Consider the following 54,655-nt stretch of genomic DNA (forward strand, 5'->3'; position numbering starts at 1 on the left):
TTCTGGGCGGTCAGCCTTTGCCGGTCGGCGGCAGTGGCTGACCGTTGTCCCTCACGCCACCGGATCCGGCAACGCCGAGGCCGGCAGGCCGAACACCCGGTCGAACAGCCAGTTGAAGGCAAACGTGTAGCAGGGGATGAACACGATCAGCGCCAGGTCCAGCAGGAAGGCCTGCACCAGGCTGATGTCCATCCACCAGGCGATCAGTGGAATCAGGAACACGATCAGCGTCAGCTGGAAACCCACGGCATGGGCGATGCGCCGTTTGACCGTGCGCGTGCGGGACTTCTGCAGGCTTTCCCAACGCTCGAAGAGCGAGGTGTAGATGAAGTTCCAGGCCACGGCGATGGTGGTGATGATCACCGCCAACGGCCCGGTGCTGCCGGGGGAGGTGCCGGACAATAGCGCCAGGCCGAGGGCGGAGAAGGTCATGCCGATCACTTCGTAGAGCGACACATAGACCAGTTTGCGTTTGACGCCTTGCATGGGGATTGCCTCTTTCTTGCGACTGACGGCCAGCGGGGCTGGCCAAGTCGGCGAAAGATAGCTTCAATGTTCATGACAGAAAAAGTCAGAAGCTTTCAGGTTTATTGATAGGTGATGGGTTTGAATTTCAGCAGCGACAGCATCGAACTGTTCCTGGCGGTGATCGAGCGCGGCTCGTTTTCCGCCGCCGCCCGGGCCTTGGGCAAGGTGCCGTCGGCGGTGAGCATGGGCATCGGCAACCTGGAGGCTGAACTTGGCTATCCGCTGTTCGACCGCCATCACCGCGAGCCGCAGCCCACGGCGATGGCCCTGTCGCTGGTGCCCCACGCACGTCTGATCGCCGAACAGCTCAAGCAGTTGCAGGTGCACGCGGTGCAGTTGTCGTTGGGGCTGGAGAGCAGGCTGTCGATCGGCGTGGCGGCGGACATCGACCGGCGCCGGCTGATGGCGGCGATCAAGGTGCTCGCCGGACGCCATCCGCTGCTGGACGTCGAAGTGCTGACCGCCCCGCAGGATGATGTGCTGGCGATGCTGCACAGCGGTCGGGTCAGTGTGTGCCTGGCGTTCGCCGGGCTGAGCATGAACGTGCTCGAGCGGTTTCAGTTCGTCGGCAGCGAACGGATGATCGCCACCCTGGCGGCGGACAGTCCGCTGTGGCAAGGGCAGGACCTGTTTCTGGAGGATCTGGTGCACGTGCGGCAGATCGTCGTCGCCAGCCGCGACCTGCCGGTCAGCGACACCCGCCCGCTGGTGGCCGAGTCCCACTGGCGCACCGACAGCCTGGCCACGGCCCTGGAGATGGTCGAGGCGGGGTTGGGCTGGGGCAACTTCCCGTTGTCGGTGGTGCAGCCGTGGCTCGATGCGGGGCGGCTCAAGCGGCTGAACTTTCGCAACATCGAAAACGGCCTGGTGCTGCCGGTGCATGCGGTGTGGCTCAAGCGCCAGCCCTTGCAGAAGGGGGCGCTGGCGTTGGTCGAGTTGTTGGGCTCCTGAGCCCGGCGGATTGCCCCTGTAGGAGCGAGTCTGCCCGCGATGGCGATCGGTCAGTGACCGATGCCGCGCTGACGCGCCGCTATCGCGAGCAGGCTTTTCGCGGTCAGGTGCTTTCGCGGACCTTCAGTTCGAAGCCCATGTCCTCCACCGGCCGGGCGACGTTGTTGCCGGCCATCAGGGTCAGCATCTGTTCCGCCGCGCGCCGGCCGATGGCCTCGCGCGGGGTGCTGATGCTGCTCAGGCGCGGCACCATGTGTTCCGAGGCGGGCAGGTCGTTGAAACCGAGGATCGCCACCTGTTCGGGCACCTTGATCCCGTGGCGCAGGGCTTCGAGCAAGGCGCCCTGGGCCAGGTCGTCGTTGCCGAAGAAGATCGCGTCGACGTCCGGGTGCGTCGCCAAGAGTTGCAGGAACAGCTCGCCCCCCAGGCCCACGGACGAGGCGCGCGGGGTCAGTACCTCCAGGTCCGGGTCGTACAGGCCGGCCTGCTGCACGGCGCGGCGGAAGCCTTCGCCGCGCAGCAGGGTGCGCTGGTCGAGCTGCGCGCCGATGTAAGCCAGGCGCTTGCGCCCGCGGGACAACAGGTGCTCGGCGGCGGTCTCGCCGGCGCTGAGCTGGGAGAAACCGACGCAGTTCACCCCGGCGGCGCTGTCCAGTTCCATCATGTAGACGCAAGGGATGTTGCTGGCCTCGATCATCCGCCGCGAGCTTTCGGTGCGGTCGAAGCCGGTCAGCAGCAGGCCGCGCGGCTGGTAGGCCATGTAGTTGCGCAGCAGTTTCTCTTCTTCGTCGCGGGAGTAGTGGAAGTTGCCGATCAGCACTTCGAAGCCCTTGGGCGTCAGCACCCGATGAATGGCTTCCAGGGTGTCGATGAACAGCAGGTTGGACAAAGAAGGCACCAGCACCACCACCGAATGGCTCTGGGCCGAGGCCAGGGCGCGGGCGGCGGGGTTGACCACGTAGTTGAGGTCGAGGGCGGCTTTCTGCACCTTTTCCACCAGTTCGGTGGCGACGGTGCTGACCCCGCGCAGCGCGCGCGATGCGGTGATCGGGCTGACCCCGGCCAGGCGGGCGACTTCATTGAGGGTGGGACGGCCGGTGGTGCGGGTGTTTTTATCGTTCTTGGGGGTGGTCATCGGGCGGCTTGCCAAACAAAAATCAAGGCACTAAGGTAGCGCTGTCCTTTTGCAGCTGCAAATGCGTGAGCGAGGCTTGCCTGATCCTCGCTCTTTGGCGTGGGGCATCAACCTGCTGCAACCCAAAAAAACGACAAGAAGGCGTCGGCAATGTCTGCCTGTGCACTAGAGTCATAGCTAGCAAAGGTAGCGCTGTCTGCGCGCTGAGGTGTTACATGAATCATCCCATCACCGCCCTGGTCATCATGGGCGTTGCCGGTTGCGGCAAGACGTGCGTCAGTCAGGCCCTGTGCCAGTTGAGCGGCGCCACTGCCATTGAAGGCGATACTTTCCATCCGGCCGCGAACATCGACAAGATGAGCGCGGGGATCCCCCTGAACGATGAAGACCGCGCCGGCTGGCTCGACAGCCTGTGCGAAGAGCTGCGCCGCGTCGACGCATTGGGCGAGCGCCCGGTGCTGACCTGCTCGGCCCTCAAGCATGCCTACCGCGAACGCTTGCGCAGCGCCTTGCCGGGCCTGGGCTTCGTGTTCCTCGAACTGACCCCCGAAGTGGCCGCCGACCGCGTGTCCCACCGGCCGGGCCACTTCATGCCGGCCACGCTGATCGAAAGCCAGTTCGCCACGCTCGAATCGCCCAAGGGCGAACCGCTGACCCTGGCGCTCGACGCCTCGGTGCACAGCGTCGACGAGCTGGCCGCCCAGGCCCACCAATGGTGGCTGGCCAACGGTCTGAAACAGGCGGTATGACTGTGTTCGAAGAGATAGCGCTGTCCTCCCGACTTCTGATCAACCCGCTTTAATAACAACAACAAACCAGGAGACACCCCCTATGTTTGGCATGTCCCACGACGCCTACCTGCTGCTCGATGCAGTGGTCACGGTGATCGGGCTTATCGTCCTGATCACCAAGTTCAAGATCCACCCCTTCATCGCCCTGACCATCGCCGCCGCGTTCCTCGGCCTGACTTCCGGCATGCCCATCGGCACCATCATCAAGGCGTTCCAGGACGGCTTCGGCGGCGTGCTCGGTTTCGTCGGCATCATCCTGGCGCTGGGCACCATGCTCGGCAAGATGATGGCCGAATCCGGCGGCGCGGACCAGATCGCCCAGACCCTGATCCGCGCCTTCGGCAAGGAGCGGGTGCAGTGGGCGATGATGTTCGCCGCGTTCCTGGTGGGCATTCCGCTGTTCTTCGAGATCGGCTTCGTGCTGCTGATCCCGCTGGTGTTCATCGTCGCCCGGCGCACCGGCGTGTCGATCATCAAGATCGGCATCCCGCTGCTGGCCGGCCTGTCCGCCGTGCACGGCCTGGTGCCGCCGCACCCGGGCCCGCTGCTGGCCATCGGCGTGTTCGGCGCCGACATCGGCAAGACCATCCTGTACGGCCTGATCGTCGCGCTGCCGACCGCCATCATCGCCGGCCCGATCTTCGGTACGTTCATCGCCAAGCACATTCCGGGTCACCCGAACCAGGAACTGGTGGACCAACTGGCCCGCGAGACCGATTCGACCGACCTGCCGAGCTTCGGCATCACCTTGCTCACCGTGCTGCTGCCGGTGTTCCTGATGCTGCTCAAGACCTTCGCCGACGTGGCGCTGCCGGACGGCCATTTCTTCCGCACCTGGATGGACATGATCGGCCACCCGATCTCGGCCTTGCTGCTGGCGCTGCTGCTGTCGCTGTACACCTTCGGCTACAAGCAGGGCATCGGCTCGAACCAGATGCTCAAGTGGCTCGACGCGAGCCTGGCGCCGACCGCCGCGATTATCCTGATCATCGGCGCCGGCGGCGGCTTCAAGCAGATGCTGGTGACCAGCGGCGTGGGCGACGTGATCGGCCACATGGCGGTCAGCGCGCAGATCTCGCCGATCCTGCTGGCTTGGCTGGTGGCGGCGGTGATCCGCATCGCGACAGGTTCGGCCACCGTGGCGACCATCACCGGCGCCGGCATCGTGGTGCCGGTGGTGGGGATGATCCCGGGCGTGAACCGTGAGCTGCTGGTGCTGGCCACCGGCGCCGGTTCCCTGATCCTGTCCCACGTCAACGACGCCGGTTTCTGGCTGGTCAAGCAGTACTTCAACATGACTGTGGCGGAAACCTTCAAGACCTGGACGGCGATGGAAACCATCCTGTCGGTGGTCGGCCTGGGCTTCATCCTGCTGCTGTCGCTGTTCGTGTAAACGATCCGGCAGGCACAAAAAAACCGCAGCAACGCGGTTTTTTTGTGCCTGAAGCCATGGGACAGGGATCTTTCGCGGCGAGGGAGCAAGCGCCCTCGCCACATTGAGTGCCGCCAGATCAGGCGCCGGTCTTCGGGGCCAGCCCGTCCGCCCGGAACATCCCGCGGATCCCGCGCACGGCCTGGCGGATCCGGTCCTGGTTCTCGATCAGGGCGAAGCGTACGTGGTCGTCGCCGTACTCACCGAAACCGACGCCCGGCGACACGCAGACCTTGGCCTCGGCCAGCAGTTTCTTGGCGAACTCCAGCGAACCCAGGTGCGCGTAGGCCTCGGGGATCTTCGCCCAGACGTACATCGAAGCCTTCGGGTTCTCGACCATCCAGCCCAGTTCGTGCAGGCCCTTGACCAGCACGTTGCGCCGCTGGCGGTACTGCTCGGCGATGTCGCGCACGCATTGCTGGTCGCCTTCCAGCGCCGCGATGGCCGCCACCTGCAGCGGGGTGAAGGTGCCGTAGTCGTGGTAGCTCTTGATCCGCGCCAGGGCGCTGACCAGTTCCGGGTTGCCGACCATGAAGCCGATGCGCCAGCCGGCCATGTTGTAGCTCTTGGACAGGGTGAAGAACTCCACCGCGATGTCCTTGGCGCCGGGCACCTGCATGATCGACGGGGCCTTCCAGCCGTCGTAGACGATGTCGGCGTAGGCCAGGTCGTGCACCACCAGCACGTCGTACTGCTTGGCGAGGGCGATCACCCGTTCGAAGAAGTCCAGTTCCACGCACTGGGCGGTGGGGTTGGACGGGAAGCCGAGGATCATCATCTTCGGTTTCGGGATCGAGCCGCGGATGGCCCGCTCAAGCTCGGCGAAGAAGTCCACGCCGGGCACCAGCGGCACCGAGCGCACCTGGGCGCCGGCGATCACGGCACCGTAGATGTGGATCGGGTAGCTCGGGTTGGGCACCAGCACCGTGTCGCCCTGGTCCAGGGTCGCCAGCATCAGGTGCGCCAGGCCTTCCTTGGAGCCGATGGTGACGATGGCTTCGCTTTCCGGATCGATGTCGACCTCGTAGCGTTCCTTGTACCAGTTGGAGATCGCCCGGCGCAGGCGCGGAATGCCCTTGGACGTCGAGTAGCCGTGGGTGTCTTCGCGCTGGGCGACGGTGACGAGTTTCTCGACGATGTGCGGCGGCGTGGCGCCGTCGGGGTTGCCCATGCTCAGGTCGATGATGTCTTCGCCACGGCGGCGGGCGGCCATCTTCAGCTCGGCGGTGATGTTGAAGACGTAAGGGGGGAGTCGATCGATGCGCGCAAAGCGGCGCGGCGAACCTTGTTCAGCCATTGTTGCCTCGGATAACGTAAGCGCCCGGAACCGTCCGAGCGACGCTGGTCACTGCGGTGACCTGTGGCGGAAGATAAGGGCAGCGGTGGCAGACTGTCCAGCGTGCACGACAACAATTTTTTCCCAAGGAAAACGGTCAATGGAATTCACCAGCGGCTTCTTGCTGAGCCTTTCGCTGTGCCTGGATATCGGCGTGGCCAACATCGCGATGATCACCCTGGCGATGCAGCGCGGCTATTTTCAAGGCTTCGCGCTGGGCCTCGGCACTTGCGTCGGCGATTTGGTCTACGCGGTGCTGGCGCTGGCGGGGATGACCGTGCTGCTGCAGTACGAAACCGTGCGCTGGACGCTGTGGATCGGTGGCTCCGCGCTGTTGGTCTACTTCGCGGCGAAGATGATCTATTCGGCGATCCACCACGAAGCGCTGCTGGCCGAGACGGCGCAGGTGAGCCAGAACTCCCACCGCAAGGAATTCTTTCGCGGGATCTTTCTCGCCATGTCGTCGCCCAGCGCCATCCTCTGGTTCGCGGCGGTGGGCGGCACGTTGATCGCCCGCTCCGGTGGCGGCGGCCCTTTGAGCTCGGCGCTGTTCCTCGGCGGTTTCCTGTGCGCCGGGCTGTTGTGGTCGGCGGGGCTGTGCTTCGCCGCGAGCCATGGCGGCAAGCTGCTGGGTGACAAGCTGTTGCGCTACTCCTACCTGGCATCTGCAGCGATCTTCTGCTATTTCGCGGTCTACGTGATCGTATCCGGCTATAACGAATTCGTCGGTTCCGGCGCCGCCGAGGCCTTGCATTCGCTCTGAATGTGCGAATCGGGTTTGGCTTCTATACTCCCAGCCGAACCCACTTTTTTCGTTCAAGGAGTCGAGTCATGGATGAGCAGAAACGCGTCGAAGTGGCTGAACCTCGCTTCGAACATGGACACTTCCTGCTGATTGCAGGTTTTCGCGATCGCTTCACCAAAGAGACTGTTCAAGACATCCCCGCGCTATGGGAAAAACTGATTCCGCACATCGGAAACATTCCGGGGCAGAAGGGCGAAGTGACCTACGGCGTCTGCAGCAATTTCGACGGCAACGGCGGTTTCGATTACATGGCCGGGGTCGAAATCCGCAAGCTGGATGACTTCCCGCAGGAAAAGTATCCGTGGATCGAAATCCTTCCGCGCCAGTACGCGGTGTTCGAACACAAGGGTTCGCTGGATCTGTTGCCGCAGACCATTGACTACATCTACAACACCTGGCTGCCGGCGTCCGAGTACAAAGGGCTCAACGCCCCGGAGCTGGAACGCTACAGCGCCGATTTCAATCCGAAGCTCAAGACCGGCAAGCTGGAAATCTGCGTCCCGGTCGAAAAGAAGACCTGATCGGCCATCGGCAGCGCGAATCCGATTCGCGCTGCCGGTCGAGCCTTACTTGCCCTTGATCCGTCGTGCCCGCCACAGGTCGATGCCCAGGGTGACGAAGCCGAAGAAGCTGATGCCCAACACCATCAACAAACCGATTTCCACGCTGCTCATAAACGGTTCCCCCCCTCGGGTGATCAGAGACAGGCGTCAGGAATAGACCGTCCCGAATCCGAAGAAAAGCGCTTTTACGCAGGCTTTACGGCGCCCATGCGGATCGATATGAACACCTTATTCCTTTATTCTTGGCGGCCCTGTCTTCACTGATTCCGAGCCGCCATGAACCCCGTCATCCGCCACGTCACCGCTGCCGACCTGGATCGCTGCTACGCCATCGAAACCCTCGCCTACGAAGGCGATGAGGCCGCCACCCGCGAGAAGATCGCCACGCGCATCGCCACCTGGCCGGACGGTTTCATCGTCGCCGAGGTGGACGGCGTCGTGGCCGGGTTCGTCAACGCCGGTGCGGCGTTCGAGGTGCAGATGTCGGACGAGGCCTTCAAGGAACTGATCGGCCACGACCCGGCCGGCCCCAATGTGGTGATCATGTCGGTGGTGGTGCACCCGGACTATCAGGGGCAAGGCCTGGCCAAGCTGCTGATGACCGCCTTCATCGAGCGCATGCGCGGCCTGGGCAAGGCGACGATCCATCTGATGTGCAAAGAGCGGCACATCCCGCTGTACGCCGGGTTCGGTTTTGCCTACATCAAACCGTCCGAGTCCGACCACGGCGGGATGGCGTGGCATGAGATGATCCTGACGCTCTGAGAGCGGTGTTGGCTGACAGGCCGCTATCGCGGGCAAGCCCGCTCCCACAGGATTTCTTTGTGGGAGTGACGATGCGTTGATGCCATCGCCAGCAGGCTGGCTCCCACATTGGATCGGGGTGATCGCAGACTCTGCATCCGGCCGAGTCCCCTGTGGGAGCGGGCTTGCCCGCGATGGCGTCATTGAAGACACCGCATGACTTCGCTCAGTACAGCGTGCTCTGCACCCGCGCCGGCGCTTCCCGGTCGTAGGCTTCGGCGTCGAACTGGCCATCGTTCAGGCGCTTGTGGAAAGCCCCCGCACTGGGCAGCGCCGAGCGCGGCAGGTGGGTGTCCGGGTTCCACGCATCCGAGCGCACGAACGCTTTGGCGCAATGGAAAAACGCCGCCTCCACCGTCACCAGCAGGACCGTGCGCGCCGGCTTGCCGTTGACCGCGAAGCTGGCCAGCAGGTCGGGATCGGCGCTGATGGCGGCCGTGCCGTTGACCCGCAACGTCTCGCCGATGCCGGGAATGATGAACAGCAGCGACACCCGCGGGTCGTGCAGCACGTTGCGCAGCGTATCGATGCGGTTGTTGCCCGGCCGGTCCGGCAGGGCCAGGGTGCGTTCGTCGAGGATCCGCACAAAGCCTGCCGTGTCGCCGCGCGGTGAACTGTCGAGGCCGTCGGCGCCCACGGAGCTGACGATCACCAGCGGCGAGAGCCGCACCATCGCCTGGTAGTCCTCGTTGAGAAAGCCAATCTGCTTGCGCACCGCACGTTCGTGGGGCAGGCCGTAAAGGGCTTCCAGGGCTTCAATCGAATCGATCATCGTGCATCCCTCCACGGTTTCAGAACACCAGGCCCATGCGCCGTTCGTAGCCGACCCGGCCCAGGATCGCCTGACCGCTGTCGACGAAACCGTGCCGGGCATACAGCGCGATGGCCGCATCGTTGTCGGCGTCCACCGCCAGTTGCAGGCCCTTGATCTGCGGCCAGGCCTGGCGCGCGGCCTCGGGCAGCGCTTGCAGGCAGGCCTTGCCGTAGCCACGGCCCTGGGCACGGTGGTCGACCTGAAGCGCATGCAGGGTGGCGCTGTGCTCGTCGGCCCATTCCGGCATCGCCGGCGGGCGCTTGAGCAGCAGGAAGGCGACGGGCACGCCGTCGTCCAGCAGGGCAAAACCCTTCACGCCGGCATTCGTGCGCAGGGTCTGCAGGGCGGTGTGGATGTCGCCGGAAAACTTGATCTGCCCGGGGTGGATTTCGATCGTCTCGATCTGCTGACGCTGGGCGGCATTCAGGCTGTCGTACGGCACGAGTTTGGCTGACACGGGAATTTCCTTTTTCCTACGAAGTGGAGCAACGGATTCTACCGAGCACGGTGAGGGCGAAACATTTAATTTTCGTGCCTTGTCGATCCGGCGGATCGCCGTACGACTAAGGGTGTCTTCCAACAACAATCACGGAGAACACCCATGAACGCACAAGCGCAGATCCAGACCCTGATCGACACCTACCGCCAAGCCGTCATGTCCAAGGACGTGGACAAGGTCATGGCCCTCTACGCCGACGACATCGTCTCCTTCGACGCGATCAAGGCCCTGCAATTCAAGGGCAAGGCCGCCTACCGGGCGCATTGGATCGCCTGCATGGAAATGTGCCCCGGCCCGCACATCTTCGAGTTCCACGAAGTCGCCATCGAGACGGCGGACACAATCGCCTTCGCCCATTGGGTGGCCAATTGCGGCGGCACCAACGACAAGGGCGAAACCCAGAGCTGCTGGATGCGGGTCACCGCGTGCTACCGGCAGGAGGGCGGCGCATGGAAGATCGTCCACGAGCACTGGTCGGCCCCGTTCGATCCGATGAGCGGCGCGACCTTGTTCGACGTGCAGCCGTAAGCGGCGCACGGTTCGCCAAAGCGCCGATCTGCGGCCATAGTTGATCCGTCCGGTTCAGGAGTGAGCGATGAAATACCTATGCCTGGTGTACAGCGACGAGCGCTTGCTGCACTCGTCGCCCGACAGCCCCGAAGACGCCGAATGCTGGGCGTATGCCGAGTCGATCCAGGGCAGCGGCCGGATGGTCGCCGCCGAGGCGCTGGAGTCGGTGCAGACCGCCACCACGGTGCGCATGCGCAACGGCAAGGTGTCGGTCACCGACGGCCCGTTCGCCGAAACCAAGGAACAGTTGGCCGGCTTCTACCTGATCGACGCCCGGGATCTCAACGAAGCCATTCAGGTCGCCGGCCACATTCCGGCGGCCCGGGTCGGTTGCGTCGAGGTGCGCCCGGTTCGTCAGCTGAACGTCTGACCCATGGCGGACGCAGAGGTCAAGGCGCGGGTCGAGCAGGTCTACCGCGAAGACTCGCGGCGGATCCTGGCGACGCTGATCCGTCTGCTGGGTGATTTCGACCTCGCCGAAGAAGCCTTGCACGAGGCGTTCTTCGTCGCGGTCGAGCGCTGGCAGCGCGACGGCGTGCCGGACAATCCGCGCACCTGGCTGGTGTCCGCCGGGCGCTTCAAGGCCATCGACGTGTTGCGCCGCCGTGCGCGGTTCAAGGCGTCGCGGCCCTGGCTGCTGGCCCAGGTGGAAGAACTGGAACAGGCCCAGTGGAGCGACGATGACGTGGAAGACGACCGCCTGCGGCTGATGTTCACCTGTTGCCACCCGGCCCTGGCGGCGGATGCGCAGGTGCCGCTGACGCTGCGGGAAGTCTGCGACCTCACCACCGAAGAGATCGCCCGGGCGTTCCTCTGCGCGCCGGCGACGATCGCCCAGCGCATCGTACGCGCCAAGGCCAAGATCCGTGACGCGAAGATTCCCTATCAGGTGCCGAGCCTGAGTGAGCTGCCCGAGCGGCTGGACAGCGTGCTGCGGGTGATTTACCTGGTGTTCAACGAAGGCTATTCGGCCTCCGACGGCGCGCAGGTCGTGCGCGAAGACCTGACGCGCGAAGCGATCCGCCTCGGCCGGCTGCTGATGGAGCTGTTGCCGGAGCCGGAGGTCATGGGCCTGTTGGCGCTGATGCTGCTGCATGAGTCGCGGCGGGCGGCGCGGACGTCGCCTGAAGGCGAGCTGATTTTGCTGGAGAACCAGGATCGTACGCGCTGGGATGCGCAATTGATCGCCGAGGGCGGCGCGCTGGTCGAGCGGGCGCTGACCACCCGGCGGTTCGGGCCGTACTGCCTGCAAGCGGCGATTGCGGCGGTGCATGCCGAGGCGCCGACGGCGGACGAGACCGACTGGGCGCAGATCGTCGGCCTGTACGACGTGCTGCTGCGGGTGACGCCGTCGCCGGTGATCGAGCTGAACCGGGCGGTGGCGGTGGCCAAGCGCGACGGGGCGCTGGCCGGGCTGACGCTGATCGAAGGGATCCTGGAGCGCGGCGAGCTGCAGGATTACCACCTGGCGCATTCGGCGCGGGCGGAATTCTGCCGGCAGTTGGGGCGGACCGACGAGGCGCGGACGGCGTATGCCCGGGCACTGGAACTGACCCGGCAGGCGCCGGAGCGGCGGTTCATCGAGGGGCGGTTGCGCGAGTTGGGTTGAGCCTTGTGTACCGGTGCCGGCCTCATCGCCAGCAGGCTGGCTCCCACAAGATGTTGCGGTGTGCATCGCCGTTGTGGGGGGGCAGTGCCGGCCCCATCGCTGGCAAGCCAGCTCCCACAGGTTTTTTTGGGGTGGTCGCAGATTTTGCTCACACCCGCTATCCCCTGTGGGAGCCAGCCTGCTGGGGATGGGGCCCTCAAGGCCGGCAGCGCGGCAATCAGGCCTGCTGCCGGGTCGCGGCCATGACGATTTCGCGGATGCACACGCCCTGGGGCTGTTCATAGGCATAGGCGATTGCCGTGGCCACGTCCTCGGCGCTGAGCACGGTGCCGCCCATTTCCTGTTTCCACGCCTGGTAGCCGGTCTTGATCGCTTCGTCCGTGGTGTGGCTCAGCAGCTCGGTCTCCACCGCACCCGGCGCAATGGTGGTGACGCGCACGTTGTGCGGCGCCAGTTCCTCGCGCAGGTTCTCCGACAGCCCGTGCACGGCGAACTTGGTGCCGACGTACGCCACGTGGTTGGGGAACGTCTTGCGCCCGGCCACGGAACTGACGTTGATGATCGTGCCGCGCTTGCGCTCGATCATGCCGGCCACCACGGCATGGATGCCGTTGAGCAGGCCCTTCACGTTCACATCGAGCATGCGCTCCCACTGGGCCGGATCCTGCTGGCTGATCTCGCCCAGCAGCATCACCCCGGCGTTGTTGATCAGTGCATCGGCAGGACCGAACTGCGCTTCGGCCTCGGCGACGGCGGCCAGCAGCGCGGTACGGTCGGTGATGTCCACCCGACGGCTGAGGGTGTTCGGCAGCGCCAGGGCCTCCAGGCGTTCGATGCGCCGGGCCAGCAACAGCAGCGGGTGGCCGGCGGCGCTCAAGCGGCGGGCGGTGGCTTCGCCGATGCCGGAACTGGCTCCGGTGACGATGATCAACGGTTTGCTCATGACTGCACTCCTGAAGCAAAAAAAACGAATGGCTGGATGTGCGGCGCAGTATATTTAGCCCGTTTCAGGCTGAAAAATGCCTTATTTCTCTGTCTGGCATCGGAACGCTCTATGGATATCCGCCATCTCAAAGCCTTTCTCGCCGTGTTCGAGGAACGCAACATCACCGTAGCGGCGCAGCGCCTGTTCATCAGCCAGCCGACGCTGTCGGTGACGGTCAAACAGCTTGAGGAGGAACTCGGCGCCACCTTGTTCCTGCGCCAGCCGCGCGGGGTGGAGGTCAGCGACGAAGCGCGCCTGTTGTACCCGCAGGCCCGGCGCATGGTGGCCGAGGCCCAGGCCCTGAGCCGGATGTTCCGCAGCGGCGAGCACCGTGTGCCACTGACCCTGGGCATCGAAGGCGACATCGCCGCCAGCCACATCGAAGCCTTCGTGCGCATGGCCCGCCAAGCCTTGCCTCACCTGCTGCTGACGCTGGAGGAGGGGTGCCTGGGCGACGGTCGGCTGGCGGTCGAAGAGATGTGCTGCGAGGACGAACTGTTCCTGCCGCTGTGGGAGGAACCCTACGTGCTGGCACTGCCGGCCGATCACCCGATGGCCGCTGCCGAGACGGCGTGGGCCCCCATCGAAGACTGGATCACCTGCCCGCAGCACCCGTCCCATCAGCGCCTGATGGCGCTGTACGGCCGTTCGCCTCAGGCCGTGGCCGGGCATGCCGGATCATTGCGTCAGGCGCTGCACATGGTGGCGGCAGGCATCGGCGCGGCGATGCTGCCACGCTCCTTGGCGGCGGGGCACGAGCGGGTGGCGGTGCGGGCGCTGCACCTGCCGGCACCGACCCGGCGGGTGGGCCTGTGCTATGCGGCGCAGGCGCTGGAGCTGCCGGCGATGCGTGGCCTGCATGAGTTCTTTCAGGTGAACGGGCCTGCGGTGATCGACGCGGCTTGAGCGGTTGTTTGCGGGGACGCCATCGCGAGCAGGCTCGCTCCCGCAAGGGCGCTCATTCCTCTGTAGGAGCGAGCCTGCTCGCGATCGGCCGCGCCGCTATTCCAGCATCTGGCTGAGCATCCAGCTGCCCGCCGGTCCCGGCGGAAACTGCCGCGACCACAGCGCATCGACGAACACCGGTTTCGGCCAGCCGCGCACGTTCAGCTCCGTCAACGTGCCGTTGCCGAAGCGCCCCACCAGCCAGCGCGGCAGCGGCGCCCAGCCGAACCCGCGCTGGGCCATCTCCAGCAGCATCAGGTAGCTGGGTGCCGACCAGACGCGCCCCTTGGCCCGGGTGCCGTAGGGATTGACGATGGTCGCCAGGCGCAGTTCGCGGTGTTGCTCCAGCGTCTGCGGATCGATGGATTCCAGCGCCGCCAGCGGATGCCCGCGTCCGACGAACAACGCGATCTCTGTGCGCTCGTCGACCGTGGCGGTCTCCAGGTCCGGCGGGTAATGGTCGCGCATCTCGACGAACGCCAGATGGGCCCGGCCCCGTTGCACCAAGGCGATCAGGTCGTCGCATTCGGCGATCAGGCATTCGAGCTCCAGATCCGGGTAACGCTGTTCGAACGCGCTGAGCGACGCTTCGAAGCGGTCGGACTGGTAGGTGTCGGAAATCGCCACCGTCAGCTTCGGCTCGACCCCTTGGGCCAGTTGCCGCGCGGTCATTTCCAGGCGGCTGCCGGCCGCCAGGATCGCCTCGGCCCGCTGCAGCATCACATGGCCCGCCGGGGTCAAGGTCGGCTTGCGGCTGCTGCGGTCGAACAGGACAAGATCCAGGTCGATCTCAAGGCTCGCCACTGCGGCGCTGACGGTTGACTGGCTGCGCCCCAGCTTGCGCGCCGCCGCCGAAAACGAGCCTTGGGTCGCGGCCTGGACAAACGCCTGCAGCACTTCTTGAGAGGCCATGGACTATCGCCTTGATCGATGGTTATTGATTATGAAGTATCGATGCGGGGTTGGATGATGGCAACCATCATCACTCAAGGAGTCAGGTCATGACGGCCCCTAAATCCATCACTGAACGCATTTGCCAGGCCATCGGTTTCGAGGTGCTGGCGATCCTCATCTGCACGCCGCTGCTGGCCTGGATCATGGGCAAGCCGCTGCTCGACATGGGCGTGGTCACCGTGGTCGTCGCCGTGCTGGCGCTGGTGTGGAACGTGGTGTTCAACGGTGCGTTCGACCGTGTGCTCAAGCGTTTGCGCATCCGCCACAACGCCTGGGTGCGGGTGGTGCACGCGCTGCTGTTCGAGGGGGGACTGGTGCTGCTGGGCGTGCCGCTGATCGCCTGGTGGCTGTCGGTGAGCCTGTGGCAGGCGTTCCTGCTCGACATCGGCGTGCTGCTGTTCTTCCTGCCCTACACCTATGTGTACCACTGGGCGTATGACGTGGTGCGCGAGCGGCTGGTGCTGCGCAGTGCCTGCGAGGGCTGAAGGGAACGGCGCCGGCCGGCCCGGCGCCATCGCCAGCAGGCTGGCTCCCACAAGGTTCTGCGGTGAACACAAAGGTTGCGTTCACCCGGATCCCCTGTGGGAGCCAGCCTGCTGGCGATACGTCAGCGAGGGCAGCGCAAGGCAACTGCCCCCGCTACGCGATCAAACGTGGAAGTAACCCACGCACGAATCGAACGGCAGGCGCTTGAGTTCGATCTTGTTCAGGTCCAGCACTTCGCGCAGGGCCTTGGTTTCGCCCGGGAAGTTGCGGTAGGCCACTTCGTCCAGCACCACGATGGCGCCTTTGGGCATGTACGGCAGGAAAGTCTCCAGGGCGACCTTGGTCGACTCGTACAGGTCGGTGTCCAGGATCAGCATGGCCACGACCAGGTCAGGACGGGTCTTGACCCATTCCGGCACGGTCTTGACGATGTCGCCCTTGACCAGTTCGCAGCGCGGGATGCGGTTGACCGGGCGCAGCAGGTCGTTGGCGTCGATCATGTCCTGGATCAGCGACTGGTCGGTGTCGGAGAACATGGTTTCGTTGACGTCGGCCGGATCGTCGGTCTTGCTGATGCTCTGGAAGCCTTCGAAGGTGTCGAAGCCGACGATGGAGCGGTTGATCGCGTACGGCTCCAGGATCATCGACAGGTGCATGTAGAGCATCAGCGAGTTGCCCTTGTACACGCCGCACTCGATGATCGCGCCCGGGATCTCGGCGACTTTCTTGAACAGTTCCATGCGCGACAGCGCGGCGGTGACGCCGATGCGGTTGGCGAACACGAACGGGGCGTCGGCCACGTATTCGGCGTCCACGCGCTTGAGGACGCCGGCGCGGGTTTCGTTGTATTGGGCTTCGGCAGGCGTGATGCGACGCTTGGTCATTGCTGGATTCCTTGGAAATTCGAGAAGTCGTGGGCGTGGAAGTAGTCTTTGAAGCCGGCGCCGACGTCCGGGCACGCGCTGTCGACGTTGATCGCGCCGCGGTTGTGCTTGAGATCATCGAGGTGCATCAGGCGGAAGTCGACGCTGAAACGGGTGTGCTGCGTGTGGTTGGCGACCGTGCCGTGCAGGTGCGAGCCGGAGAAGATCAGCATGTCGCCGGTGTTGCCGGCCACGCGCAGTTCGGCTGCGGTGTCGATCTCTTCCAGCGGCACCGGGTGCACGCGGACTTCTTCCTTGAGGTTGTCCTTGGCCTTGTGGCGCTGGTTGTTGATCCAGTCGTTGAGGCTCCACTGGGCGGACGAGTTCTTCACCGGCACATCGAAGTAGCCGGTGTTGATCATCATGGTCTGGTCCGGGGAAATGGTGTGCACCGGCATCCAGGTGTTGATCTGGCAATCGACGCTGCCGTACCAGGTGTCGCGGTGCGGCTTGTAGGCGTAGCTGACGCCGGCGTGCAGGTAGTCGTAGTTCGGCACCACACGGATGCGCGGCACGTCGAAGATGTATTCGTGCGGGTCGACGCCGATCTCGTCGATGAAGCTCAGGATCAGCTCCTTGGCGCGCAGGCTGTTGGTGAACTGGCCCTTGAGGCGGGTCACCCGCACCACGAACTCTTCCACCGGCATCAGCGTGTGCAGCGCCTGGTGGCGGGTTTCGCCGTCGAACGCTGCGGTGATGCTTTCCTGGGCGAATTCGCACAACTGGCGGGCGGCGCGCAGTTGGGTGTTCAGGAAGATGTCGCCGGCGTAGATGGCTTCTTTGAAGTCAGCCTTTTGCTGCAGCTGATTGATATACAGGTTCACGGTTCTTTTCCCTGAATGCATCGAATGACTTATGAGTCGGCATCATGCCGGCAAACTGAAGCGCAATCTGAGCGGTCGGTGTCCGATGGCAGGGTTATCGGACGACCGGGCGCCCGGCAGGCGGGCACGAAAGAATCCCGGCCCTGAAGCGGGCCGGGATTTTACGGTGACGGGCGGTTCAGAAAATCAGGGTGAACAGCCAATACAGGCTGCCCGACAGCACGATCGCCGCCGGCAGCGTCAGCACCCAGGCCATCAGCAGGTTGCGGATGGTCTTCATCTGCAGGCCGCCGCCGTTGGCGACCATGGTGCCGGCCACGCCCGAGGACAGCACGTGGGTGGTCGACACCGGCAGGCCGAACATGTCGGCGGCGCCGATGGTCAGCATCGCCACGGACTCGGCCGAGGCGCCTTGTGCGTAGGTCAGGTGGGTCTTGCCGATCTTCTCGCCGACCGTCACCACGATGCGCTTCCAGCCGACCATGGTGCCCAGGCCCAGGGCGATGGCCACGGCGATCTTCACCCACAGCGGAATGAAGCGGGTGGCGTTGTCGATCTGCTGCTTGAACAGTTGCAGCTTGCCGGTGGTGTCGGCGTCGAAGCCGCCGACCTTGTTCTTGTCCATCAGGCGGATGGTTTCGCTGGCCAGGTACATGTCGTTGCGCACGTTGCCCATGGCCTCGGCGGGCACCTTGGACAGCGAGCCGTAGCCTTTCACTTCTTCACCGATGTGGCCGGTCAGCGCAGCGAGGGCCGGGACCAACTGCGGCGTCGTTTCCTTGCTGCGCACGTAGTCCGACAGCACCGGGCGCGGGTCGGCCGGGGCCGGCAGCGGCGCGCTCTTGACCAGCGCCTGTTGGGTGACTTCGGCCACCGCCGCGAACTGCAGGGTCTGGTCGGCGGGCATGGTGCGGTTCAGCGCGTAGGCCATCGGCAGGGTGCCGACCAGGATCAGCATGATCAGGCCCATGCCTTTCTGGCCGTCGTTGGAGCCGTGGGCGAACGACACGCCGGTGCAGGTCAGGATCAGCAGGCCGCGGATCCACCATGGCGGCGGGGTGTTGCCCTTCGGCGCCTTGTACAGCGAGCGGTTCTTGACGAACGCGCGCAGGGCCAGCAGCAACAGCGCCGCGCAGCCGAAGCCCACCAGCGGCGACAGCAGCAGCGCGTAGCCGATCTTGGTCGCCTGGGCCCAGTCCACGCCGCTGGTGCCGTCGCGCCCGTGCATCAGGGCGTTGGCCACGCCGACGCCGATGATCGAGCCGATCAGGGTGTGCGACGAAGAAGCCGGCAGGCCCAGCCACCACGTGCCGAGGTTCCACAGGATCGCGGCGATCAGCAGGGCGAAGATCATCGCGAAACCGGCGGAGGAGCCCACCTGCAGAATCAGCTCCACCGGCAGCAGGGCGATGATGCCGAACGCCACCGCGCCACTGGAGAGCAGCACCCCGAGGAAGTTGAAGAACCCGGACCAGATCACCGCGAAGTGCGGCGGCAGCGAGTGGGTGTAGATCACCGTGGCCACCGCGTTGGCGGTGTCGTGGAAGCCGTTGACGAACTCGAACCCCAGCGCGATCAGCAGTGCCACGCCCAACAGCAGGAACGGTGTCCAGGTGGTGACCACCGTGCCCAGCTCGTGCATGTCGTGCACCAGGCTGTAGGCGGTGAACAGCAGCCCCAGGGCCAGCACCGCGAAAAACACCACGTAGGTAAAGGGGCCGGTTTTCTTGTCGAGTGTCGGCCGGCCGCTGGAGGCAGTCGGTTGGCCGGCGGTCAGGGAGGGCGTCGCCATGGGAGGACAATCCTGAGCGGGGGAAGGAGTGTCGCCCATGATCGTTGCTGAATATTACAGAGAGACTGCGGCAGATCAGTGTTTGGTGGATTGGCTGCGCCGTTGGTCCGGATCATCGCCAGCCTGCTGGCGATGGCGGCGACTCAGTAATCGCGCCGTTTGCGAAACGCCCAGCGTCCGGCGATCAGGGTGAACGTCGCCACCAGCGCCACCAGGATCCAGAACCCCTCCGGATCCTGCGCCAGGGGCACGCCGCCGACGTTCATGCCGAAGAAACCGGCGATGATGTTGATCGGCAGCGCCAGCACCGTGACCACGGTCAGGGTGAACAGCGTGCGGTTGCTCTGTTCGTTGACGTTGGCGGCGATCTCTTCCTGCAACAGTTTGATCCGCTCGCCCAGAGCCGTGAGGTCGTTGATGATCAAGGCGAACTCTTCGGTGGATTTGCGCAACTCTTTGACGTCCTCCTTCTGCAGCCACGCCGGCGGGCGGTTGAGCAGGCGCAGCAGCGAGCCCGGCTCCAGCGCCAGCAGCCGTTGCAGGCGCACCAGCACCCGGCGGTTGGCGCCAAGCTCGGCGCGGTTGGTCGACAGCCGCGAGGACAGCAGTTCGTCCTCGACCTGATCGACGCTGAGGCTGGTCTTGCGCACGATCTGGGTGAGCACTTCGCCCTGGTCGCGCAGCAGGTGTACCAGCAGCTCCAGCGGCGAGCGGAAGCATTCGCCGGCCTTCACCGAGGAGCGCAGCTTGTCCACCGAGTGCAGCGGTTGCAGGCGCGCGCTGACGATCAGCTTGCCGCGCACGCAGACCCACAAGGTCGAGACGTCCGAGGACACCATGCTGCTGAGGTTGAACACCACGTCGTTGACCACCGCCAGCAAGGCCGAGTCGACGTGTTCGATGCGGGTCGAGCGTGAACCTTCGTGCAGCGCTTCGAAGAACTCCTCCGGCAATTGCAGGTGGCTCTTCATCCAGCGCTCGCACGCGGCGTGGGCCAGGTTCAGGTGCAGCCAGAGGAACTCGTCGCCTTCGCCGTCGTTCTGCAGGCAGCGCAGGGCGGTGGCCGAATCGACTTCGCGGCCGCGTTCGCCGGGGCGGAAGCGAAAACCGTAGAGCAAACCGAACAGGTCGGGGTCGCGATGACCGAGGTCGAGGCTGTGGTTCATGGAGACTCGCAGGGGAGGGCGTCTGTCGCGGGAGAGACAGGCTCACGTGTGCCCCATCATGGCGAGGCTTTGTGACCGTTGCGTGACGGTAAAGTGACGGCGGGTCAAGGGCTTACCGGCGGTCGGATCTTTCTCAAGAAGCGCGCTGGCGCGCCGATCACGCATGGGTTAGGTTGCGCGCCTTCGGCCAAGAGCCAAGGCCCGCCGACACGGATGTCCGGCACCATTCACGTCTTACCGGGCGTGCCTCATCCCTGTCATGAGTACCTTGCGATGCTGCAAAAATCCCTGAGAGCGCAAATTCTCGCCCTGCTGAGCGGCAGCCTGCTGGCGATGCTGTTGATCGCGCTGTCCTGCTTCCATTTCCTGTCCAACGGCGTGCAGGGCTACAGCCAGCTGATCGCCGGCCCGCTGCACACCTCGCAACTGATCGACGAAGCCAACCTGCAGTTCAAGGTGCAGGTGCAGGAGTGGAAGAACGTCTTGCTGCGCGGCAAGCAGCCGGCGGACCTGGCCAAGTACTGGGGCCAGTTCGAGGAGCGTCAGCGTGACGTCCAGACCATCCTGGGCGAACTGGCGAGCCAGTCCGGCATCGAGCCTTCACTCAAGAGCCGCATCGAACGCCTGCGCGAAGAGCACCGTCTGCTGGGCGCCGCCTACCAGAAGGGCCGTGACGCCTACGTGGCCGCCGGGGCCGATCCTGCGGCCGGCGACGCCGCCGTCAAGGGCGTGGACCGCGCCGCCAGCGACCAGATGAGCGAGCTGGTGGTCGAACTGCGCAAGCAAGGCACCGAGCAATCGGCGCTGATCAGCGCCAGCGCCGACCGCACCGTGTGGCTGGGCCTGTTGGTGATGCTCGCCTCCGGACTGCTGATCGGCCTGCTCAGCCTGTGGCTGGTCAACCGCAACCTGGTGGAGCCGATCCGCAAACTGATCGACTACGTCAGCCTGTTGAGCCAGGGCAAGTTCGCCGAGCGGGTGGCCAGCAACCGCCAGGACGAGCTGGGCAACCTGGCCGCGGCGGCCAACACCCTGCGCGACTTCCTCGCCGAGACCTTCAGCCACCTGCAACGCAGCGCCAAGGATCTGGACAGCGCCAGCGGCGAGCTGAACGCCATCGCCACCCTGATGGCCGGCGGCACCAACGAGCAGTTCAGCCGCACCGACCAGGTGGCCACGGCGATGAACGAAATGTCCGCCACCGCCCAGGAAGTCGCCCGTCACGCGGCGGACGCGGCGCGGGCCGCCGACGATGCCGACCAGTCCGCCCAGCAGGGCGAGAAGGTCATGCAGAACACCATTCACGCCATTACCCAGATGCGCGGCGAGATCGCCAACACCGCCACGGTGATCCGTCGCCTGGAGGCCGACAGCGGCCGCATCGGCAAGGTGCTGGAAGTGATCCGCGGCATCGCCGAGCAGACAAACCTGCTGGCGCTCAACGCCGCCATCGAAGCGGCCAGGGCCGGCGAGGCCGGACGCGGTTTCGCGGTGGTGGCCGACGAAGTGCGCAACCTGGCGCAGCGCACGGCGGAGTCGATCATCGAGATCAACCAGATCATCCACAGCGTGCAGACGGGCGCGGTGGACGCCGCCCACGCCATCGACAGCGGCCAGACCCGCAGCGACGAAAGCGTCGAGCAGGTGACCCAGGCCGGCGCCATGCTTGAGCGCATCACCCACGCGGTGGAAGCGATCCGCGACATGAACCGTCAGATCGCCACAGCGGCCGAGGAACAGACGTCGGTGGCCGAAGACATCTCGCGCAACCTGACCGAAATCACCTCGATCGCCAGCACCAACCTCGACAACGTCCAGCGCACCGAAAGCGCCAGCCAGAACCTGCACGGGCTGTCGGGGCAACTGAACGAAGTCACCGCCCGCCTGAGCGCCTGACGCCTGCGAACCTGTGGGGGGCAGACTGTTGGCGGTGGGCAGGCACTGGAGATGTCAACAGTGCCGGCCCTATCGCTGGCAAGCCAGCTCCCACAGGTTCCGGGGCGTTCACAGATGCAGGGTTGAACCCAGACACTGTGGGAGCTGGCTTGTCAGCGATGGGGGTGGGTCAGGCAACAGGGATATCGACTGGGTTGGCCTCATCGCTTGCAGGCAAGCTCCCACAGGTTTTGAGTCGTTCTCAGATGCAGGGTTGAGCCCAGACACTGTGGGAGCTGGCTTGCCAGCGATGGCGGTGGGGCAGGCAACAGGGATGTTGGCAGTGCCGGCCTCATCGCTTGCAGGCAAGCTCCTACAGGTTCCGGGTCGTTCACAGATACAGGGTTGAACCCAGACACTGTGGGAGCCAGCCTGCTGGCGATGGCGTCCGTTCAGCCAGCGCCGGCCAGGATCAAGTCAATTGCCCTGCAGGGAGGGACCATCTGTCGAATCAGGTGTCCTGCTTGTTGCTCAGCACCTTGCCGGTGGTGGCGTCGAAGTCCACGTCGAACTCCTTGCCGTCGGCGGTGCGCAGTTCGACTTCGTATTCGTAGCCGTTGAAGTGGTTGTCCAGGTCGGTGTCGGTGATGGTGGCGCCGGGATGCAGTTTCAGCGCGGCCTGGTTCATGTCCTCCAGTGGCTTGATCTTGCCGTCCTTGACCAGTTGCGGGATCTGGTCGACGCGCACGTCGGCCTGGGCCAGGCCAGCGGTGAGGGTCAGGGCGGCGGCGGTGAACAGGGCAGTCAAAGTCTTCATGGGTTATTCCTTTCAGGTGATTCGTTCAAGTGAGTTCAGGTTAACCGCCGCAACTTAATTCACCCTTAAAAAGCGCCGCGGCGGTTTGCGTCGTTTGTTCAATTGCCTGGTGTCCCTCCCTTTCATGCTCGGCCTTCAATCAATGGAGGTGGACATGAGACTCATCCTTGCGTGGTGTTACGCGCCGCTGTTCTTCGTGGGATTCATCGGCGCCGCCGTGTGGCTGGCGGGCGGATCGGCCGGGTGGCTGCTGCTGTTGTTTGTGCTGGCGCTGGCGGTGTCGTTCGCGGCGGAACGGGCCTTGCCCTACGAACCCGACTGGAACCGGCCCATCGGCGACCGCCGCCGTGACCTGCTGCACGCGTCGGTCAACGAGGCGTTGAACGCCCTCGGCCTGCTGGCGCTGCCGGGGCTGGCGGCGCTGCTGGCGGTCGACGGGCTGTGGCCGCGGGCGTGGCCGTTGTGGCTGCAACTGGGCCTGGCGGTGCTGGTGGCCGACGCCGGCATGAGCCTGATGCACTACGCCAGCCACCGGGTGCGCTGGCTATGGCGGCTGCATGCGGTGCACCACAGCGTCGAGCGCTTGTACGGCTTCAACGGCTTGATGAAGCATCCGCTGCATCAGGCGCTGGAAGCCACGGCGGGGCTGCTGCCGCTGCTGGTGCTGGGGATACCCGCCGAGGTCGCGGTGCTGCTGGCGTTCGCCATCGCGATCCAGCTCTTGCTGCAGCACTCCAACGTCGACATGCGCCTGGGGCCGTTGCGCCATGTCTTCGCCTGGGCACCGCTGCACCGCTTCCATCACATGAAGTACGGGCGGGCGGGGGACGTCAATTTCGGGCTGTTCTTCACCGTGTGGGATCGGCTGCTGGGCACCGCTTTCCACACGCAGGATTACCGGATCGGTGCAGGCGATCTGGGCATCGGCAGCCGGCCGGATTTCCCCCGGGACTACGTGGCGCAGTTGCTCGACCCGTTTGCGAGAGCGCACCTGGCCAAGGAGCCGGCGGTGCCCGAGGCGCTGCGCCGCTGAGTCAGTCCAGCAGCCGCAGTTCCATGTGCTGCAAGGCTTGGCGGGCGGTGACGCCGAACAGTTTCTTCAGGCTGCGGGAAAAGTGCGCCGAATCGGCGAACCCGGCGGCATGGGCGGCCTCCGTCACCGGTCGGCCGGCCAGCACCTGCGCCATCGCCAACCGCAGGCGCCGCCACAGCACCAGGCGCCGCACCGGCAGGCCGACCTGGCTGACGAACAGCCGCTGCAACTGGCTCAGGGACACATGGGCGCTGTCGGCCACGGTACGGGCGGCGACCTTGTCCGCCAGCGAGGCGTCGATGGCCACAAGCGCACGTTCGATCCGGGGATCGGCGTGCCGGCGGCGGGGGCAGTCGCGCAGCGTCTGTTCGAGCGCGGTCAGGGAAAGATCCGCATCGAACAGCGCATCGCGCAGTACCTGCGCCTCCAGCGCCAAGGGCTCGGCGTACACCGTGAACAGCGGATCCGGCGCCTCGACGATGGCATGACGAACCTGTGAAGGGATCAGCAGGCGGGAGGCGGTGACGGGGGCATCATCCAGCAACACCGTCACCGGGCGGTCGGGGGCCAGAATCAGTTGGTGGGCGTAGTGGGAATGGGGCGCGGTGCGCCCCGACATCCCGTGGATCAGGCCATGGTCGTGCCCGAGCCACAGGCGGCCTGTCCACGGGGTGTCCGGCTTCACTCAGAAACCGTTGTTCTTGAGCACCTGATCCACACTGGCGGCGGCCGGGCGCTTGTAGAACTTGAGCAGTTCGCTGGCGCGGTTGGTGAAAATGCCGTCCACGCCTGCGGCCATGACCTTCTCGAAGTCCACCGGCTCGTCGACGGTGTAGACGTGCACCAGCAGGCCCTGATCGTGGGTGTACTGGTTCATCCATGGCTGCACCAGGTCCGAGTAGCTCTGGTCGCCGCCGTGGGTCAGCTTCGCCGACGGGCCGGTGCCGATGGCGCCTTGGGCCTTGGCGTAGTCGATCCACTGCTTGAACTCGGCCTCGGACTTCGGCTCCTGCTTGCCGTAGTAGGCGTTCTTGTCCTTCTCGCCGGAGTCGGCGAAGGCCACCTTGGATTTCGGTTCGATGCTGCCTTCACCGACCCACAGCAGCAGGATCTTCGGCACCTGCGGCATTTCCTTCTCCAGCAGCTCAAGGCTGTTCTTCTCGAAGGTCTGCAGGATCACCTTGCCTTTGCCCTGACCGACGCCCAGTTCGCTCTTGGCCAGTTTCGAACCGGCCGGGCTGAGCCAGCCGCGGTCCTGCAGCTTTTCCTTCAGGTCATGTTCGATGCCGGGGAACAGTTGCGGCTCCTTGGTCTCGATGTACAGGCCCGGCTTGTGCTTGGGGTTGGCCTGGGCGATGTCGATGATTTCGTCGAGGGTCAGGATCTTCAGGCCCGCATAGGAGGCGCGTGCGCGGTCCGGATAAGCCTTGTTGTACCAGCTGCCGGCGTCCAGGGTTTTCAGCTCGGCCATGGTGAAGGCGTTGGCCGGGCTGTCCTTGCGCTCAGGGAACTTGGTGGCGACGTCAGTGGTGCGCTGCAGGTTGTTGTCGTGCAGGGCGAACAGCACGCCGTCCTTGCTGCGCTGAAGGTCCATCTCCAGGTAATCGGCGCCCAGGTCGCGGGCCAGTTTGTAGGACGCGGCGGTGGATTCCGGCGCGTCGAAGGAGGCACCGCGGTGGGCGATCACCGCCGGGCGCGGAATCCCCAGGGAAGCGGCCAGTTCGGCAGGGGCCGGCTGGGCGGCGTGGGCCTGGCCGAGACCGAGCATCAGGCTCAGCATCAGGGCGCTTTTGGTGAAAGTGGCGGGCATGTCGAGGTCCTTTCGCAGGTATTTTCGAAGATGTCCCTTTTAGCAACTCAAACGAAAACGTGCTATCGCAAGACCGACATAAACGTACTGAAAGCGAAAATTTCCGCACTTTTTTGCGTTTGTTTGCAGTACGCTTGGCCACGGCAACCACCCCGGCAGAGGGTGTGCCTCAATGCCCTGCGTGTAAACCTTCGATCACTCTTGTGAGGTTTACCATGCGCATCACATCCCAACTCATCTGCCAGGCGGCCGACGACCTCAAGGGCTTCGTCGGCCTCAACCGCAAGACCGGCCGCTACATCGTGCGCTTCAGCGAAGACTCCTTCGGCATGGACGTGGCCGACGACGGCATCGTGCCGGCCAGCGAATTCGTCTGGGCCCAGGCCCCGGACCAGGCCATGACCCTCAAGCGCGAACTGATCCAACTGCTGCTCGACCAACACATCGATGACCGGATCAACATCACCGAACCGCTGCGGGTGTACATGCGCAAGCGGGAGGTGCCGGAGATCGTGGCGGTGCGCAGCCTGGTCAAGGGCTGAGTCCGGGGTGACCCGCCTATCGCCATTGCCAGCAGGCTGGCTCCCACAGGGGATCAGGTGACAGCCTGCTGGCGATGGGGCCTCAATGACACTGCAGCCTTCAGCCGAACCGGTAATCCCGCTCCACCTTGCACACCCGCGTATGAAACGCCGAATACCAGGTCGAACGCCCGCGCTCGCGGATGGCCTGGTGTTCCGGATGGTTTTTCCACGCCAGGATCGCCGCCTCGCTCGTCCAGTACGACACCGTGATCCCCACGCCGTCGTCACCCCGGACCGACTCGGTGCCCAGGAAACCCGGCTGGCGTTGCGCAAGCTCCACCATGCGGGCGGCCGCCTCGGCATAGCCCTGATCCCCTTCGGTGCGGGACGAGGTGAAAATCACCGCGTAGTAGGGCGCCTTCGGGGTCTGGACGATCATGGTCGTCCCTCCGCGCAGGCCTGGACAAACGCACGCACCAACGGCGGCAACTGGCCTTTGAGCGCCGCCCGTTCGGGCTGGAACAGCGTGGCGACGAAGAACGGGTGACCGGTCAGTTCGATGGCGCGCAGATCGCCGGACGAGTCGTGGCCCACCGCGTGCAGAGGGCCGTTCAGCAAGTCTTGCTGGAACTGCGGATTCACACCGTAGCGGCAGCGATAGCCCTCAAGGATCTGCGACGTTTCATACGCCTTGGCGATCAACGAACCGGCTTCCAGGTGAATGCTGTCCATCGTCTCCACCAACGAACAGCTCAGCGGCGAAAGCACTGCGCGGTTCGAATCCGGGGACACTTCGCCGTGTTCGGCATCGGCCCAGCCCAGCACATGGCGGGAAAACTCCAGCACCGCATGCTGAAAGCCGCCGCAGGTGCCGAGGAATGGGCGCTGCCGTTCGCGGGCAAACCGGATCGCCCGCAACGCGCCGTCTTCGCTTCTGTAAGGGCTGGCCGGGACGCACCAGACACCGTCGAAGGCCGCCAAGGGCGTATCGGCGTCGATCCGGTCGGTGGCCAGCCATTCGAACTGCACAGTCAGGCCGGTGTGTTCGGCAGCCATGCCGAGGGCGACGGGGATTGCCTGGTGAGCGGTGACGTTCGGGTCGCGGTCGCCGATCAGGGCGATGCGCAGGGCTCTGGATTCCATGAGGGTTCACCGTGCTTGTTGTGGGATCGGGCCCACTATAGATTGGCGTCCACGCACTCAATATTGGCGTTTGCCCAAGTGATCAATGCAGCCACGCACTATCGTCTCGACTACCCGGATCTGTCGCTGATCCTCGCTTTGGTGCGCGGCGGCTCCCTGGCCCGGGCCTCGCAGTTGCTGAAGGTGGATGTGTCGACCGTGTTCCGCGCGGTGCGCCGCCTCGAATCCGCGCTCGGCCAGCAACTGTTCGAAAAGAGCCGCGCCGGTTACCTGCCCACCACGCTGGCGCGGACGCTGGCCGAACAGGCGGAGCGCGCCGAGCAGGCGCTGGAGGCGGCGCGGATCGGTGTGGAGCAGGGCGGGGAAGTGGTCAGCGGCACCGTGCGCCTGACCTGCACCGACTCGGTCTTGCAGGGCCTGTTGTTGCCGGCGTTGGCGCAGTTCATGCCCAACTATCCGGCGCTGACCCTGGAGCTTTGCACCTCCAACGATTTCGCCAACCTCAGCCGCCGCGACGCCGACATCGCCCTGCGCCTGACCCGCACGCCGCCGGAGCATCTGGTCGGACGGCAGCTGGCGAAGATTTCCTACCGGGTGTGCGCCAGCGAACGTTACCTGCGCAACGTCGATGCCACGGATCTTGGCGCACTGGCCTGGATCGCACCGGACGACTTCCTGCCCGATCACCCGACCGTGGTCTGGCGCCGTCAGCACTGGCCGGGCGTGACGCCTGCCTATCGGTGCAACAGCATGCTGTCTGTCACTGAACTGGTGCGGGGCGGATTGGGGGTGGCGGCGTTGCCGGACTTTCTCATCGGCGACGGTCTGCAAGCCTTGAGCGAACCGCTGCACGGCCACGACACGGCCCTTTGGCTGCTGACCCGGCCGGACTGCCGGGCGTTGCGTGCGGTGGTCACGCTGTTCGACGAGCTCGGGCGGGCGTTGCGCTTGCCGTGACGCGGCTCAGCGCTGCGGATTGTCGCGCATGTGCTGATGCAGCTCGCTGGTCAGGCTTTCGATGCGCTCGGTCAGGTTCTTGGTCATTTCCGTGAGCCGGGTGTTCTGCTCCAGCAGTTCGAGCAGTTGCGCGGCGTTCTTCGCGGCCTGGGCCTGGCGTTCGCTGTTGGCCACGGCCAGCGCTTCGCGGTGCTGCGCGTCGGCCTCCGACTGGGCCTTGTCCCTGGCCGCCTGGCGGGTCTGGGCCAGCAGGATCAGCGGCGCGGCGTAGGCCGATTGCAGGCTGAACGCGAGGTTGAGGAGGATGAACGGGTACACGTCGAAATGGGTGACGCCGGACATGTTGAGCGCGACCCACAGCACCACCACCAGCGTCTGCGCCCCCAAGAACATGGGCGTGCCGAAGAACCGCGCAAAGGCCTCGGCTCGCAGGGCGAAGGCGTCGGTGCCGAAGGTGGGGGCGAGGTGGGCATGGGGGCGGTGGAAGCGCAGGTGGTCGACAGTGGCTGAATCGGGTTTGGACGGGGTCATGGTCGGCTCGGTGGGGCTTGGGGTTTCGGGTCACTATAGCGTTGTGCGGGGGGGCGGATGGCCGAGGCCGGGCTGGTGGTCACGTAAAACATTGTGGGAGCCAGCCTGCTGGCGATGGCGGCAGCCTCGGCGCTGCAAGACGCCTGGGCGGACTCAGACGCTGGATCGGCTCAAGGCCACGCAGACGGTGTTCCGTCCGGTGTGCTTGGCGGTGTAGAGCGCCTTGTCGGCGTCATCCAGCCAGTCCAGTGCGTCGGGGTAGAGGCCTTGGTAACGGGCCAGGCCGATGCTCAGGCTGACCCGCAAGGCGGGCACGTCCGGGTGGCGGTAGCGATCCAGGGCCTGGCGCAGTTGCTCCATCAAGGCCTCGACCTTGTTCAGCGGCAGGTTGGGCAGGATCGCGCAGAACTCGTCGCCGCCGTAGCGGCCCGCCAGTTCGCTGTCCGGCAGCAGGCGTTTGATTTCATGGCTCAGTTGTCGCAGCACGGTATCGCCGACGATGTGACCGTAGCTGTCGTTGATCGCCTTGAAGTGGTCGATGTCGATCAAGGCCAGAATGGCCTGGCTGCCGTGCGCCCGGCATTGGTCGAACTTCAGGTGCAGCAGGTCTTTCCAGGCGCCGTGGTTGAGCAGGCCGGTCAGGCTGTCGGTGCGGCTCAAGGCGCTGAGGGTGCGCTTGTGTTCGGCCAGCTTGATCGCCAACCGGTAGCAGACCATGCCCAACGCCAGCGGATAGAGGGTGAGCATCGGCAGGCAGGCCCAGACCTGAATCGGCGTGGCCGTGAGCGTGAACCGCACGCCGAACAGCGCCCAGCCCAGCAGCACTCCGGCCAGCTGGGCGAGGGCGCCGGGCACGAACAGGCGCAGGCCGCCGGCGGCGACGTTGTTCATGGTCATCATCGAGAGGATGGTCACGGTGGTCAGCGGGTTGAACTGGAAGCACGCGGTCCAGAAACCGCCGCACACCGAGTCATACAGCAGGTTGCGGCGTTCGGCGCGGTAGGGGAAGGCCGAGCGGCTGGAGCATTGGTAGGCGAGGTGGGGCCAGATAAACCCGTTGAACACCAGCAAGGCCCAGAGCCAGGCCGGCATGCCCAGCGGATAGAGGGCGGCGCCGACGCTGAAGAAGCCGACACCCAGGCCGATGGCCCGCGGCAGGTAAATGCGTCTGGCGAATGACAAGCCTTTGCCGCGTTGGTTTTCCATGATGTTCTGCGCCAGATTCATTCTGAAACACTTTGATGTGTTCTTCTCGGACTTACCGTTCATCGGCAAATTGTCGGACATTGTCATTTATTCCAGCGGGAATAATCAGTGTCCTTCCGAGCCATTTAACCGTGGGCAGAAGCAACGGAAGCCCGGGCTAGAGCTGATAGCGGGCCAGGAACATGTCCAGCGCCGCCTCCACGACGGTGTGCTGCATGTCTGGGTTCAGAGCCGCCCGGCCCATGGACATCTGTGGCCAGAAACCGAACGCCTTGATCAGGCCCTGTATCTGCTGGGACGCGAATTCGGGATCCGCCGGCTTCAACCGGCCGTCGGCCTGGGCGGCCCGTATCCAGGAGGTCAGGCCTTCCTCCCGCTCGCCCAGACGCGCCACCATGTTCTGTGCCCTTTCCGGGGAATGAATGGTGGTGGCGATCACCACCCGGGCCAAGGTGAGGAAGTTTTCGTCGGCCATCAGTTGCACCTTGGCCATTACCCGCTCGCGCAATTGCTCGCGCAGGGGCTGGTCGGCGCTGTAGGGCGTGGTCTGCTCGGCGGAAATCCGCGCCCACAGTTGGTTGAGGATTTCGGTGAACAGCTCCTCCTTGCTGGGGAAGTGGTTGTACACCGTGCGTTTCGACACCCCGGCGGTGGCCGCAATCTTGTCCATGCTGGTGACGTCGAACCCGTTGGCGCGGAATTCGGCGATCGCCGCCTGGATGATGGCTTCGCGTTTGCGGTCGGTGAGGCGTTGGGTGGCTGTCATAAGTTCGATTCGGCAGGCAGAGGGTGAAATTACACTCGGCAGTTTACTTGCCGTCCGGTTTGATGCAACCTAGAAAGTACACCGGTCAGTGTAATGTTGCGTTAATCGGTGCACCCTAAAACCAGATGTCCGGCTGATGCGTGCGTGCCTTGGCCATTTACTGTCCTACCCTTGGAAGACCGTGCATGGCGCGGTTCTCTGGAGTCATTCCGTCATGGCCGAATCCGTTTCTTCGATGAGCAACGCCACCGCGCCCGAAGCCTCCCGCCAGGCCCAGGGGCTGTTTCGCAACCATGCGCCGGTGCAGCGTGAAGGTTTTGGCAAGATGATGCGCATCATGTGGAACATGATCTTCCACAAACCGCGCAATACCCGTCCGGCCGCCGCCATTCCGGTGCAGGCCCTGACCCGCGCCGACCTGTTGGCGGCACCGAACCACAGCGTCTACCGCCTTGGCCATTCGACCCTGCTGCTCAAGCTGCAAGACAAGTTCTGGGTCACCGACCCGGTGTTCGCCGAACGTGCCTCGCCGGTGCAATGGGCCGGCCCCAAGCGCTTTCACCAGCCGCCGATCAGCATCGACGAACTGCCGCCGATCGAGGCGGTGATCCTGTCCCACAACCACTATGACCATCTCGACCAACAGGCCGTGCTTACGCTGGCGGACAAGGTCAAGGTGTTCCTTACCCCGTTGGGCGTGGGCGACACCCTGACCAAGTGGGGCATCGACGCGGACAAGGTTCGCCAGTTCGACTGGTGGCAAGGCACCGACGTCGCCGGCATCCGCTTCATCGCCACGCCGTCGCAGCACTTTTCCGGTCGTGGCCTGTTCGACGGCAACAGTACCCTCTGGGCTTCGTGGGTGATCATCGACGGTGACACGCGAATTTTCTTCAGCGGCGACAGCGGCTACTTCGATGGCTTCAGGCGCATCGGCGAACAGTTCGGCCCGTTCGACCTGACCCTGATGGAAACCGGTGCCTACAACGTCGAATGGCCCCACGTGCACATGCAACCGGAGGAGACCCTGCAGGCCCACCTCGACCTCAAGGGCCGCTGGCTGTTTCCGATCCACAACGGCACGTTCGACCTGGCGATGCACGCCTGGCACGAACCCTTCGACCGTATCCTGGCCCTCGCCTGGGACCGCAGCGTCGCCATCACCACTCCGCAGATGGGGGAGGTCTTCAACTTGGCGCAGCCACATCGCGGGAGTGCGTGGTGGCTGGCGGTGGAAGGGGATGCAGAGGTGCTGGTGCAGGGGGCCTGAGGGTACCGAACCGGTTCGCGCCTGCGAGGCAAACCGGACTATTCCGCCATCGCGAAGTCGCTGCGGCCGCCAAGGTCGTGCGTCATGCCCTTCACATTCCCGCCCCGCGCCGGCGCAAAGCCGGGGAAAAACACCAGCCCCTGCGCCTCGAAGCGGTAGGTCAACGCGAGGCGCGAGGCCTCCGCCACGTCCTGCTGCGCTTCGAAGCGCTGGATGTCATCCGTGGAGACGCCGGCCTCCCGCGCCAGCGCCTCCACACTCCAGCCCAGCATCGCCCGGGCCTGGGCGCAGTGCGTCGGGGTGAACTGGAACAGGGCAATGCGTTCGAGAATGAGGTTCATCGCAGAAGTGGCCATGGTGGTGTGCTCCGGGCGCAGAAATGCTGGCTGAAAATGTACTGTGTTTTTGTACAGTTGTTTTCAGGCCGGATCAAACGCAATTTCGCGTTTTTGCGAACCAACGGCAGCTGACCGGACGAACGGTGCAAGCGGCTGCGCCTCGATTCCCGCACGCAACCTCGCCATAATGCGCCCCGCGTTTGACTGCGCCGGTTCCAAGCCCGGCGCGACCTCCTACTCATTCAGGGATCGATTCATGTTCAAGGGATTGTTGCCTCCGGCACTGTCGGCCACTGCGCTGTTCACACTGATGACGGCCGCTCACGCCGGCGATATCCGTCAGATCTTCACCGGCACGCTGGGCAAGATGCCGATCGTCCTGGAAGTGAACACCGCCAATGCGGAACAGGTGAGCGGTCGCTATTTCTACGAGAAGTACCACCGTGACCTGGAGCTCGGCGGTACGCTGCAGGACGGCGTGCTCACGCTCAACGAAGGCAACTCCCGTTACAGCGCAGAAGACAAACCCTTGCCGACTCTCACGCTGACACGGGCCGGCAACGGCTGGCAGGGCGAGTGGCAGAGCCCGCAGGGCAAAAAGCTGCCGGTGCGTCTCACCCAGGCCGCATTGCCTGCCCCGGCGCCAGGCGCATTGCCCTATGTCGCTGCATTGCCGGGCAGCGACCCCTACGAGTACCTGCGGCTGCGCGGGCTCACGCTCAAGCCGGTGAAAAAAGAGACGTTCATGGGCTACGAACTGCAATGGTGGGCAGAGCCTGAGTCGAAGATTTCACTGTTCACGGTCGAGTCCGGCTACGCAAAAGAAGAACGGCAACGCATCAACGAACATCTGCTCGGCCGGCTCTGGAGCGAAGTCAGCGACTATCACCGCTGCATGATGGATGGCGGCGAATATGCCGAGTTCGATCAAGGGGCTGCCCCCACGTTCCTGTCGCCGGAAGTGGTCAGCCTGGAGATTTCCACCGGCTACAACTGCGGCGGTGCGCATCCGGACTTCGGCAGTTCGCCGATCAACCTCGATGTGCGCACCGGCGAGCTGTTGAAGCTCAAGGATGTGCTGTGGATCGGCAAGCCTGACAGTCAAGCGACCGAATACGATCAGGGCAAGGTCATGGCGCCATGGCTGGTCAAACAGTTCGCCACGCTCTATCCCGAAGAAATGAAGAAGCCTGCCGAAGACGACGGCGAGTGCGACTACACCGACGAAAGTGTCTGGGGATATTCCAACTGGCACTTCACGGCGAAGGGCATTTACATGGGCGCTTACTTCGCGCGCATCCAACGCAACTGTGACAACCCCGAGTGGTCCGTGTTGCCGTACTCGGTGGTCAAGCAACACCCCGGCGTCGTCAAACTGCAACTGCCCCAGGGCTGAGGGTCACGCCAACCCCGGCGCTTCCCGCACTATGAAGTGATCCAGGTTTTCAATGTTTGCACTGAACACCCCGAACGTCTGTTCGGGGTTTTTCTTGCTCGGCACCTGCTTCAGCTCCGGCGTCACGCCATAGAAGAAACAGAACAGTTCCTTGTCGCTGTCGATAGCGTGCTTGATCTCTTCCAGGAACGCCTTGCGCTTGCGGTAGTTGTCGATGAGTTTCTTGCTCAGGTACACGTTCACCGAATACGGTTTCTTCTTCGCCTCGTCCGCTTGCTTGAACCAGACCTTCTGTTCGAAGTCGATGCGCAGGCTTTGGGTGTAGTCCTTGATCTCCTTGATCTTGCCCCAGTAGATCAGCCCTTTGTTGTCCAGCAGGTATTCAACCTTCTTGAAGAACGAACCATAGGGCGCGGTGTGTTCGCCGATCTTGAGCGGCATGCGCTTGAGCAGTTCCTTGTCGGCGAAGTTCGACACGAAACATTCCACCGGGTGGGCGAAGACCGTGGTCTTGTCCGGCGCCGTGTCGCGGCCTGCGGACGGCTTGGCGTTCGTCGGCTCTGCACGGAGCGGATCGTCCCGCCGCACATCCGCCCCCACTTCCACAGCCGCCGGCTTGCGCACGTACTCACGTCGGGTCAGCAGCAACTCAGACGGAAAGTGCTCTTCCCGCCCTTCGTCGCCGTCCTCTGTTGCGCTTCCCGACGCCGACGCTTTCAGGCTCGCGTACGGACATCCCGCCACATGCTGCGTCGTCGGCAGGTTCTTGAAGTGCGGTGTGCGTACGTAGTTCACGTTCTTGGCATTGAACGTCCCCAATTCATTCGACACTTCGGATGCTGCACGGCAGGCATCGTTGGGGCACTGGAAATGTTCCTTGGCCGAATCGAAGTCCACTGTCTCGTCGAAGTTGAGGTCGCGGACGTCATAGATCGAAAGTTTGTCGTCGAGGCTGACGCAATAGGCGAGGTCGAACTTCATGGCGGGGACTGGTTCCTTCAGTGGAGCGGGGCGGTGAGCGTCTGAATGCGTTCCTTGATGCGATCAAGATCCTTGAGTTCGCACTCCCAGATCACATCGACACGCCAGTCCAACAGCTTCAGCTTGTTAATGCAACGCTCGTCCCGTTGGGCATTGGCCTCGAACTTCTGCGACCAATACTCAGGGCGCGTTTTAGGAACGGACGCGAACTTGCAGCCATGCCGATGCCAAAAGCAACCGTGCACGAAGAGGCACAGCCGATGCTTGGGAAAGACCAGGTCAGGCGACCCCGGCAGGTCTCGCCGATGCAAACGAAACCGCAGCCCCATCGCATGGCACAAGGAGCGGACGACCCGTTCAGGCTTGGTGTCCTTGCCCTTGATCTGCGCCATGAGCCTGGAGCGCTGCTCTGCCGTGATCCGGTCTGCGCACATACCGATCCGCCTCTTGGGGCTTGCGTCTGCGGACAAGCATGGGAGCGTTGCGGCGACCAGGTCAAGGCGCCAGAGAGGACGGTTATTCGGGCACTAACCGCTTAACCCGCTGGTAGAGCTTCTCAGTGAATACCTCACGGTCATTGGAGTGATGGCAACGGCGATGACAGTTCGGGCACAACGCTACAGCGTTGGTGATTTGATCGGAGCCCTTATCGGCAAGCGGTTTGACGTGATGGACTTCCAGAAACGGCAAGTCGAATTTGTGGAAGGGGGCGGGTTCTCCGCAGCCTTCGCAATGACCGTTGGCTTCATTGCGAACCCACGCCCTGACGCCGGGATCGCGAACAAAGACGGTGCGGGAGTTTTCAGCTTTCTTCGGCTTTTTGATGCCCTTCGGTGGTTCCTTGAACTCAAGCTTTTGAAGTGCAGCGGCACGGCGCTCCAGCGTTTCTTCATCCGCCGTCGGAACAGTAGGGTTGCCCGGTTGAACACCCCGATCAGCAAGCGCGTCCCGAATCCAATGCTCAACTTTCGGCCCCACGTTCTTCGCCGGTTTGTAGCCCTTGATCGGTTGCCGATCCATTGTCATCAAAACCCTGGAGATGTTCTGCATTCGGAATTCGACGGAGCCTTTGGTGCGGGTGGGCAGGGCTGAGGCACGCAGAGCGCGATTCTCATGGGCCTTGTTGAATTTTTGGCCGGCCAGTTCTTGCTCCAGCATCTTCAGATAGGCGTCAACGGCCGCCTCGATCTCAAACACTGTCCAGTCGCTGTCTTTCGTTTTGTCGCTCATACATTCGCCGAGGGTTGGAATCCCTTGGACGATACTGAGTGGCCATTACGGATGTCTACGAAAATTCCTACAGAGAATCGCGATTAATCTCGCGAACATTCCTACAAGGACACAACGCTGAAGATGTTCTGAACTGATGGGAAGGAGCAAAACTATTCCTTCCCCAATAAAAAAGCCCCGATCAGATCGGGGCTTTTGCTTTTTCGGCTGGTCGACTCAGACCGCAACCGTCAAACCGTGGCGAACCAGGAATCAATCCCAGCTCAACGCACCACCGGTTTGGTACTCGATCACACGAGTCTCAAAGAAGTTCTTCTCTTTCTTCAAGTCCATGATCTCGCTCATCCACGGGAATGGGTTGGTGGTGCCTGGGTACTCTTCCTTCAGGCCGATCTGCGACAGGCGACGGTTGGCGATGAACTTCAGGTAGTCCTCCATCATCGCCGCGTTCATGCCCAGCACGCCGCGAGGCATGGTGTCGCGGGCATATTCGATTTCCAGCTGGGTGCCTTGCAGGATCATCTGCGAAGCTTCTTCCTTCATTTCGGCGTCCCACAGGTGCGGGTTTTCGATCTTGATCTGGTTGATCACGTCGATGCCGAAGTTCAGGTGCATGGATTCGTCGCGCAGGATGTACTGGAACTGCTCGGCGACGCCGGTCATCTTGTTGCGGCGGCCCATGGAGAGGATCTGGGTGAAGCCGCAGTAGAAGAAGATGCCTTCCAGGACGCAGTAGTAGGCGATCAGGTTGCGCAGCAGTTCCTTGTCGGTTTCGACGGTGCCGGTGTTGAATTCCGGGTCGGAGATGGCGCGGGTGTATTTCAGGCCCCAGGCGGCTTTCTTCGCGACCGACGGGATCTCGTGGTACATGTTGAAGATTTCGCCTTCATCCATGCCCAGCGATTCGATGCAGTACTGGTAGGCGTGGGTGTGGATCGCCTCTTCGAAGGCCTGGCGCAGGATGTACTGGCGGCATTCCGGGTTGGTGATCAGACGGTACACGGCCAGGGCCAGGTTGTTGGCGACCAGGGAGTCGGCGGTGGAGAAGAAGCCCAGGTTGCGCATGACGATGCGGCGCTCGTCTTCGGTCAGGCCTTCCGGGTTTTTCCAGAGGGCGATGTCGGCGGTCATGTTGACTTCTTGCGGCATCCAGTGGTTCGCGCAGCCGTCCAGGTACTTCTGCCAGGCCCAGTCGTACTTGAACGGTACGAGTTGGTTGAGGTCGGCGCGGCAGTTGATCATGCGCTTTTCGTCGACGGCGACACGGGCGGCGGAGCCTTCGAGTTCGGCGAGGCCTTCGGCGACGTCGAGCGAATCCAGTGCGGCCTTGGCGCGGGCGACGGCGGCCGAGTCGTTGGCGGTCACGGCGCGGGCCTCGAGGGCGGCGGCGCCGCCGGCGCTGTCGAGGCGGTCCAGGGTGGCTTCGGCATTGTTGCCGGCGGCGGCTGGTTTGGCCGCTGCTTCACTGTCTTCTTTGTCGAAATCGTCCCAGCTCAGCATGACGTGTCGTCTCCTGCGTGAGGGCCGGATGCCCGTGTGAAAACCGGTTGTGGGTTGTTCACACGGCCGTACCGGCCGCGTTGGATCTAAAGGAATCGTTTTTTGCAGCAGCTAAGGCAGGCAATAAAACTTGAATTTGTACGGGTGCCGGGAGCCTCTGACGGGCGCAGGCGTCGTCGGACGCTGCTGCGAGGCTCCGGACTGGCTGCGGATCCCTGTAAGGGAATATTGCAGGCCCGTTTAGGGCGGCATTATAGGGAATTTTTCCCCGCCGTGGTGGGGCGAATCCGCGCATGGGGCGGTCAGGAGGGCGGCTTTTTCGGTCGGAGCGAGAGTTTATGGGGCTTTGGCGGCAGAAGATTTTTTTTCGCAAAAATCTCGCGTTTGCGGGTTTGTTCAAAAAACGAACAAAAAAACCGTGTTTTCACTATATGTTGTGTTTTGCAAGCCCTTTCGGCATCGGAAAACACAACTGAGCCCGGCCGAAGCCGGGCTGGAATCGACGCTCAGCGCATCGCTGAACGGGCCGGTGCGGTGCAGTCCCGGTCAGCCGTTGGAGCAACCGTTGCCCATGACGCTGTAACGCAGGATATGGCGCTGGCCCTTGGAGTCGTCGTATTCCATTTTCATCGGCACCACTTCACACACATTCGGCACTTCGCTCATGGACACCACTTTGGCGATGTCCAGGTGGGTGGAGTAAGTGTATTCCTCGATCACCGGTTGTTGCTGCGCGACATCAGTCGGGACCTCGTCTGCCATGGCGGTTGCGCACAGACTGCTGAGGGCCAGAACCAATAAAGCTTTCATTTCAAAGTTACCTTCTTGAGGTCGAGTGGGGGCACGCAACCTTTTTGGGGTTGCGTGTGGAACTTCATTGCTTGGGTTACTTGAAGCGGAGCGTGATTAACGGCCTTCGTGGGGGCTGTAACGTTGTTAATCGCTTTGCCTTGTCGGCGAGGCAGATTCTAGGGAGGCGGGGTGGGGGTAAACAGAGCGGGTTTTGATAAACACCTTTGGCAGATTTCGTAACAATCGCCCGATATCGTGTAAGCGGAGGCTTACCGCGGAGGTGGACCGCCTGGAATACCGAGTCGCCGGAATCGCCGGCAGGCCAGATCCCACAAGGGCTGCGGTTAACTGGGCGGGCTCGGTTATGGCGTGCTTCGGGATTGTCTGGATGTTTTGTAGGGGCTTGTTACTACCATCGTCGAATGGTTCTATACGGGCGCCCCGGCTACAACAGGGTCATACAAAAACAACTATTACACCGAGGTAGGAAAGATGAGTGCGGCTTCCCTGTATCCCGTTCGCCCTGAAGTTGCGGCCAATACGCTGACCGACGAGGCAACCTACAAAGCCATGTATCAGCAGTCGGTCGTCAACCCGGACGGCTTCTGGCGCGAACAGGCCAAGCGCCTCGACTGGATCAAACCTTTCACCGCGGTGAAGCAGACGTCGTTCGACGACCATCACGTCGACATCAAGTGGTTCGCCGACGGCACCCTGAACGTTTCCTACAACTGCCTCGACCGTCATCTGGCCGAGCGCGGCGATCAGATCGCGATCATCTGGGAGGGCGACGACCCTTCCGAAAGCCGCAACATCACCTACCGCGAACTGCACGAACAAGTCTGCAAGTTCGCCAACGCCCTGCGCGGCCAGGATGTGCACCGCGGCGACGTGGTCACCATCTACATGCCGATGATCCCCGAAGCCGTGGTCGCCATGCTGGCCTGCACCCGGATCGGCGCAATCCACTCGGTGGTGTTCGGCGGCTTCTCGCCGGAAGCCCTGGCCGGGCGCATCATCGACTGCCGCTCCAAAGTGGTGATCACCGCCGACGAAGGCATCCGCGCCGGCAAGAAGATCCCGCTCAAGGCCAACGTCGACGACGCGCTGACCAACCCGGAAACCAGCAGCATCCAGAAAGTCATCGTGTGCAAGCGCACCGCCGGCGACATCAAGTGGAACCAGCACCGCGACATCTGGTACGAAGACCTGATGAAAGTGGCCGGCACCGTGTGCGCACCCAAAGAGATGGGCGCCGAAGAGGCGCTGTTCATCCTTTACACCTCCGGCTCCACCGGCAAGCCGAAGGGCGTGCAGCACACCACCGGCGGTTACCTGCTGTATGCGGCCATGACCCACGAGCGCGTGTTCGACTACCGTCCGGGGGAAATCTACTGGTGCACCGCCGACGTGGGCTGGGTCACCGGGCACTCCTATATCGTCTACGGCCCGCTGGCCAACGGCGCGACCACGCTGCTGTTCGAAGGCGTGCCGAACTACCCGGATATCACCCGGGTGGCGAAGATCGTCGACAAGCACAAGGTCAACATCCTCTACACCGCACCGACCGCGATCCGCGCCATGATGGCGTCCGGCACGGCGGCCGTCGAAGGGGCGGACGGCAGCAGCCTGCGCCTGCTCGGTTCGGTGGGCGAGCCGATCAACCCGGAAGCCTGGGACTGGTACTACAAGAACGTCGGCCAGTCCCGCTGCCCGATCGTCGACACCTGGTGGCAGACCGAGACCGGCGGCAACATGATGAGCCCGCTGCCGGGCGCCCACGCCCTCAAGCCGGGTTCGGCGGCGCGTCCGTTCTTCGGTGTGGTGCCGGCGCTGGTGGACAACCTGGGCAACATCATCGAGGGCGAGGCCGAGGGCAACCTGGTGATCCTCGATTCGTGGCCGGGCCAGGCGCGCACCCTGTACGGCGATCACGACCGTTTCGTCGACACCTACTTCAAGACCTTCCGCGGCATGTATTTCACCGGTGACGGCGCCCGTCGCGACGCCGACGGCTACTACTGGATCACCGGGCGGGTGGACGACGTGCTCAACGTGTCCGGCCACCGCATGGGCACCGCCGAGATCGAAAGCGCGATGGTCGCCCACCCGAAAGTCGCCGAAGCGGCGGTGGTCGGGGTGCCGCACGACATCAAGGGGCAGGGCATCTATGTCTACGTCACCCTGAAGAACGGCGAGGAGCCGACCGAGCAACTGCGCCTGGAACTGAAGAACTGGGTGCGCAAGGAAATCGGCCCGATCGCTTCGCCGGACGTGATCCAGTGGGCGCCGGGCCTGCCGAAGACCCGTTCGGGCAAGATCATGCGCCGGATCCTGCGCAAGATCGCCACCGCGGAGTACGAAGGGCTGGGTGACATCTCGACCCTGGCGGACCCAAGCGTGGTGCAGCACCTGATCGATACCCACAAGACCATGAATGTCGCGTAAGCGGCGGGTCTGACGTGCTGAAAAGCCCCGTCCGGCGCATGCCGGGCGGGGCTTTTTTCTGTCTGCGGATTCTCGGGCGGGAGGGTTGGCGTCATCGCTGGCAAGCCAGCTCCCACAGGGATTTGCATGGAAACCGATATCCCTAACCCGCCACGAAACCTTGTGGGAGCTGGCTTGCCAGCGATGGCAATCGGTCAGGCAAGTGAAGAATCTGCGAAAACTCCCCAACCAATAATTATCGGTTTCCCCCGTCAGACGCTTCCCGCTGTTACCGGCCCGTCTTCAAGTTACTGAATGTGTAACCGCCCGCTCCGCAACGGGGCAATGGGAAACGCCGCGCCCGGTTTCAGGGCCTCAAAATGCCCTGCGCAAAATTAGACGGAACGCTGCGCTTGCCGGATTAGAAGGGTTTGCGAATAATAGGCCCGCAATTTGCAACATAGATCGGTTCACTGTCTTTTGCTCTTGCATGAAATTGCGGAGCTGTCAATCTGCTCGGGCGGGTTTCTCGGTGCATCTGTAATTAGTTGTCGCATTGAAGAAATATCGGCTTCGGGCCTGTCGCTAGAATGCCGATCACTCGCTCGTCGTGGCTCGTGTTTAAACCCCAGGCGTTTTCGCCGGGAAACGTCCGACCGATGCAGCGCCGCTTTCCGATCCACCCATTCGCATATTGGGCTGTCGCTCACTCTGCCGTTTTTGCCCTTTACCGATGGAGTCCCAAGATGAAGAAACTTGTGCTGCTTGGCGCCCTGGCACTGTCCGTGCTGTCCCTGCCATCGTTCGCTGACGAAAAGCCTCTGAAGATCGGTATCGAAGCGGCCTACCCTCCATTCGCCTCCAAGGCCCCGGACGGCAGCATCGTCGGTTTCGACTACGACATCGGCAACGCCCTGTGCGAAGAGATGAAGGTTAAGTGCCAGTGGGTCGAGCAAGAGTTCGACGGCCTGATCCCGGCCCTGAAGGTGCGCAAGATCGACGCGATCCTGTCGTCCATGTCGATCACCGAAGACCGCAAGAAATCCGTGGACTTCACCAACAAGTACTACAACACCCCGGCCCGACTGGTCATGAAGGAAGGCACCGCTGTCAGCGACGGCCTGACCGAGCTCAAGGGCAAGAACATCGGCGTGCAGCGCGGCTCGATCCACGAGCGCTTCGCCCGTGAGGTCCTGGCCCCGCTGGGTGCCGAGATCAAGCCGTACGGCTCGCAGAACGAAATCTACCTCGACGTGGCCGCCGGTCGCCTCGACGGCACCGTGGCAGACGCTACCCTGTTGAATGACGGCTTCCTGAAGACCGACGCCGGCAAGGGCTTCGCGTTCGTCGGCCCGCAGTTCACCGACGAGAAGTACTTCGGCGACGGCGTCGGCATCGCCGTGCGCAAGGGCGACGCGCTCAAGGACAAGATCAACACTGCCATCGCGGCCATCCGCGAGAACGGCAAGTACAAGCAAATCCAGGACAAGTACTTCGACTTCGACATTTACGGCAAGTAAGTTCGTCGCACGATCCGTCCGAAATGGCGCAAGCAACAGAATCTCTGCGGTTTGCGCCATTTTTTCATCCCAACTTTCGAGGACCTGAATCATGTTGAAAGGCTACGGGGCTGTCATCCTCGACGGCGCATGGCTGACGCTTCAGCTCGCCTTGTCGTCCATGGCCCTGGCGATCGTTCTCGGTCTGATCGGTGTCGCGCTGCGGCTGTCGCCGGTGCGCTGGCTGGCGTGGCTGGGCGACCTGTACGCCACGGTGATCCGCGGAGTGCCCGACCTGGTGCTGATCCTGCTGATTTTCTACGGCGGCCAGGACATGCTCAACCGCGTGGCGCCGATGCTCGGCTACGACGAATACATCGACCTGAACCCGCTGGCCGCCGGCATCGGCACCCTCGGCTTCATCTTCGGTGCGTACCTGTCCGAGACCTTCCGTGGCGCGTTCATGGCCATTCCCAAGGGGCAGGCCGAAGCAGGCATGGCCTATGGCATGAGCAGCCTGCAGGTGTTCTTCCGGGTGATGGTGCCGCAGATGATCCGCCTGGCGATCCCGGGCTTCACCAACAACTGGCTGGTGTTGACCAAGGCCACCGCGCTGATTTCCGTGGTCGGCCTGCAAGACATGATGTTCAAGGCCAAGCAGGCGGCCGACGCCACCCGCGAGCCTTTCACCTTCTTCCTGGCAGTGGCGGCGATGTACCTGGTGATCACCAGCGTCTCGTTGCTGGCGCTGCGTCACCTCGAGAAGCGCTACTCGGTAGGCGTAAGGGCGGCTGAGCTATGATCTTCGACTACAACGTCATCTGGGAGTCGCTGCCGCTGTACCTCGGCGGGCTGGTGACCACCCTCAAACTGCTCGCGCTGTCGCTGCTGTTCGGCCTGCTCGCGGCGCTGCCGCTGGGCCTGATGCGCGTCTCGAAGAACCCGGTGGTCAACATGACGGCGTGGCTCTACACCTACGTGATCCGCGGCACGCCGATGCTGGTGCAGCTGTTCCTGATCTACTACGGCCTGGCCCAGTTCGAGGCCGTGCGCGAAAGCTTCCTGTGGCCGTGGCTGTCCAGCGCGACGTTCTGCGCATGCCTGGCCTTCGCGATCAACACCAGCGCCTACACCGCCGAAATCATCGCCGGCAGCCTCAAGGCCACGCCGCACGGCGAGATCGAAGCGGCCAAGGCCGTGGGCATGTCGCGCTTCAAGATGTACAAGCGCATCCTGCTGCCGTCGGCCCTGCGCCGGGCGCTGCCGCAGTACAGCAACGAAGTGATCATGATGCTGCAGACCACCAGCCTGGCGTCCATCGTGACCCTGATCGACATCACCGGCGCGGCCCGCACCGTCAACGCGCAGTTCTACCTGCCGTTCGAGGCGTACATCACCGCCGGCGTGTTCTACCTGTGCCTGACCTTCATCCTTGTGCGCCTGTTCAAGCTGGCCGAGCGCCGCTGGCTGAGCTACCTGGCCCCGCGGAAGCACTGACATGGAACGCATCGACCACGTATTGCCGTGGAGCCACCTGGGCAGCGAGCGCCGGATTTCGGTGTTCCGCTTCGGAGGCGGGGAGCGCAAGGCCTACATCCAGGCCAGCCTGCACGCCGACGAACTGCCGGGCATGCGTACCGCCTGGGAACTGAAGAAGCGCCTCGGCGAGCTCGAAGCCCAAGGCCTGCTCAACGGCGTCATCGAACTGGTGCCGGTGGCCAACCCGCTGGGTCTTGGCCAATTGCTGCAAGGCAATCACCAGGGCCGGTTCGAGGCGGGCAGCGGCAAGAACTTCAACCGCGACTTCGTCGAGTTGAGCGCACCGGTCGCAGCGGCGCTGGGCGAACGCCTGGGCGATGATCCGCACGCCAACGTCCGGCTGATCCGTCAGGCGATGGCCGATCACCTGGCGGCGTTGCCCGAGGCGAGCAGCCAACTGCAAGGCATGCAGCGCGTGCTGCTCAGCCACGCCTGCACCGCTGACGTGGTGCTGGACCTGCACTGCGACGCCGAAGCCGCGCTGCACCTGTACGCGTTGCCGCAGCACTGGCCGCAGTGGCGTTCGCTGGCCGCGCACCTGAACGTTAAAGTGGGATTGCTGGCGGAAGACTCCGGCGGCAGCTCCTTCGACGAAGCCTGCTCGCTGCCGTGGCTGCGCCTGTCGCGCCAGTTCCCGGAGGCGTCGATTCCCCTGGCCTGCCTGGCGACCACCGTCGAGCTGGGCGGCCAGGCCGACACCGGCCGGGCGCAGGCCGAGGACTGGGCCGAAGGTATCTTGGCGTTCCTCGCCGAGCAGGGGCTGATCGGTGGCGAGTGGCCGAAGCCGGCGCACGAGCCTTGCGAAGGCATGCCGTTCGAGGGCACTGAGCTGCTGTTCGCGCCGCACCCCGGTGTGGTGAGCTTTTTGCGCAGGCCCGGCGAATGGGTCGAGGCCGGCGATGAGATTTTTGAAGTGATCGACCCTGTGTCCGATCGGGTCAGCACGGTGTGTGCTGGTACGTCCGGGGTGCTGTTTGCCATTGAACGGCTGCGATATGCCCAACCCGGTTTCTGGCTGGCCAAGGTGGCGGGGCGCGAAGCGCTGCGTCACGGGCGCTTGCTCAACGACTGACTGACTGTTTTTGTGAGAACCGACCGCATGTACAAACTTGAAGTCCAAGACCTGCATAAACGCTACGGCAGTCACGAAGTGCTCAAGGGCGTGTCCCTGAAGGCGGCAGCCGGCGATGTGATCAGCATCATCGGCTCCAGTGGCTCCGGCAAAAGTACTTTCCTGCGCTGCATCAACCTGCTCGAGCAGCCGCACGCGGGCAAGATCCTGCTCAACAACGAAGAGCTCAAGCTGGTGGCGAACAAGGACGGCGCGCTGAAGGCGGCCGACCCGAAACAGCTGCAGCGCATGCGCTCGCGCCTGTCGATGGTGTTCCAGCACTTCAACCTGTGGTCGCACATGACCGCGCTGGAAAACATCATGGAAGCGCCGGTGCATGTGCTGGGCGTGTCCAAGGCCGAGGCCCGCGAGAAGGCCGAGCACTACCTGAACAAGGTGGGCGTGGCCCATCGCAAGGACGCCTTCCCGGGGCACATGTCCGGTGGCGAGCAGCAGCGTGTGGCGATCGCCCGTGCGCTGGCGATGGAGCCGGAAGTGATGCTGTTCGACGAGCCGACCTCGGCCCTCGACCCGGAACTGGTGGGCGATGTGCTCAAGGTCATGCAGTCCCTGGCCCAGGAAGGCCGCACCATGGTGGTGGTGACCCACGAAATGGGCTTCGCCCGTGAAGTGTCGAACCAGTTGGTGTTCCTGCACAAAGGCCTGGTGGAAGAGAGCGGCAACCCGCGCGAAGTGCTGGTCAACCCGCAGTCGGAACGTTTGCAGCAATTCCTCTCGGGCAGCCTCAAGTAAACGCTCCCTTTATGCACCACGTTAGTGCATGCTTCGCAGCCTGGATGCTGGCTCATTTCCCCTGCGGAAGCGAGCCTGCCCGCGAAAGCGGCAGGTCAGTCATTCTCATCGTTGACTGACCCAACCCTTTCGCGAGCGGGTTCGCTCCCACACTGGATCTATGTCGGGTTCAGGATTACGGGCTAGCATTGGCCCATGCCTTCAATACTGTTACCTCGTTTCGGATTGCCCGCCCATGACTGCCCATCGAATTGGTTTCCTGATTTGGCCCAGCACTAAAGCTCTGACGCTGGCGCTGGCGGAGGAAGCCTTGCGTGTCGCTCAGCGGGTGCATCCGGAGGTGGTCTACGAGTTGTCGTTCTTGCAGGCCGAACCGCCGAGCGAGAGCGGCTGGCAACTGCCTGGCGAACCCTGGTCCGGCAAGCTGGAGAACTTCCAGAAACTGTTCCTGCTCGCCGACGAGCCGCCGGCCGCCCTGGCGCCGAACCTCACCAGCGCGCTCAAGCAACTGGTGCGCGCCGGTTGCGTGATCGGCGGGCTGTCCGCCGGCGTGTACCCGTTGGCGCAACTGGGGCTGCTCGACGGCTACCGTGCCGCCGTGCACTGGCGCTGGCAGGACGATTTCGCCGAGCGCTTCCCCAAGGTCATCGCCACCAGCCATCTGTTCGACTGGGACCGCGACCGTCTCACGGCCTGCGGCGGCATGTCGGTGCTCGACTTGCTGCTGGCGGTGCTGGCCCGTGACCACGGCGCTGAACTGGCCGGCGCGGTCTCCGAGGAACTGGTGGTCGAGCGCATCCGCGAAGGGGGCGAGCGTCAGCGCATTCCGCTGCAGAACCGCCTGGGCTCCAGCCATCCGAAGCTCACCCAGGCGGTGCTGCTGATGGAAGCCAACATCGAAGAGCCGCTGACCACCGACGAAATCGCCCAGCACGTGTGCGTGTCCCGCCGGCAGCTGGAGCGGATCTTCAAGCAGTACCTCAACCGTGTGCCGAGCCAGTACTACCTGGAGCTGCGCCTGAACAAGGCCCGGCAGATGCTGATGCAGACCAGCAAGTCGATCATCCAGATCGGCCTGTCCTGCGGTTTCTCCTCGGGGCCGCATTTCTCCAGCGCCTACCGCAACTTCTTCGGCGCCACGCCGCGGGAAGACCGCAACCAGCGGCGCAGCAGCAGCCCGTTCGAGCTGTCCTCGGTGCCGCCGGAGCGCGGTTGATCCGCGCTTGAGGGCGCTTGCTCTTCGGTTCCGCAGGCCCCGCTGTCCGTAATCTCCCCTCCGTTTGTTCGATGATGGCTTGCGCGCCGAAATCGACCGCTGCCGTTCGGAAACAAGCCGACAGCACCGCATGCTCTCCTGCGCAAGCGGATTGCCGCGCAACTCAATGATTTGGGCGATTTCCATGGGCAATTCCAGAATGTCCGGGGGGGCATTTCGGTGATGGCATTGTCGGTCGGATGATGGCAACAGGGTGGGGGTTCATCGCAGGGCGAGCCGTGCTGATTGATGGGCGGACAGCAGACTCCATCGGTGAGCGCCATGTGCGGTACATATGTACCGCACACGGAAAAACGGCATCGGATACAAAGTGACAGGTCTGCCGCAAACCCCGGTCGCCAGTTAAACTGCGCCTTTGCGACCCTATTTGTCGCATTGCCGTAAACCCGGGAAAAACCGGGGTTTGCGCTATAAGAAGTTGTCGCTTGGCGACAAGGCCGGGCTGAGAACTGTCCTTACAATCCCCCCATCTCCCGCCAGTTTCAGGCGGGTGTTCCTCATCAGGAGACTCCGATGTCCGTTGAGCACGCTGCGGTACAACGCGCCGATTTCGACCAGGTAATGGTTCCCAACTATGCGCCTGCCGCTTTCATTCCGGTGCGTGGCGAAGGCTCCCGCGTCTGGGACCAGACCGGCCGCGAGCTGATCGACTTCGCCGGCGGGATTGCCGTCAACGTGCTGGGCCATGCGCATCCGGCGCTGGTCGGCGCCCTGACCGAGCAGGCGAACAAGCTGTGGCACGTGTCCAACGTGTTCACCAACGAGCCGGCCCTGCGCCTGGCGCACAAGCTGATCGACGCCACCTTCGCCGAGCGTGTGTTCTTCTGCAACTCCGGCGCCGAAGCCAACGAGGCCGCGTTCAAGCTGGCCCGCCGCGTAGCGTTCGACCGTTTCGGCAGCGAGAAGTACGAAATCATCGCCGCGCTGAACAGCTTCCACGGCCGCACCCTGTTCACCGTGAACGTCGGCGGCCAGTCGAAGTACTCCGACGGTTTCGGTCCGAAGATCACCGGCATCACTCACGTGCCGTACAACGACCTGGCGGCCCTGAAGGCTGCCGTTTCCGACAAGACCTGCGCCGTGGTGCTGGAACCGATCCAGGGCGAGGGCGGCGTGCTGCCGGCCGAGCTGGCGTACCTGCAAGGCGCCCGCGAGCTGTGCGATGCGCACAACGCGCTGCTGGTGTTCGACGAAGTGCAGACCGGCATGGGCCGCACCGGCAAACTGTTCGCCTACCAGCATTTCGGCGTGACCCCGGACATCCTCACCAGCGCCAAGAGCCTGGGCGGCGGTTTCCCGATCGCGGCGATGCTGACCACCGAAGCGCTGGCCAAGCACCTGGTCGTCGGCACCCACGGCACCACCTACGGCGGCAACCCGCTGGCGTGCGCGGTGGCCGAGGCAGTGGTCGACGTGATCAACACCCCTGAAGTGCTCAACGGCGTCAACGCCAAGCACGACAAGTTCAAGACCCGCCTGGAGCAGATCGGCCAGAAGTACGGCCTGTTCACCCAGGTGCGCGGTCTGGGCCTGCTGATCGGCTGCGTGCTGAGCGATGCCTGGAAAGGCAAGGCCAAGGACGTGTTCAACGCCGCCGAGCGTGAAGGCCTGATGATCCTGCAGGCCGGCCCGGACGTGATCCGTTTCGCGCCGAGCCTGGTGATCGACGACGCCGACATCGATCAGGGCCTGGAGCGCTTCGAGCGCGCCGTGGCCAAGCTGACGCAAGCCTGATTGACCCTCCGGCGCCTGACCGCTCAGGCGCCGGACCCGATTTTCGTTTTGCACCGACACATACTGTGGGAGCCAGCCCGCTGGCGATGAGGGCCTGACAGCCAACATCACTGTTGCCTGAAAGGACGCAATCGCCGGCAGTCTGGCTCCCACAATCGACTCTGGGTCGACCCGGGGACGGTGTGGAATTTTTCACCTGTGATTTTCATGAGAGAAAGGAGTGACACCATGCTGGTGATGCGCCCTGCGCAAATGGCTGACCTGGGCGAGGTACAGCGTCTGGCTGCGGACAGCCCGATCGGTGTCACTTCGTTGCCGGACGACGTGGAGCGCCTGAGCGACAAGATCGCCGCCAGCGAGGCGTCGTTCTCCGCCGAGGTCAGCTTCAACGGCGAGGAAAGCTACTTCTTCGTCCTTGAGGACACCGTCGCCGGCAAGCTGGTCGGCTGCTCGGCCATCGTCGCCTCGGCCGGCTACTCCGAACCGTTCTACAGCTTTCGCAACGAGACCTTCGTGCACGCTTCCCGCGAGCTGAAGATCCACAACAAGATCCACGTGCTTTCGCAGTGCCACGACCTGACCGGCAACAGCCTGCTGACCAGTTTCTACGTGCAGCGCGACCTGGTGGGCTCGCCGTGGGCCGAGCTCAACTCCCGTGGCCGCCTGCTGTTCGTCGCCAGCCATCCTGAGCGTTTCGCCGACTCGGTGGTGACCGAGATCGTCGGCTACAGCGACGAGAACGGCGACTCGCCGTTCTGGGACGCCATCGGCCGCAACTTCTTCGACCTCAACTACGCCGAGGCCGAGCGCCTGTGCGGCCTCAAGAGCCGCACCTTCCTGGCCGAGCTGATGCCGCACTACCCGATCTACGTGCCGCTGCTGCCGGACTCCGCCCAGGAGGCGATGGGCCAGGTGCACCCGCGTGCGCAGATCACCTTCGACATCCTGATGCGCGAAGGCTTCGAGACCGATCATTACATCGACATTTTCGACGGCGGCCCGACCCTGCACGCCCGCGTCTCGGGGATCCGCTCGATCGCCCAGAGCCGCGTCGTGCCGGTGAAGATCGGCGAGCCGGTCAAGGGCGCAGGGCGCCAGTACCTGGTGGCCAACGCGCAGTTGCAGGATTACCGCGCCGTTCTGCTGGAGCTGGACTACGCGCCCGGCAAACCGGTGACCCTGGACCTGGAAGCGGCCGAAGCCCTGGGCGTCGGCGAGGGCGCCAGCGTGCGCCTGGTGGCGGTTTAACGCCTTAGCGAGTTTCACGGGTGGCGTTGGCGGCCCGTTTGAGGAGATAGCATGATCGTTCGTCCCGTACGCAGCAGCGATTTACCCGCTCTGATCGACCTGGCCCGCAGCACCGGCACCGGCCTGACCACCTTGCCGGCCAACGAAGAGCGCCTGACCCACCGGGTCGGCTGGGCCGAGAAGACCTTTCGCGGCGAAGCCGGCCGCGGCGATGCGGACTACCTGTTCGTGCTCGAAGACGACAACGGCCGCGTGGTGGGGATCTCCGCCATCGCCGGCGCCGTCGGCCTGCGTGAGCCGTGGTACAACTTCCGGGTCGGCCTGACCGTCAGCGCCTCCCAGGAGCTGAACATCTACCGCGAGATCCCGACCCTGTTCCTGGCCAACGACCTGACCGGCAACTCCGAGCTGTGCTCGCTGTTCCTGCACGCCGACTACCGCACCGGCCTCAACGGCCGCATGCTGTCCAAGGCGCGGATGCTGTTCATCGCCGAGTTTCCGCAGCTGTTCGGCAACAAGATCATCGCCGAGATGCGCGGCGTCTCCGACGAGGCGGGCCGTTCGCCGTTCTGGGAGAGCCTGGGCCGGCATTTCTTCAAGATGGAATTCAGCCAGGCCGATTACCTGACCGGCGTCGGCAACAAGGCGTTCATCGCCGAGCTGATGCCCAAGTTCCCGCTGTACACCTGCTTCCTGTCCGAAGACGCACGTGCCGTGATCGGCCAGGTGCACCCGGACACCGAGCCTGCGCTGGCGATGCTCAAGGGCGAAGGCTTCAGCTATCAGGGCTACGTCGACATCTTCGACGCCGGCCCCGCCATCGAGTGCGAAACCGGCAAGATCCGCGCGGTGCGCGACAGCCAGGCGCTGGTGCTGGCGGTGGGCACGCCGGGCGACGACGCCACGCCGTTCATCATCCATAACCGCAAGCGCGAGGACTGCCGGATCACTGCAGCCCCGGCGCGTCTGGCCGCCGGCACCCTGGTGGTCGATCCGCTGACCGCCAAACGCCTTCAACTCAATGCCGGCGATCAGGTGCGCGCCGTTCCGTTGTCCGCAGCCCGGGAGTCGAAACAATGAATTCGCTATACATCGCAGGTCAGTGGCTGGCCGGCCAGGGGGATGCGTTCGAGTCGCTGAACCCGGTGACCCAGCAAGTGCTGTGGTCAGGCCAGGGCGCAACCGCCGCCCAGGTCGATTCGGCGGTGCACGCCGCGCGCCAGGCATTCCCGGCCTGGGCCAAGCGTTCTCTGCAGGAGCGCATCGGCGTGCTCGAAGCATTCGCCGCCACTCTGAAGAGCCACAGCGACGAGCTGGCCCGCGCCATCGGTGAGGAAACCGGTAAGCCGCTCTGGGAAGCGGCGACCGAAGTCACCAGCATGGTCAACAAGATCGCGATCTCGGTGCAGAGCTACCGTGAACGCACCGGCGAGAAGAGCGGCCCGCTGGGCGACGCCACCGCCGTGCTGCGCCACAAGCCCCACGGTGTGGTGGCGGTGTTCGGTCCGTACAACTTCCCTGGCCACCTGCCGAACGGGCACATCGTGCCGGCGTTGCTGGCCGGCAACAGCGTGCTGTTCAAGCCGAGCGAGCTGACGCCGAAGGTCGCCGAGCTCACGGTCAAGTGCTGGATCGAGGCCGGTCTGCCGGCCGGTGTGCTGAACCTGCTGCAAGGCGCCCGCGAAACCGGCATCGCCCTGGCGGCCAATCCAGGCATCGACGGCCTGTTCTTCACCGGCTCCAGCCGCACCGGCAATCACCTGCACCAGCAGTTCGCCGGGCGCCCGGACAAGATCCTCGCCCTGGAGATGGGCGGCAACAACCCGTTGGTGGTGGATCAGGTCGCCGATCTCGACGCAGCGGTCTACACGATCATTCAGTCGGCGTTCATTTCCGCCGGCCAGCGCTGCACCTGCGCCCGCCGTCTGCTGGTGCCGCAAGGCGCCTGGGGCGACAGCCTGTTGGCGCGCCTGGTGGCGGTGACGTCGACCATCGAGGTCGGCGCGTTCGACCGCCAGCCGGCGCCGTTCATGGGCTCGGTGATTTCCCTGGGCGCGGCCAAGGCCCTGATGGATGCCCAGGCGCATCTTTTGGCCAACGGTGCGGTGCCGCTGCTGGAAATGACCCAACCGCAGGCGCAGTCGGCCTTGCTGACGCCAGGCATCCTGGATGTGACCGCTGTGGCCGGGCGTCCGGACGAAGAACTGTTCGGCCCGCTGCTGCAAGTGATCCGCTACGCCGATTTCGACGCGGCCATCGCCGAAGCCAACGACACCGCCTACGGTCTGGCTGCCGGCCTGCTGTCGGATTCCGAGGCGCGTTACCAGCAGTTCTGGCTGCAAAGCCGTGCCGGCATCGTCAACTGGAACAAGCAACTGACCGGCGCCGCCAGCAGCGCACCGTTCGGCGGCGTCGGCGCGTCGGGCAACCACCGCGCCAGCGCCTACTACGCGGCGGACTACTGCGCCTACCCGGTGGCCTCGCTCGAAACCCCGGACCTGGTGCTGCCGGCGGCCCTGACGCCGGGCGTGAAGATGGCGTGATGCCCATCGCCGGCAGGCCGGCTGGCTCCCACGGGATCGATGCAGGGCACATAGGTGCAAACACCTGCCGACCTGTGGGAGCGGGCTTGCCCGCGAAAGCCGCGCCGCAGTCTCAAAGAACCGTTACGCAAGCCTATAACAACAGATTCTCGTGGAGCCTCGCTGATGAAATCCTGTGAAGTCAATTTTGACGGTCTAGTGGGGCCGACCCACAACTACGGTGGCCTGTCCTACGGCAACGTCGCCTCCCAAAGCAACAGTCAGCAGTCCTCCAATCCGAAGGAAGCCGCGCTGCAGGGTCTGGCGAAAATGAAGGCGCTGATGGACATGGGCTTTGTCCAGGGCGTGCTGGCGCCGCAGGAGCGTCCGGACGTGGCTGCCTTGCGCCGTCTGGGCTTCGGCGGCACCGATGCCCAGGTGATCGAGCGCGCCGCCAAGGAAGCGATGCCGCTGCTGGTCGCCAGCTGCTCGGCGTCGAGCATGTGGGTGGCCAACGCCGCCACGGTCAGCCCGAGCGCCGACACCGCCGACGGCCGCGTGCATTTCACCGCCGCCAACCTCAACTGCAAGTACCACCGCAGCATCGAACACCCGACCACCAGCCGCGTGCTGGGGGCGATGTTCGCCGATCAGCAGCACTTCGCCCATCACGCCGCGTTGCCGGCGGTGGCGCAATTCGGCGACGAAGGCGCGGCCAACCACACCCGTTTCTGCCGTGAGTACGGCGAGGCCGGCGTCGAGTTCTTCGTGTTCGGCCGCAGCGCGTTCGACACCCGTTATCCGGCGCCGCAGAAGTACCCGGCGCGCCAGACCCTCGAAGCGTCCCAGGCGGTCGCCCGCCTGCACGGCCTGCGTGACGACGGCGTGGTCTACGCCCAGCAGAACCCGGCGGTGATCGATCAGGGCGTGTTCCACAATGACGTGATCGCGGTGGGCAACGGCGAGGTGCTGTTCTATCACGAGGACGCGTTCCTGGAGACCGAACAGATGCTGGCCGAGCTGCAAACCAAGCTCGCCAAGGTCGGCGGCAAGTTCCAGTCGATCTGCGTGCCGCGTTCGGCGGTCACCGTGGATGACGCGGTGCGCTCCTACCTGTTCAACAGCCAGTTGCTGTCGCGCCCTGACGGCTCGATGCTGCTGATCGTGCCGGAAGAGTGCCGCGGCAACGAGCGCGTCTGGAACTACCTGCAAAGCCTGACCGGCTCCGGCGGCCCGGTTCGCGAGGTCAAGGTCTTCGACCTGAAGCAAAGCATGCAGAACGGCGGCGGCCCCGCTTGCCTGAGGCTGCGTGTCGCACTCAACGAAACCGAACTGGCGGCGGTCAATCCAGGGGTTATCATGACGGCACCGTTGTACGGTTCGTTGACCGCATGGGTTGAAAAGCACTACCGCGACCGCCTGACCGAAAACGATCTGGCGGATCCGCAATTGCTGCTTGAATGCCGGACGGCACTGGATGAACTGACGCAAATCCTTAAACTGGGCGCGGTTTATCCATTCCAGATCAATTGATGGCCGGTGCGCCGCCTTCGCGCGGCGCACGGCTTCATCTCCCAAGAGAGCGTAAACATGAGTGATTCCCTGCAGCTGATCCTTGAAGACACCGACGGCACGCAACTGCAAACCTCCTGCACCCGCGTCGCGGTCATGTGGCAAGGCAAGGAGCTGTGGATCCAGCAGGACGGCCGCGGCCAACTGCTGATCGGCGTCGACGTCGAAGAAGACGACGAAGAGTACGCCAACCTGCTGCTGCGCCCGTTGGCGACTAATCTGGTAAGTCTGCAACTGGAAATGGAACCGGCCGACCTCGGTGGCGAGGAACATGTGCACGGCCCGGATTGCAACCACGACCACTAAGGAAACCGCTCTATGCTCGCCCTCGGCAAACTGCTTGAACTGACCCTCGCCGGCCGCGAACCGGCGGAGAAGACTCAACTGACTGTCGAAGGCGTGCGCATGCGCTGGTTGAGCGAGGGCGCGCTGGAAGTACGGCCGCCCGAAGCGCGCGACAATGGCCTGGACCTGCTGCTGTCGGCAGGGATCCACGGCAACGAGACCGCGCCGATCGAATTGCTCGACCGCCTGTTGCATGACATCGCCCGCGGCGACCTGAAGCCGCGCGCACGCATTCTGTTCCTGTTCGGCAACCCGGAAGCGATCCGCAAGGGCGAGCGCTTCATCGAGCAGGACGTCAACCGGCTGTTCAACGGCCGTCACGAACAAAGCAGCGGCTGCGAAGCCTTGCGTGCCTGTGAGCTGGAGCGCCTGGCGGCGAGTTTCTTCAACCTGCCGGATCGTCAGCGCCTGCACTACGACCTGCACACCGCGATCCGCGGTTCGAAGATCGAGCAGTTTGCCCTGTACCCGTGGAAGGAAGGGCGCCAGCATTCCCGGCGCGAACTGGCCCGTCTGCGGGCGGCGGGCATGGAAGCGGTGCTGCTGCA

The 54,655-nt window shown here is 64.0% G+C and carries 56 protein-coding genes (1 of these 56 cut by a window edge); 31 read left to right on the forward strand and 25 right to left on the reverse strand.

All coding sequences use genetic code 11. The features are described 5' to 3' along the window. Positions 1-51: 51 nt before the first annotated feature. Complete coding sequence (locus tag CAG41_RS05095) at positions 52-486, reverse strand: PACE efflux transporter (RefSeq protein WP_085706754.1); 435 nt, start codon at positions 484-486, stop codon at positions 52-54. 120 nt (positions 487-606) lie between these two features. On the opposite strand from CAG41_RS05095, the gene CAG41_RS05100 reads away from it, so the two are divergent. Then, positions 607-1,479: a LysR family transcriptional regulator gene (locus CAG41_RS05100; RefSeq protein ID WP_085580644.1), complete on the forward strand. Its 873-nt coding sequence runs from the start codon at positions 607-609 to the stop codon at positions 1,477-1,479. A gap of 103 nt (positions 1,480-1,582) precedes the next feature. Here the strand turns inward: CAG41_RS05100 and CAG41_RS05105 are convergent, their stop codons facing one another. Then, a complete protein-coding gene (locus CAG41_RS05105) occupies positions 1,583-2,614 on the reverse strand; it encodes a LacI family DNA-binding transcriptional regulator (protein WP_085706755.1) in 1,032 nt (343 codons plus the stop codon). A gap of 215 nt (positions 2,615-2,829) precedes the next feature. Here CAG41_RS05105 and CAG41_RS05110 point away from each other — a divergent pair, with 215 nt between their 5' ends. Together CAG41_RS05110 and CAG41_RS05115 are read left to right on the forward strand one after the other, a co-directional pair. Further along, positions 2,830-3,363 carry a gluconokinase gene (locus tag CAG41_RS05110; RefSeq protein ID WP_085580599.1) on the forward strand — a complete coding sequence of 178 codons (534 nt, stop codon included), beginning with the start codon at positions 2,830-2,832 and terminating at the stop codon, positions 3,361-3,363. 82 nt (positions 3,364-3,445) lie between these two features. Continuing rightward, complete coding sequence (locus CAG41_RS05115; protein WP_085580601.1) at positions 3,446-4,798, forward strand: GntP family permease; 1,353 nt, start codon at positions 3,446-3,448, stop codon at positions 4,796-4,798. Positions 4,799-4,916: 118 nt separating this feature from the next. Here CAG41_RS05115 and alaC read toward each other — a convergent pair whose 3' ends face one another. Next, positions 4,917-6,134, reverse strand: a complete 1,218-nt coding sequence (gene alaC / locus CAG41_RS05120; RefSeq protein ID WP_085580603.1) for an alanine transaminase — start codon at positions 6,132-6,134, stop codon at positions 4,917-4,919. A gap of 139 nt (positions 6,135-6,273) precedes the next feature. On the opposite strand from alaC, the gene CAG41_RS05125 reads away from it, so the two are divergent. The 3 genes from CAG41_RS05125 (at position 6,274) to CAG41_RS05135 (ending at position 8,306) form a co-directional block, all read left to right on the forward strand. Continuing rightward, on the forward strand, positions 6,274-6,936 hold the full coding sequence (locus CAG41_RS05125) for a LysE family translocator (RefSeq protein ID WP_085580605.1): 663 nt from the start codon (positions 6,274-6,276) through the stop codon (positions 6,934-6,936). Between the two features lie 68 nt (positions 6,937-7,004). Beyond that, positions 7,005-7,499, forward strand: coding sequence for a GyrI-like domain-containing protein (locus CAG41_RS05130; RefSeq protein ID WP_085580608.1), 495 nt, complete (start codon positions 7,005-7,007; stop codon positions 7,497-7,499). A gap of 318 nt (positions 7,500-7,817) precedes the next feature. After that, positions 7,818-8,306: a GNAT family N-acetyltransferase gene (locus tag CAG41_RS05135; protein WP_085636640.1), complete on the forward strand. Its 489-nt coding sequence runs from the start codon at positions 7,818-7,820 to the stop codon at positions 8,304-8,306. Between the two features lie 205 nt (positions 8,307-8,511). Here the strand turns inward: CAG41_RS05135 and CAG41_RS05140 are convergent, their stop codons facing one another. After that, the gene (locus tag CAG41_RS05140; protein ID WP_085580612.1) at positions 8,512-9,117 is read right to left on the reverse strand and encodes a pyridoxamine 5'-phosphate oxidase family protein; all 606 of its coding nucleotides are present in this window, start codon (positions 9,115-9,117) and stop codon (positions 8,512-8,514) included. Positions 9,118-9,136: 19 nt separating this feature from the next. After that, a complete protein-coding gene (locus CAG41_RS05145) occupies positions 9,137-9,616 on the reverse strand; it encodes a GNAT family N-acetyltransferase (RefSeq protein ID WP_085706756.1) in 480 nt (159 codons plus the stop codon). Positions 9,617-9,760: 144 nt separating this feature from the next. Between CAG41_RS05145 and CAG41_RS05150 the strand changes: the two genes are divergently transcribed. From CAG41_RS05150 to CAG41_RS05160, 3 genes are all read left to right on the forward strand, one after another. Continuing rightward, positions 9,761-10,186 (forward strand): nuclear transport factor 2 family protein, encoded by a 426-nt coding sequence (locus tag CAG41_RS05150; protein ID WP_085580616.1) that lies wholly within the window; start codon positions 9,761-9,763, stop codon positions 10,184-10,186. A gap of 67 nt (positions 10,187-10,253) precedes the next feature. Next, a complete protein-coding gene (locus CAG41_RS05155) occupies positions 10,254-10,598 on the forward strand; it encodes a YciI family protein (RefSeq protein ID WP_085580618.1) in 345 nt (114 codons plus the stop codon). A 3-nt stretch (positions 10,599-10,601) separates the two neighbouring features. Next, positions 10,602-11,837 (forward strand): RNA polymerase sigma factor, encoded by a 1,236-nt coding sequence (locus CAG41_RS05160; RefSeq protein WP_085580620.1) that lies wholly within the window; start codon positions 10,602-10,604, stop codon positions 11,835-11,837. 217 nt (positions 11,838-12,054) lie between these two features. Here CAG41_RS05160 and CAG41_RS05165 read toward each other — a convergent pair whose 3' ends face one another. Continuing rightward, complete coding sequence (locus CAG41_RS05165) at positions 12,055-12,780, reverse strand: SDR family oxidoreductase (protein ID WP_085706757.1); 726 nt, start codon at positions 12,778-12,780, stop codon at positions 12,055-12,057. Positions 12,781-12,891: 111 nt separating this feature from the next. Between CAG41_RS05165 and CAG41_RS05170 the strand changes: the two genes are divergently transcribed. After that, on the forward strand, positions 12,892-13,728 hold the full coding sequence (locus CAG41_RS05170; protein ID WP_085706758.1) for a LysR family transcriptional regulator: 837 nt from the start codon (positions 12,892-12,894) through the stop codon (positions 13,726-13,728). A 96-nt stretch (positions 13,729-13,824) separates the two neighbouring features. Here the strand turns inward: CAG41_RS05170 and CAG41_RS05175 are convergent, their stop codons facing one another. Beyond that, the gene (locus CAG41_RS05175) at positions 13,825-14,679 is read right to left on the reverse strand and encodes a LysR family transcriptional regulator (RefSeq protein ID WP_085706759.1); all 855 of its coding nucleotides are present in this window, start codon (positions 14,677-14,679) and stop codon (positions 13,825-13,827) included. An 89-nt stretch (positions 14,680-14,768) separates the two neighbouring features. Here CAG41_RS05175 and CAG41_RS05180 point away from each other — a divergent pair, with 89 nt between their 5' ends. Continuing rightward, positions 14,769-15,206: a multidrug/biocide efflux PACE transporter gene (locus CAG41_RS05180; RefSeq protein ID WP_085629589.1), complete on the forward strand. Its 438-nt coding sequence runs from the start codon at positions 14,769-14,771 to the stop codon at positions 15,204-15,206. A 162-nt stretch (positions 15,207-15,368) separates the two neighbouring features. Here CAG41_RS05180 and CAG41_RS05185 read toward each other — a convergent pair whose 3' ends face one another. The 4 genes from CAG41_RS05185 to CAG41_RS05200 all read right to left on the reverse strand — a co-directional run bounded on the left by CAG41_RS05185 (position 15,369) and on the right by CAG41_RS05200 (position 19,912). Then, entirely contained in the window at positions 15,369-16,091 is a 723-nt protein-coding gene (locus CAG41_RS05185) for a TylF/MycF/NovP-related O-methyltransferase (RefSeq protein WP_065259304.1), read from the reverse strand. After that, positions 16,088-16,954, reverse strand: coding sequence for a hypothetical protein (locus tag CAG41_RS05190; protein WP_085580630.1), 867 nt, complete (start codon positions 16,952-16,954; stop codon positions 16,088-16,090). The genes CAG41_RS05185 and CAG41_RS05190 overlap by 4 nt, the downstream gene beginning before the upstream one ends. A 178-nt stretch (positions 16,955-17,132) precedes the next feature. Beyond that, on the reverse strand, positions 17,133-18,746 hold the full coding sequence (locus tag CAG41_RS05195; protein ID WP_085629591.1) for an inorganic phosphate transporter: 1,614 nt from the start codon (positions 18,744-18,746) through the stop codon (positions 17,133-17,135). A gap of 143 nt (positions 18,747-18,889) precedes the next feature. Continuing rightward, entirely contained in the window at positions 18,890-19,912 is a 1,023-nt protein-coding gene (locus CAG41_RS05200) for a transporter (protein WP_085629593.1), read from the reverse strand. Between the two features lie 273 nt (positions 19,913-20,185). Here CAG41_RS05200 and CAG41_RS05205 point away from each other — a divergent pair, with 273 nt between their 5' ends. Further along, positions 20,186-21,808, forward strand: a complete 1,623-nt coding sequence (locus tag CAG41_RS05205; RefSeq protein ID WP_085706760.1) for a methyl-accepting chemotaxis protein — start codon at positions 20,186-20,188, stop codon at positions 21,806-21,808. A gap of 490 nt (positions 21,809-22,298) precedes the next feature. Here CAG41_RS05205 and CAG41_RS05210 read toward each other — a convergent pair whose 3' ends face one another. Next, positions 22,299-22,604 (reverse strand): PepSY domain-containing protein, encoded by a 306-nt coding sequence (locus CAG41_RS05210; RefSeq protein WP_085578264.1) that lies wholly within the window; start codon positions 22,602-22,604, stop codon positions 22,299-22,301. Positions 22,605-22,758: 154 nt separating this feature from the next. Between CAG41_RS05210 and CAG41_RS05215 the strand changes: the two genes are divergently transcribed. Further along, complete coding sequence (locus CAG41_RS05215; RefSeq protein ID WP_085629597.1) at positions 22,759-23,637, forward strand: sterol desaturase family protein; 879 nt, start codon at positions 22,759-22,761, stop codon at positions 23,635-23,637. 1 nt (position 23,638) lies between these two features. Here CAG41_RS05215 and CAG41_RS05220 read toward each other — a convergent pair whose 3' ends face one another. Next, entirely contained in the window at positions 23,639-24,322 is a 684-nt protein-coding gene (locus CAG41_RS05220) for an AraC family transcriptional regulator (protein WP_256575493.1), read from the reverse strand. Then, on the reverse strand, positions 24,323-25,447 hold the full coding sequence (locus tag CAG41_RS05225) for a glycerophosphodiester phosphodiesterase (protein ID WP_085629599.1): 1,125 nt from the start codon (positions 25,445-25,447) through the stop codon (positions 24,323-24,325). A 215-nt stretch (positions 25,448-25,662) separates the two neighbouring features. Between CAG41_RS05225 and CAG41_RS05230 the strand changes: the two genes are divergently transcribed. After that, a complete protein-coding gene (locus CAG41_RS05230; protein WP_085578258.1) occupies positions 25,663-25,989 on the forward strand; it encodes a DUF2025 family protein in 327 nt (108 codons plus the stop codon). A gap of 100 nt (positions 25,990-26,089) precedes the next feature. Here the strand turns inward: CAG41_RS05230 and CAG41_RS05235 are convergent, their stop codons facing one another. Further along, positions 26,090-26,410, reverse strand: a complete 321-nt coding sequence (locus CAG41_RS05235) for an antibiotic biosynthesis monooxygenase (protein WP_085706761.1) — start codon at positions 26,408-26,410, stop codon at positions 26,090-26,092. Then, on the reverse strand, positions 26,407-27,114 hold the full coding sequence (locus tag CAG41_RS05240; RefSeq protein WP_085578254.1) for a CTP synthase: 708 nt from the start codon (positions 27,112-27,114) through the stop codon (positions 26,407-26,409). The genes CAG41_RS05235 and CAG41_RS05240 overlap by 4 nt, the downstream gene beginning before the upstream one ends. 42 nt (positions 27,115-27,156) lie before the next feature. Here CAG41_RS05240 and CAG41_RS05245 point away from each other — a divergent pair, with 42 nt between their 5' ends. After that, entirely contained in the window at positions 27,157-28,071 is a 915-nt protein-coding gene (locus tag CAG41_RS05245) for a LysR family transcriptional regulator (RefSeq protein ID WP_371856088.1), read from the forward strand. Between the two features lie 6 nt (positions 28,072-28,077). Here the strand turns inward: CAG41_RS05245 and CAG41_RS05250 are convergent, their stop codons facing one another. From CAG41_RS05250 to CAG41_RS05260, 3 genes are all read right to left on the reverse strand, one after another. Then, on the reverse strand, positions 28,078-28,602 hold the full coding sequence (locus CAG41_RS05250) for a DUF1003 domain-containing protein (protein ID WP_085706762.1): 525 nt from the start codon (positions 28,600-28,602) through the stop codon (positions 28,078-28,080). A 153-nt stretch (positions 28,603-28,755) separates the two neighbouring features. Next, positions 28,756-29,808, reverse strand: a complete 1,053-nt coding sequence (locus CAG41_RS05255) for a diguanylate cyclase (RefSeq protein WP_085578298.1) — start codon at positions 29,806-29,808, stop codon at positions 28,756-28,758. A 157-nt stretch (positions 29,809-29,965) separates the two neighbouring features. Then, positions 29,966-30,574: a TetR/AcrR family transcriptional regulator gene (locus CAG41_RS05260; RefSeq protein WP_085706763.1), complete on the reverse strand. Its 609-nt coding sequence runs from the start codon at positions 30,572-30,574 to the stop codon at positions 29,966-29,968. A gap of 214 nt (positions 30,575-30,788) precedes the next feature. Here CAG41_RS05260 and CAG41_RS05265 point away from each other — a divergent pair, with 214 nt between their 5' ends. Next, complete coding sequence (locus tag CAG41_RS05265) at positions 30,789-31,844, forward strand: MBL fold metallo-hydrolase (RefSeq protein WP_085578249.1); 1,056 nt, start codon at positions 30,789-30,791, stop codon at positions 31,842-31,844. A gap of 38 nt (positions 31,845-31,882) precedes the next feature. Here the strand turns inward: CAG41_RS05265 and CAG41_RS05270 are convergent, their stop codons facing one another. After that, entirely contained in the window at positions 31,883-32,200 is a 318-nt protein-coding gene (locus CAG41_RS05270; RefSeq protein ID WP_085629607.1) for a hypothetical protein, read from the reverse strand. 238 nt (positions 32,201-32,438) lie between these two features. On the opposite strand from CAG41_RS05270, the gene CAG41_RS05275 reads away from it, so the two are divergent. Continuing rightward, positions 32,439-33,578: a hypothetical protein gene (locus tag CAG41_RS05275; protein ID WP_085706764.1), complete on the forward strand. Its 1,140-nt coding sequence runs from the start codon at positions 32,439-32,441 to the stop codon at positions 33,576-33,578. Between the two features lie 3 nt (positions 33,579-33,581). Here the strand turns inward: CAG41_RS05275 and CAG41_RS05280 are convergent, their stop codons facing one another. From CAG41_RS05280 to CAG41_RS05300, 5 genes are all read right to left on the reverse strand, one after another. Further along, complete coding sequence (locus CAG41_RS05280) at positions 33,582-34,559, reverse strand: hypothetical protein (protein WP_085706765.1); 978 nt, start codon at positions 34,557-34,559, stop codon at positions 33,582-33,584. A 17-nt stretch (positions 34,560-34,576) separates the two neighbouring features. Further along, a complete protein-coding gene (locus tag CAG41_RS05285) occupies positions 34,577-34,993 on the reverse strand; it encodes a very short patch repair endonuclease (protein ID WP_085578245.1) in 417 nt (138 codons plus the stop codon). An 82-nt stretch (positions 34,994-35,075) separates the two neighbouring features. After that, the gene (locus tag CAG41_RS05290; RefSeq protein WP_085706766.1) at positions 35,076-35,789 is read right to left on the reverse strand and encodes an HNH endonuclease signature motif containing protein; all 714 of its coding nucleotides are present in this window, start codon (positions 35,787-35,789) and stop codon (positions 35,076-35,078) included. A gap of 252 nt (positions 35,790-36,041) precedes the next feature. After that, the gene (locus CAG41_RS05295; RefSeq protein WP_085578244.1) at positions 36,042-37,289 is read right to left on the reverse strand and encodes a ribonucleotide-diphosphate reductase subunit beta; all 1,248 of its coding nucleotides are present in this window, start codon (positions 37,287-37,289) and stop codon (positions 36,042-36,044) included. A gap of 546 nt (positions 37,290-37,835) precedes the next feature. Beyond that, positions 37,836-38,099: a DUF2790 domain-containing protein gene (locus CAG41_RS05300; protein WP_085578243.1), complete on the reverse strand. Its 264-nt coding sequence runs from the start codon at positions 38,097-38,099 to the stop codon at positions 37,836-37,838. Positions 38,100-38,573: 474 nt separating this feature from the next. On the opposite strand from CAG41_RS05300, the gene acs reads away from it, so the two are divergent. From acs to astE, 14 genes are all read left to right on the forward strand, one after another. Next, positions 38,574-40,529: an acetate--CoA ligase gene (gene acs / locus CAG41_RS05305; RefSeq protein ID WP_085578242.1), complete on the forward strand. Its 1,956-nt coding sequence runs from the start codon at positions 38,574-38,576 to the stop codon at positions 40,527-40,529. Between the two features lie 725 nt (positions 40,530-41,254). Continuing rightward, positions 41,255-42,028, forward strand: coding sequence for an ABC transporter substrate-binding protein (locus CAG41_RS05310; protein WP_085578241.1), 774 nt, complete (start codon positions 41,255-41,257; stop codon positions 42,026-42,028). 91 nt (positions 42,029-42,119) lie between these two features. After that, the gene (locus CAG41_RS05315; RefSeq protein ID WP_085578240.1) at positions 42,120-42,809 is read left to right on the forward strand and encodes an ABC transporter permease; all 690 of its coding nucleotides are present in this window, start codon (positions 42,120-42,122) and stop codon (positions 42,807-42,809) included. Then, on the forward strand, positions 42,806-43,504 hold the full coding sequence (locus tag CAG41_RS05320) for an ABC transporter permease (RefSeq protein ID WP_085578239.1): 699 nt from the start codon (positions 42,806-42,808) through the stop codon (positions 43,502-43,504). Before CAG41_RS05315 ends, CAG41_RS05320 begins: the two co-directional genes overlap by 4 nt. A gap of 1 nt (position 43,505) precedes the next feature. Further along, positions 43,506-44,618, forward strand: coding sequence for a M14 family metallopeptidase (locus CAG41_RS05325; RefSeq protein ID WP_085578238.1), 1,113 nt, complete (start codon positions 43,506-43,508; stop codon positions 44,616-44,618). Between the two features lie 27 nt (positions 44,619-44,645). After that, the gene (locus CAG41_RS05330; protein ID WP_085578237.1) at positions 44,646-45,410 is read left to right on the forward strand and encodes an ABC transporter ATP-binding protein; all 765 of its coding nucleotides are present in this window, start codon (positions 44,646-44,648) and stop codon (positions 45,408-45,410) included. A 235-nt stretch (positions 45,411-45,645) separates the two neighbouring features. After that, complete coding sequence (argR, locus tag CAG41_RS05335; protein WP_085636663.1) at positions 45,646-46,626, forward strand: transcriptional regulator ArgR; 981 nt, start codon at positions 45,646-45,648, stop codon at positions 46,624-46,626. A 573-nt stretch (positions 46,627-47,199) separates the two neighbouring features. Next, complete coding sequence (locus CAG41_RS05340; RefSeq protein WP_085578235.1) at positions 47,200-48,420, forward strand: aspartate aminotransferase family protein; 1,221 nt, start codon at positions 47,200-47,202, stop codon at positions 48,418-48,420. Between the two features lie 228 nt (positions 48,421-48,648). Then, positions 48,649-49,668 carry an arginine/ornithine succinyltransferase subunit alpha gene (aruF, locus tag CAG41_RS05345; protein WP_085578234.1) on the forward strand — a complete coding sequence of 340 codons (1,020 nt, stop codon included), beginning with the start codon at positions 48,649-48,651 and terminating at the stop codon, positions 49,666-49,668. A gap of 51 nt (positions 49,669-49,719) precedes the next feature. Then, positions 49,720-50,748, forward strand: coding sequence for an arginine N-succinyltransferase (gene astA / locus CAG41_RS05350; protein ID WP_085578233.1), 1,029 nt, complete (start codon positions 49,720-49,722; stop codon positions 50,746-50,748). After that, complete coding sequence (astD, locus tag CAG41_RS05355) at positions 50,745-52,211, forward strand: succinylglutamate-semialdehyde dehydrogenase (protein WP_085578232.1); 1,467 nt, start codon at positions 50,745-50,747, stop codon at positions 52,209-52,211. Before astA ends, astD begins: the two co-directional genes overlap by 4 nt. Positions 52,212-52,376: 165 nt before the next feature. Next, the gene (astB, locus tag CAG41_RS05360) at positions 52,377-53,723 is read left to right on the forward strand and encodes an N-succinylarginine dihydrolase (RefSeq protein ID WP_085578231.1); all 1,347 of its coding nucleotides are present in this window, start codon (positions 52,377-52,379) and stop codon (positions 53,721-53,723) included. A gap of 57 nt (positions 53,724-53,780) precedes the next feature. After that, positions 53,781-54,068, forward strand: a complete 288-nt coding sequence (locus CAG41_RS05365) for a topoisomerase II (RefSeq protein ID WP_085578230.1) — start codon at positions 53,781-53,783, stop codon at positions 54,066-54,068. Between the two features lie 12 nt (positions 54,069-54,080). Then, positions 54,081-54,655, forward strand: the 5' portion of a protein-coding gene (gene astE / locus CAG41_RS05370; RefSeq protein ID WP_085578229.1) for a succinylglutamate desuccinylase. The gene runs 436 nt beyond the window's last position; the window shows 575 of its 1,011 coding nt (coding positions 1-575); it begins with the start codon at positions 54,081-54,083; its stop codon lies beyond the right edge, outside the window.

This window comes from Pseudomonas sp. B35(2017) (assembly GCF_002113645.1).
GTDB classification, from domain to species: Bacteria; Pseudomonadota; Gammaproteobacteria; order Pseudomonadales; family Pseudomonadaceae; genus Aquipseudomonas; species Aquipseudomonas ekonensis.

Coding starts and splice junctions, on each gene's coding strand:
- CAG41_RS05315 (WP_085578240.1), top strand. CDS start 42,120: ATGTTGAAAGGCTACGGGGCTGTCATCCTCGACGGCGCATGGCTGACG.
- CAG41_RS05110 (WP_085580599.1), top strand. CDS start 2,830: ATGAATCATCCCATCACCGCCCTGGTCATCATGGGCGTTGCCGGTTGC.
- CAG41_RS05230 (WP_085578258.1), top strand. CDS start 25,663: ATGCGCATCACATCCCAACTCATCTGCCAGGCGGCCGACGACCTCAAG.
- argR (WP_085636663.1), top strand. CDS start 45,646: ATGACTGCCCATCGAATTGGTTTCCTGATTTGGCCCAGCACTAAAGCT.
- CAG41_RS05235 (WP_085706761.1), bottom strand. CDS start 26,410: ATGATCGTCCAGACCCCGAAGGCGCCCTACTACGCGGTGATTTTCACC.
- CAG41_RS05240 (WP_085578254.1), bottom strand. CDS start 27,114: ATGGAATCCAGAGCCCTGCGCATCGCCCTGATCGGCGACCGCGACCCG.
- CAG41_RS05200 (WP_085629593.1), bottom strand. CDS start 19,912: ATGAACCACAGCCTCGACCTCGGTCATCGCGACCCCGACCTGTTCGGT.
- CAG41_RS05270 (WP_085629607.1), bottom strand. CDS start 32,200: ATGGCCACTTCTGCGATGAACCTCATTCTCGAACGCATTGCCCTGTTC.
- CAG41_RS05135 (WP_085636640.1), top strand. CDS start 7,818: ATGAACCCCGTCATCCGCCACGTCACCGCTGCCGACCTGGATCGCTGC.
- CAG41_RS05260 (WP_085706763.1), bottom strand. CDS start 30,574: ATGACAGCCACCCAACGCCTCACCGACCGCAAACGCGAAGCCATCATC.
- acs (WP_085578242.1), top strand. CDS start 38,574: ATGAGTGCGGCTTCCCTGTATCCCGTTCGCCCTGAAGTTGCGGCCAAT.
- CAG41_RS05095 (WP_085706754.1), bottom strand. CDS start 486: ATGCAAGGCGTCAAACGCAAACTGGTCTATGTGTCGCTCTACGAAGTG.
- CAG41_RS05185 (WP_065259304.1), bottom strand. CDS start 16,091: ATGACCAAGCGTCGCATCACGCCTGCCGAAGCCCAATACAACGAAACC.
- CAG41_RS05300 (WP_085578243.1), bottom strand. CDS start 38,099: ATGAAAGCTTTATTGGTTCTGGCCCTCAGCAGTCTGTGCGCAACCGCC.
- CAG41_RS05140 (WP_085580612.1), bottom strand. CDS start 9,117: ATGATCGATTCGATTGAAGCCCTGGAAGCCCTTTACGGCCTGCCCCAC.
- alaC (WP_085580603.1), bottom strand. CDS start 6,134: ATGGCTGAACAAGGTTCGCCGCGCCGCTTTGCGCGCATCGATCGACTC.
- CAG41_RS05225 (WP_085629599.1), bottom strand. CDS start 25,447: ATGCCCGCCACTTTCACCAAAAGCGCCCTGATGCTGAGCCTGATGCTC.
- astB (WP_085578231.1), top strand. CDS start 52,377: ATGAAATCCTGTGAAGTCAATTTTGACGGTCTAGTGGGGCCGACCCAC.
- CAG41_RS05195 (WP_085629591.1), bottom strand. CDS start 18,746: ATGGCGACGCCCTCCCTGACCGCCGGCCAACCGACTGCCTCCAGCGGC.
- CAG41_RS05265 (WP_085578249.1), top strand. CDS start 30,789: ATGGCCGAATCCGTTTCTTCGATGAGCAACGCCACCGCGCCCGAAGCC.
- astD (WP_085578232.1), top strand. CDS start 50,745: ATGAATTCGCTATACATCGCAGGTCAGTGGCTGGCCGGCCAGGGGGAT.
- CAG41_RS05320 (WP_085578239.1), top strand. CDS start 42,806: ATGATCTTCGACTACAACGTCATCTGGGAGTCGCTGCCGCTGTACCTC.
- CAG41_RS05150 (WP_085580616.1), top strand. CDS start 9,761: ATGAACGCACAAGCGCAGATCCAGACCCTGATCGACACCTACCGCCAA.
- CAG41_RS05210 (WP_085578264.1), bottom strand. CDS start 22,604: ATGAAGACTTTGACTGCCCTGTTCACCGCCGCCGCCCTGACCCTCACC.
- CAG41_RS05125 (WP_085580605.1), top strand. CDS start 6,274: ATGGAATTCACCAGCGGCTTCTTGCTGAGCCTTTCGCTGTGCCTGGAT.
- CAG41_RS05275 (WP_085706764.1), top strand. CDS start 32,439: ATGTTCAAGGGATTGTTGCCTCCGGCACTGTCGGCCACTGCGCTGTTC.
- aruF (WP_085578234.1), top strand. CDS start 48,649: ATGCTGGTGATGCGCCCTGCGCAAATGGCTGACCTGGGCGAGGTACAG.
- CAG41_RS05155 (WP_085580618.1), top strand. CDS start 10,254: ATGAAATACCTATGCCTGGTGTACAGCGACGAGCGCTTGCTGCACTCG.
- astA (WP_085578233.1), top strand. CDS start 49,720: ATGATCGTTCGTCCCGTACGCAGCAGCGATTTACCCGCTCTGATCGAC.
- CAG41_RS05330 (WP_085578237.1), top strand. CDS start 44,646: ATGTACAAACTTGAAGTCCAAGACCTGCATAAACGCTACGGCAGTCAC.
- CAG41_RS05215 (WP_085629597.1), top strand. CDS start 22,759: ATGAGACTCATCCTTGCGTGGTGTTACGCGCCGCTGTTCTTCGTGGGA.
- CAG41_RS05310 (WP_085578241.1), top strand. CDS start 41,255: ATGAAGAAACTTGTGCTGCTTGGCGCCCTGGCACTGTCCGTGCTGTCC.
- CAG41_RS05290 (WP_085706766.1), bottom strand. CDS start 35,789: ATGAGCGACAAAACGAAAGACAGCGACTGGACAGTGTTTGAGATCGAG.
- CAG41_RS05165 (WP_085706757.1), bottom strand. CDS start 12,780: ATGAGCAAACCGTTGATCATCGTCACCGGAGCCAGTTCCGGCATCGGC.
- CAG41_RS05115 (WP_085580601.1), top strand. CDS start 3,446: ATGTTTGGCATGTCCCACGACGCCTACCTGCTGCTCGATGCAGTGGTC.
- CAG41_RS05130 (WP_085580608.1), top strand. CDS start 7,005: ATGGATGAGCAGAAACGCGTCGAAGTGGCTGAACCTCGCTTCGAACAT.
- CAG41_RS05285 (WP_085578245.1), bottom strand. CDS start 34,993: ATGTGCGCAGACCGGATCACGGCAGAGCAGCGCTCCAGGCTCATGGCG.
- CAG41_RS05160 (WP_085580620.1), top strand. CDS start 10,602: ATGGCGGACGCAGAGGTCAAGGCGCGGGTCGAGCAGGTCTACCGCGAA.
- CAG41_RS05340 (WP_085578235.1), top strand. CDS start 47,200: ATGTCCGTTGAGCACGCTGCGGTACAACGCGCCGATTTCGACCAGGTA.
- CAG41_RS05175 (WP_085706759.1), bottom strand. CDS start 14,679: ATGGCCTCTCAAGAAGTGCTGCAGGCGTTTGTCCAGGCCGCGACCCAA.
- CAG41_RS05170 (WP_085706758.1), top strand. CDS start 12,892: ATGGATATCCGCCATCTCAAAGCCTTTCTCGCCGTGTTCGAGGAACGC.
- CAG41_RS05205 (WP_085706760.1), top strand. CDS start 20,186: ATGCTGCAAAAATCCCTGAGAGCGCAAATTCTCGCCCTGCTGAGCGGC.
- CAG41_RS05280 (WP_085706765.1), bottom strand. CDS start 34,559: ATGAAGTTCGACCTCGCCTATTGCGTCAGCCTCGACGACAAACTTTCG.
- CAG41_RS05105 (WP_085706755.1), bottom strand. CDS start 2,614: ATGACCACCCCCAAGAACGATAAAAACACCCGCACCACCGGCCGTCCC.
- CAG41_RS05295 (WP_085578244.1), bottom strand. CDS start 37,289: ATGCTGAGCTGGGACGATTTCGACAAAGAAGACAGTGAAGCAGCGGCC.
- CAG41_RS05180 (WP_085629589.1), top strand. CDS start 14,769: ATGACGGCCCCTAAATCCATCACTGAACGCATTTGCCAGGCCATCGGT.
- CAG41_RS05325 (WP_085578238.1), top strand. CDS start 43,506: ATGGAACGCATCGACCACGTATTGCCGTGGAGCCACCTGGGCAGCGAG.
- CAG41_RS05255 (WP_085578298.1), bottom strand. CDS start 29,808: ATGGAAAACCAACGCGGCAAAGGCTTGTCATTCGCCAGACGCATTTAC.
- CAG41_RS05365 (WP_085578230.1), top strand. CDS start 53,781: ATGAGTGATTCCCTGCAGCTGATCCTTGAAGACACCGACGGCACGCAA.
- CAG41_RS05250 (WP_085706762.1), bottom strand. CDS start 28,602: ATGACCCCGTCCAAACCCGATTCAGCCACTGTCGACCACCTGCGCTTC.